This is a genomic window from Shewanella sp. 5_MG-2023, assembly GCF_030547465.1.
Taxonomy (GTDB): domain Bacteria; phylum Pseudomonadota; class Gammaproteobacteria; order Enterobacterales; family Shewanellaceae; genus Shewanella.
In genome coordinates this window covers 57,672-115,342 of the sequence record NZ_JAUORC010000014.1, presented here as the reverse complement: position 1 = coordinate 115,342, position 57,671 = coordinate 57,672, and the positions used below count along the sequence as shown (strand labels likewise).

The following is a 57,671-nucleotide window of genomic DNA, read 5'->3' as shown; positions in this document are numbered from 1 at the left end:
GACGGCCACCAACACGCATCCAGCCTGGTGAGGTGTTAATCATATCATCACGTTCAACAGTGCCCGCTTGCAGCGCAGCTGCGACCACAAAAGGTTTTACAGTGGAGCCCGGCTCAAAAGTATCGGTTAAGGCGCGGTTGCGCATGCGGTGAGATTGTAAGTTTTCTCGAGAATTGGGGTTATATGACGGTGTATTCACCATCGCCAGTACTTCGCCGGTGTGTACATCAAGTACCACCACTGAGCCTGAAGTGGCTTGGTTTATTTCTGTGGCGCGTTTTAATTCGCGATAAGCTAGCTGCTGAATGCGTTGATCGATACTCAAGACTAAATCATTTGAGCTCTCGCCTTCTTCCACCATATCTAAACGCTGTACTACTTTACCATCGCGGGATTTACGGACTTTTTGTTTTGAAGGGGTACCAGTAAGCCAGCTATCGTAAGCACTTTCGATGCCTTCAATGCCTACATCATCAATATTAGTTAAACCCACTAGCTGGGCGGCAGTTTCACCTGCGGGATAATAGCGGCGTGATTCAGACTTTAAATAGATGCCAGCAATTTTCAGTTGCTTGATGTATTCCGCTACCGCAGGGGTCACTTGACGCTTAAGGTAAATAAAGCGCCTTTTAGGGTCGCGCTGCACCTTACTCACAATCTCATCAACTGGCTCATGTAAAATATCTGCCAGCGCTTTCCAGCGGCGCATATCTTTAAATGCATCTTTATCGTGGGATATTTTAGGATCAGCCCACACAGCTCGTACTGGCACACTCACTGCCAGCATTTCACCATTTCTGTCGGTGATTAGGCCGCGCTGTACTTGATTACTGGTGGTGCGTAAGGTGCGCATGTCACTTTCGTGACGTAGTTTTTCAGGCTCAATAATTTGAATATAGGCGGCACGGGCAATTAACGCAGTAAACAGCAGCAGCACAAAACCCACCACAACGAATAGTCGCCATGGGATCAGTTCAGGGTTTAATTTACGTTTAGCTTGTCTGCTCATTATTCCTTTCTCATTGCAGCCTTATAACCACTTCTTCTTTAGGTAGTGGTCGCACCATTTTTAAATCTTTAGTGGCGATCCTTGTCACTCGACTGTGTTCTGACTTAGATTGCTCTTCCAGCAACAAGTTGCGCCATTCAATATCTAAACGATCACGTTCTTGTAATAGCTGATCTAATTGCGAGGTCTGTTTTCGGGTCGCATAGCTGGTATACACCACACTCATCGCATTGCCGACTACAATTAGCGTCAGCAATAATATCCACTTGTGCTGCCAAATATCGGCTAACACAATGCGGGATAAATTGATTGATGACGGTGCCAATATAACCTCAGTAATTAATAATCAAGTCGCTGCGCAACGCGCAACACCGAGCTTCTTGCTCGTGGGTTTTGTTCAATTTCGACATCAGAAGGCTTCATCGCCTTACCAATGGCTTTTAACTTTTTAGATTTATTAATTTCAGCTTCAGTGATGGGCAAGCCATGAGGTACGCTTTCACCTTGGCTATGGCGACGAATAAAGCGCTTCACCATACGATCTTCTAATGAATGGAAACTGATCACCGATAAACGCCCTTCTGGGGCCAGTACCGACACAGCACCTTCAAGGGCTTGATCAATTTGCTCTAATTCACTATTGATATAAATTCTAATCGCCTGGAACACCCGCGTTGCAGGATGCTTATTACGCTCTTTATTTTTAGTAATTCGGGCAATAAGGTCAGCTAAATCTTTGGTTCTTAAAAAGGGTTTTTCATCTCGATCAGCAGCAATACAGCGAGCGATGTGACGCGAGTTTTTCTCTTCGCCATAGGTTTTAAATACCCAAGCCATATCTTCAATTTCAGCTCTCGCTAACCACTGAGCGGCCGTTTGACCCTGGCTGTTATCCATACGCATATCCAATGGACCATCACGTAAAAAACTAAAACCACGCTCAGCATCATCTAATTGCGGTGAAGACACACCTAAATCCAATAACACGCCATTGATTTTGCCTTTCAAACCTAACTTAGTAACGTATTCGGCCAACTGACCAAAGCCACCATGCACAATTTGAAAGCGAGGATCATCGGCGAACTGTTTAGCCGCTTCAATGGCTTGCGGATCTCTATCGATGGCAATCAAGCGGCCGTTTTCACCGAGCTGACTCAGCACATGCCTTGAATGACCACCACGACCAAAGGTGCCATCAATATAGATGCCATCCGCTTGGATATTTAAACCATCAACGGTTTCTTGTAGCAGTACAGATAAATGGGCAAATTCTTGGCTCATCAGACTCTTCTTAATTAATTATTTATAATGAAAAATTAGCTAATCTTTCATGGCTAGTGAGATCTTCTGCTTGAATTAGCTGATGACTTTCGTCCATCTGCAACTGCCAAGCGGCTTCATCCCACAACTCAAACTTATTCAGCAAACCCACCAGCATGGTTTTCTTTTGCAGGCTGGCAAATTGTCTTAATGCGGGGGGAACGAGCGCACGACCATTACCATCTAACTCACATTCATGAGCGTGGCCTAATAATCTTCGTTTCATGGATCGTTCAATGTGATTGGTGTCTGACAGCTGCATTAGTTTTGCTTCTATCAGTTCCCATTCATGGATTGGATAAATCAATAAACAAGCTGATTGGATATCAACGGTGATGACGACAATGCCACTGTGCTCAACACGCAAGGATTCTCGGTATCGCATTGGTATTGCGATCCGTCCTTTTGCATCCATATTTATCGCACTGGCGCCCCGAAACACGATCATTAATCCCTATGATTTGTTATTAAAATTCCCACAAAAATCCACAATTCCCCACAACCCTTAAGTTTAGGGACACAACACAAGTATTGTCAAGGGATGAGAAGATTAATTAAATCCAGTTCTGAAGCGGGTTCGCAGCAAATTTGATTTAATTTGTTCTAGGTGGAGGAAAGTGGATTTTATGGGGCTAAATGAACGAAACCATACACATAACAACGACTCTATCGAGTAAAATGTGACTAAAATGTGCTAAAAATTGACCATTATCATCTTAAAATGACAATGCCCACTGTATCAAAGTTATATCTTGTATAATAAATATTCGCTCACGATGTGAGAAAAACCAGTTCAACAAATTTTATTGCTGCCTTGCGCTTTTAAACCTAAGCAAATTCCAAACTTTTAATATTGCCTTTACGCTAAAACATCCTCAAACAAGGATGACTGCTGGCGTCATATATTCAAACCAATAGCCGCTCAATTTACAATCAAAACGGCCGATAACAAGATATACTGAATACAGCCTTGAAGGAGGTAATAATGAACCTAGATATTCTCTATGCTGTGACTGCCAGACCGCCAAGGCAGGTTACCACGCCTAAAAAAGAGGTGAAAAAAGTCACTGACTCAGCTGTTATCAGTGCTGATAGCCATGAAGCGCCGCAAGCACAATTGCCACCAGCACCATTAACCAGAAAACAGCAGGCCCAAGCTAGCACCAGCGCTGACGCAAAGCAGGCCACTAGTGACAATACCAACTTCACACATATTGATATTGAAATTTAATCGTTTACCAGTGATTTAAAAATGCCCTTTAGCCGATGGTTTTCCTCACCGCCTTTTTCCATCCGCGATACAAATCCTGACGACAGCTATCATCCATTGCTGGTGAAAAATGCTTATCAGCCACGGCAATGTTTTGTAACTCTTCTGTAGACTGCCAAAAGTTAACCGCAAGACCTGCTAAAAAGGCTGCTCCCATGGCTGTGGTTTCAGTCACTTGCGGACGGATCACATCAACATTGCTGATGTCGGCTTGGAACTGCATTAAAAACTCATTCGCCACAGCGCCACCATCAACGCGGATTTGTTTAAGTTCGACCCCTGAGTCTTGTATCATTGCCTCGAGTAAATCCTTGCTTTGATATGCAATGGCTTCTAACGCTGCGCGAATAATATGGCTACGATTAACCCCGCGGCTAAGTCCGACAATCGCGCCTCTGGCATCCGCTTCCCAATACGGAGCGCCCAAGCCGACAAAGGCTGGTACTAAATATACCCCATTGGTGTCGTCCACTTTATTGGCAAAGTATTCAGTGTCATGAGCATCTTGGATCAAGCCCATTTCGTCCCGCAGCCATTGGATCACCGCGCCGCCCATAAATACTGCCCCTTCAAGGGCATAGTTAACCTTTAAATCAGCGCCTATAGCAATGGTGGTTAATAGGCCATGATCCGATACCACTGCCTTATCACCGGTGTTCATCAGTAAAAAACAGCCTGTGCCATAGGTATTTTTGGCCATTCCAGGTTCAAAACATAATTGACCAAATAATGCCGATTGCTGATCCCCTGCCATACCCGCCACGGTAATATCGCCACCGACAATGCTGGTTGAACCGTAGACCGCACAAGAGGGTTTCACTTCAGGTAACATCGAAGCCGGAATACCAAAGGCCGTTAATAACTTGTCATCCCACTGCTGCTGATGGATGTTAAACAACATGGTCCGTGAGGCGTTGGTGGGTTCAGTAACATGTACTTTGCCTTTTGTGAGCTTCCACACCAGCCAGGTATCTATGGTGCCAAATAACAACTCACCGGCCTCGGCCTTTTCTCTTGCACCTTCAACATTATCTAGAATCCACTTGATTTTTGAGGCGGAAAAGTACGGGTCGAGCACCAAGCCTGTGGCGGATTTAATATAAGCTTCATAACCATCGGCTTTGAGTTGCTGGCATATACTTTGGCTGCGACGACACTGCCACACAATGGCGTTATAAATCGGCTTGCCGGTTTTTTTATCCCACACTACGGTGGTTTCACGTTGGTTGGTGATGCCCATAGCGGCAACATCATCACCGCTAATACCTGCTCGAGATAGCACTTCAATCAATGATGAACTTTGAGATGACCAAATCTCCATTGGATCATGCTCGACCCAACCGGCCTGAGGATAAATCTGGGTAAACTCACGCTGCGCTACCGCAACCATGTTGGCTTTATGGTCAAATACAATGGCACGAGAGCTGGTTGTGCCTTGATCTAATGCAATAATGTATTTCTTAGCTTGCATATCACTATCTCATATTATTTATTTTAGTTTGTTCACATAAACTGAAAGTAGTGAATCAACTACCCGTTTATTTATGTGATTTATCATGCTTTACATTGCAATGCTTGTGCTGTCATCACAGTTATAAGGGTTTATTCTACCTAGACATGCTATGTCACTTTGGGGTAAAGCCAGTAAGCACCTAATAACTTAGCATATGACGATGGCTTTACTTCATACTTTGGCTTGTCAAATATAGCTGGCGTATCGATATTAGTCTTATGATTTTCAAATAACAAAAAGCCCCGCAATTGCGAGGCTTTAAATGTATTAATAATACTGTCGACTACATTTTGTAGCTAAACTGCACACCTGCTAACCACACATCGGCTTCAACATCACCGCTGTAGTTCACAGACGCTAAACCTAATAAGTCTTGAGTCTCATCAATTGGTGCATCACCAATGCCTTTGATGTAAGTGATGGCAAAATCAACCGTAAGGTTTTTACTGGCTTGATAACCCGCACCGGCACTAAACCATAAACGATCTGAATCTGGGATTGTTGTTGAACGGTATTCGTCTTGCGCAGCACCTTGATCTAGTGCCATACCGCCACGAACTAACCACTTGTCATTGAGCTGGTAAGTGGTACCTAGTGCAAAGCGCCAGTTATCTTTGAAGTTTTCTTCTTTAACTAAATCAGACTCCAATGGTAAACCCGTTGTTGAGTCAATTGGCTTAGTTTCGCCAGGGAAGTATGCTACCAACTCATCAAAAACACTCCACTGAGTCCAATTAACGCTGGCGTGCATGGCCCAGTTTTCAGTTAATTGGTGATGAGATGCAAGCTCTGCAAAAGCAGGGATCTCAATAGGTAAGTAACCTTCAATACTAACATTTTGACCACCGTCATAAAGTAGCCCAGACGCATGGCCGTCCAGTTCTAGCTCTACCCCACTGTGATAAGCAAAACCTAAACGGTGCTTGTCATTAATCTGCCAGCTAGAACCAATTTTCCAACCGATGGCGATATCATCACCTTCCATGTATTTAAGACTTGTGCCAGCAGCCGGAAGCATAGGTGCTAAATCAGGCAACTGAGCTTTAATACCATCAATCCAACCTGGCATTGATGCGCCAACATTACCTTCACCGTAAACAATACGCAGACCCGCACCAATGCTAACCGCATCATTGATTTTATAGCCAATGTTTGGGTTAAATTCTACGGTGGTGATTGCAGTATCATCACCAAATATCGCTGCTGAATGAGTTGCATCCAATTCTGTCGCTAAGCCGTAATTTGAATGAAAAGCCAGGCCCCAAGTCCAGTTATCGTTTAACTGATTCGAGTAATAAAAATTTGGGATAAGCGCATCACCGGCAAAATCGATGGCGTTGCTTGGGATAACAATTGGATCAGCCCCTAATAAAGGCGATGAAATACTGGTTTCACCCAGCACATCAACATTAGGCATAATATAAATAGCACCTGCAGACAATTGGCGACCTTCAAGGTAAGTCAACATGGCAGGGTTTTTAGTTTGGGCGCCAGCATTATCCGCCATCGCAGCTTCACCAGCAAAAGCACGGCCTAAACCTGTAGAAGAATATTCAGCTAATTGAAAGCCTGCTGCACTTACTTGAGTCGTTGCCCCTAACAGCATGGCGCTTACTGCCACGGTTAATAATTTCTTTTTCATCATTTGTCCCCGGGTATGCAAATTTATTATTTGCTTAATCTCTTACATCATTAGAGCAATAGCTCAATTTGAAATCGGGGCAAGTGTACTGATGCAGAATATATTTACAACTAAATGCCTAAAAACAGAAGAAATAACTACCTTTTCGGTGTTTGCAATATTTTTAAGTGATAAGGATCACACACCAAGCGAGAAAAAAGCGTCAATTACACTAATTCATTCGCTGAAGCATATTAAAAATAGTTAACCAAAATATTTTTAATATTGATATTCAATAACTTACTAAAGAATATACAACTCACAAACCTGCGCTGAATTTTATAGTTTTTTTAACTACCGATATAAACCGCCAAATCTTATGAATAAATAAACCAATAAATACAATGTGATATATAGTAAATTATTGTTGAGACACATAAAAAAGCCTTCTAGGGTTAGCTAGAAGGCTTTATTTAATACCACGTTGGTACAAGTGTAAGCTTAAATGTTAATCGCCAATGTTGAACTTACAATTGACTCGTCACTCTTACATCAGCCACGCCAAGCAGGAATATTGGCTTCATAGTCGCTAATTGCCGCAGCAAATTCCAGCGTTAAGCCGATGGCATCTAAACCATTAAGCAGCTTGTGCCTTGCTGACTCTGCCAATGAAAAGCTAAATGTACTGCCTTGTGGTGACGTTACAGTAAGAGCTTGCAAATCAACACTGATTTCAGCTCCTTCTTGAGCATCAACTTCAGCCATTAATTGGCTCACTTCCGCTGCGGTTAACTTCACAGGTAATAAGCCATTGTTAATGGAGTTACCGTAAAAAATATCTGCAAAACTTGGCGCGATAATCACCCGTAGCCCAAAGTCAGCTAATGCCCACGGTGCATGTTCTCGACTTGATCCACAGCCAAAGTTTTCTTGTGCTAGCAATATAGACGCGCCTTTATAACGCGGTAAGTTAAGTGAAAAAGTCGGGTTAGGCTGCTCGCCCGCGTCATCTAAATAACGCCAATCATGAAATAAGTGCACCCCAAAACCATCACGAGTGACTTTTGATAAAAATTGCTTCGGGATAATTTGGTCGGTATCAATATTTGCGCTATCTATTGCAACCGCTAAGCCCGTATGTGCTGTAAAAGCTTGCATCTGTTTCTCCTAGTGGGTTGGCAATTAATAAGGCTTACGGATATCAACAAAGTGACCGGCAATGGCGGCAGCTGCTGCCATAGCTGGGCTCACTAAGTGAGTTCGACTGCCACGCCCTTGGCGACCTTCAAAGTTACGATTACTGGTAGATGCACAGCGATCGCCAGCCTCTAAACGGTCATCGTTCATTGCCAGGCACATTGAGCAACCAGGCAAGCGCCATTCAAACCCTGCCTCTAGGAATATTTTATCTAAACCTTCCGCTTCTGCTTGCAGTTTCACCTGTCCAGAACCCGGTACCACAATAGCGGTGACGCCTTCGGCCACTTTACGGTTTTTAGCATGATGGGCTGCGGCACGTAAATCCTCAATACGGGAGTTAGTACATGAGCCAATAAAGACTTTATTAACCGCAATATCCACCATATTGGTGCCAGAAGTCAGGCCGATATACTCAAGCGCTTTTTCCATGCTGTCACGCACAGTTGCATTGGGCTCAGACTCAGGGTTAGGCACTTGTGCATCAATAGATACCACTTGGCCTGGATTAGTGCCCCAAGTTAACTGCGGCGCGATTTCTGCAGCTTCAAGTACCACTTCGGCATCAAATACTGCATCAGCATCCGTTTTAAGTGCGGTCCAATCTGCAACTGCTTGCGTCCAAGCATCAGCTTTAGGGGCAAATTCACGACCTTCAAGATAATCAAAAGTAGTTTGATCAGGTGCGACCATGCCAGCTTTGGCGCCCATTTCAATGGCCATATTACATAAGGTCATGCGCCCTTCCATTGATAAAGCTTCAATGGCTTCGCCGCAAAACTCAACCACGTAACCGGTACCGCCATCCATACCCAAACGGCCAATGATAGCCAATACAATATCTTTAGCCGTAATGCCCTCAGCCACATGACCACGGACTTCAATTTTCATGGTTTTAGCTTTTAACTGACGTAACGTCTGGGTGGCTAACACATGCTCAACTTCAGAGGTGCCAATACCAAATGCTAATGCGCCAAAAGCGCCGTGGGTTGCTGTATGTGAATCACCACAAACAATCACAGTACCGGGCAAGGTAATACCAAGCTCTGGCCCCATGACATGGACTATGCCTTGATTTGGATGATGGATGTCATATAGCTTCACGCCAAATTCTTTACAATTTTGCGCTAGGGTTTCCACCTGAATACGCGCCATTGGGCTCATGGCATCAAGGCTAGCACTTAAGGTCGAAATATTATGATCCATAGTGGCAAAGGTTTTTTCAGGGGCGCGTAATTTACGACCCGCTGTTTTTAAACCACTAAAAGCCTGTGGTGATGTCACTTCATGAACCAAGTGACGGTCAACATAAACAATCGGCGCTTCTGAGTCAGGTGATGCGACAATATGGGCATCCCATACTTTCTCATATAAGGTTTTTGCTGCCATTAGACACCTTCCTTAATAGCATTAGCGATATAGTCACCCATTTCACTGGTTGATTTTGCATTATGACGCTCATCGCTACTTAATAGCTCACCAGTTAAATAGCCAGCTGATAAGGCTTTACCTACTGCGCGTTCTATCGCACTCGCGGCATCTTCAAGTTTTAAGCTATGACGTAGTAATAAGGCTGCAGATAGAATTTGCGCCACAGGGTTAGCAATGCCTTGACCTGCGATATCAGGTGCACTACCACCAGCAGGTTCATACATACCAAAACCGCTGCTGTTAAGGCTTGCTGAAGATAATAGCCCCATTGAGCCGGTTAACATGGCAATTTCGTCTGACACTATGTCACCAAATAGGTTCGAACACAGCATCACATCAAATTCATTTGGGCGACGTAATAATTGCATGGTGGCATTGTCGATGTAGATATGTTCAAGCTCCACATCAGGGTAGTCTTTAGCCACTTCTTCAACCACTTCACGCCATAACACTGAACAGGCTAATACGTTAGCTTTATCTACTGAGGTGACTTTTTTGCGGCGACCTTGAGCAGACTGAAACGCAATTCGGGCAATACGCTCTATTTCACGACGGCTATAGCGCATGGTATCGAAGGCTTCTTCATCCAGGCCTTCGCCTTGACGACCTTTTGGCTTACCAAAGTAAATGCCACCCGTTAATTCACGCACACATAACACATCAAAGCCACGTGAAGAGATATCACTTCGCAATGGTGACATATGTTCAAGCCCTGCGTGTAATTTTGCCGGACGTAAATTACAAAACAGTTCAAAGTGACCACGTAGCGGTAATAATGCGCCACGCTCTGGCTGATCATTGGGGGCTAAGTTTTCCCACTTAGGCCCGCCAACACTGCCGAATAAAATGGCATCTGAGGCTTCACAGCCTTTTAAGGTTGCATCAGGCAGCGGGCAACCATGGTTATCAATGGCAATACCACCCACATCGTACTCAGCATATTCAATGTCCAGCGCAAATCGGGCTTCAACTTCATTAAGCACTTTACGTGCCTCAGCCATGACTTCTGGCCCAATACCATCTCCGGCCAATACAGCTATTTGATAACTCATACTCCACCTAACTCCCTTTCTTTATGAATCTGTTGTTTAAAATCAGCCACTTTATCGGCGCGATAGGTTAAGTTCATGACATGAACTAACGCTTGAGCCGATGACTCGACAACATCTGTTGCCAAGCCGACACCATGGAATGTTTGCTGATTGTATTCAGCTGTAATATCCACTTGGCCTAAGGCGTTTTGCCCTTCGCCTTTAGCGCTTAATTTGTAATTAGTAATATTGATGCTGCGACCAGTTGCACGGGCAATAGCATTGTATGCTGCATCGACTGGGCCATTACCGGTTGCCGCTTCGGTTATTTCTTTGTCATCAACCACTATACGCACCGTGGCAGTGGCTACACCTTCAGTTGAATCTGAGTGCACCATTAAATGTTGCAGTGAGTACTTATCATCATCTTGAGATTGCGCTTCGATAAACACTAAGGCTTCAAGATCATAATCAAATACCTGGCCTTTTTTATCTGCCAATTTCAAAAACTGATCGTAAAGACTGTCCATATCATAATCGGTTTCTTTATAGCCCATTTCTTCCATGCGGTGCTTAATCACGTGGCGACCTGAGCGCGAAGTCATATTCAAGTTATTACGATTAAGGCCAATGCTTTCAGGCGTCATGATCTCATAGGTATTTTTAGCTTTTAGCATGCCATCTTGGTGAATACCCGATGAATGCGAAAATGCATTAGTCCCCACTACCGCTTTATTAGCCTGAATCGGCATATTACATAGCTGGCTTACAAGGGATGAAGTGCGGTGAATTTCTTTGGCATTAATGTTGTTTTCAAGCCCGAGTAAATTCTTGCGGGTTGCCAAAATCATCGCTATTTCTTCTAATGAACAATTACCAGCGCGCTCACCAATACCATTAACCGTACATTCAATCTGGCGAGCACCATGCTCAACAGCAGTAATTGAGTTCGCTACCGATAAACCTAAATCATCATGACAATGCACCGAAATCACCGCTTGATCGATATTCGGCACTCGGTTAAATAAGGTTTGAATAATGCCGCCAAACTCACTTGGGACGGTGTAACCCACGGTATCTGGGATATTAATGGTTCTAGCACCCGCTTTAATAGCTTCTTCTACCATACGGCAAAGGTTATCAATGGGGGTACGCCCAGCATCTTCACAAGAGAACTCAACATCGTCAGTAAAGCGGCGGGCATATTTAACCGCACTCACTGCCATTTCTAATACGTCATCAAATGAACGCTTTAATTTGCTTTCAACGTGAATGGTTGAGGTTGAAATAAAGGTATGAATTCGAAACTGATCAGCAACAGATAATGCTTGCGCTGCGGCATCGATATCTTTTTCTAATGCACGAGATAAGGCACACACTCGGCTATTTTTAATGGTTTTTGCAATGGTTTGCACTGACTGAAAATCACCAGGCGATGACACAGGAAAGCCCACTTCCATAACATCAACACCTAAACGCTCAAGAGCCAATGCAATTTGCAGCTTTTCTTTAACCGTTAAACTGGCTGCTAACGCCTGCTCGCCGTCTCTTAATGTGGTATCAAATATTATGACTCTATCGGACATCTTTTTCTCCATCGAACCTGGTTATTCACGTTAAAGTTTGTTCGCTTTGCTAATGGATTTGAGTGCTTTGCTCATTTAGTTCATTAGACTTTTTTGTTTGTTATATAAATCAATCAGAGGCAGAAACAAAAAACCCCGCGGCTATTAGCGCGGGGTTTGTGAATACTAGTAAACTTATTTAGCTTGTAACACAAAGGACTCCGCGCAAATATTGCGTAAGAGAAGAAGGAGACCCAGTAAAATGTTACCACTATAAATATTCATTTTATTTAACTAATTATTCTGCGATTAATTTATCTATACCCACTTTTTATCCTGACCAGCTGGCTGTGTCAACCCCAATTTATTCATCTTTTGTGCAACACTGCAGCTTAAAAGCCTGATTTACTCATCGCTTTTAAGCACAAATAAATCCCCACATGCCCGTACACTGCTGTTTACACGTAATTTATCGTTTATTTTTGACTTTATTAATATGCAAAAAAATGGATTTGAAATTTCTAATATTAATCTGTTTAAAGGAAGGCTTTAGTTATATCTAAGCACAAAGAAGCTTAGCTCTTTACGAGGCTAAGCGAGGAAGATAAACCATGACATGCTTGTTTTAAAATGCAAACAGACTAGAGCAATCAAAGCCATCAAATGATTAGGTAGGAGTGTTTATAAGGAACTAGAACCAGCATTAGCGGCTAAGTAGTCACCGCCAATGCTGCAGATAAGCAGGTTAAGCTAAAGCAATTAACATAGCCTTGAAGGCGAGTGAGTTAATTCTCAATCAAATACTGACTAATTTCATCAAGAAAATCACCGCCGAAGCGACTTAGCTTTCGCTCACCGACACCATTTACTGCCAGCATTTCACCGGCACTGGTGGGCACCATCGCCGCCATTTCCGCTAAGGTGGCATCATTGAACACCAAGTATGGTGGCACATCATGTTTTTCAGCCAGTTCACGGCGCAGTAGCTTGAGCCTGGCAAACAATTTACGATCATATTGCTGCGGTGCACGTGATGAACTGGTGCGGCGCTTAGTAGTCACTAATTGAATGCGAGGTTCAGCTAGCTGTAAGCTGGCTTCCCCGCGTAATATTGGTCGTGCTGATTCATTTAGCTTTACTGAAGAGCCGCGAGTAATATCTTGGCTCGCTAAACCTAAATGAATAAGTTGCCTAATCACACTGAGCCAATATTCATGACTGTGATCTTTACCAATGCCCCAAGTGGACAGCTTGTTATGGCCGCGATCCATCACGTTGGCGGCTTTTGAGCCCCGCAGTACATCAATGACTTGGTTAACACCGAAATATTGATTGAGTCTAAAAATGCACGACAGCACTTTTTTGGCATCTTCGCTGCCATCATAACGCTTAGGAGGGTCGAGACAAATATCACAGTTACCACAAGGTTTTGAGCCACTTTCATCAAAGTAATGCAGTAATACTTGTCGACGGCAGGTTTGCGCTTCAGCAAAGGCTGCCATGGTATTCATTTTATGTAATTCAACGTCTTGCTGTGGGCCAGGTTCTGATTGCTCAATCAAGTGCTTAACGCGGCCTATATCGGCAGGATCAAACAACATATAAGCTTCGGCATCTAAACCATCACGGCCGGCACGGCCTGTTTCTTGATAATAAGACTCTACACTTTTGGGGATATCGTAATGCACCACAAAGCGGACGTTGGATTTGTTAATCCCCATACCAAATGCCACAGTGGCGACCACAATATCGATTTTGTCTTTTAAAAACTTATCTTGAATCGCGCCACGCTCTTCTTGGGTCATCCCCGCATGATACGCCGCTGCACTAAAGCCTTGCAGTTTTAAGCGATCGGCAACTTCATCGACTCGCCTACGGCTACTACAATAAATGATGCCATTACTGCCCTTTTGCAATTGTAAAAACTGTTTGAGCTGATTAGCTGCATTAAGTTTTTCAACCACGGTATAGCGAATATTGGGACGGTCAAAACTGGAGAGTAAACAAAAAGGACTGATTTGAAGGCGCTGACAAATACTTTCACGGGTGGCCTGATCGGCCGTCGCGGTTAACGCCATCAGTGGCACATACGGGAACAACTGTTTCAGTTGGCCAAGGGCGGCATATTCAGGTCTAAAATCATGACCCCATTGACTAATACAGTGAGCCTCATCAATGGCAAACAGTGAGATTTGTAACTCATGCATCCGCTCGATAAAGTCAGGCCGCAGCAAACGCTCTGGTGATACATAAAGCAGTTTAATTTCGCCTTTGTGTAAGCGTTTTAAAATCTCAACGGTTTCATCGCGGGGTAAAGAGGAATTCAAATATGCGGCGGCAACACCTGACTGAGTCAAGCTATCAACTTGATCTTTCATTAACGAAATCAGCGGCGAGACCACAATGGTTAATCCCGGGAGGATCAATGCTGGCAACTGATAACACATACTCTTACCGCCACCGGTTGGCATAATCACTAGGGTATCTTGGCCACTTAAGGTCTGCTCAATGATCTCACGCTGACCTTCGCGAAAGTCACGATAACCAAAGATTTGCTGTAATTGCTGTCCAAGCACATCTTCCACAACTGGGGTTGCTGAGACAATCGCTTGCGCTGGAACTTGAGACTCGACTGGGCTAGAAATAAGATTATCCATTAATAGGGCTTGAGATCAGATGCAGCATTTTAAAGCACTGAGGCGAAGATGTCTGCACACAAACCGCAACAGCTCAAATATGCAGCATTGATTTTACCAAAGGGATTAGGCTAGATTAAATGCTCTACAATAATAACGATAGAAATTAGGCTGCATATGACTACGGATGTCCAACTACAAGCATTAAAGCAAGTCGCTGAAATATTTGACCAACATGTGCCATTTCATAATTTACTCGGCTTAGAGATAAAGCGCTATGACGAAAATGGTGTCGAAGTGGTGATAAAAATGAAGCCTGAGCTTATTGGTAATATTCATCAAAATATTTTACACGGCGGAGTGACGGCAACCTTGCTCGATGTAGTTGGCGGGCTGACCTGTTTTGCCGGCTTAGTATCAAGCAGAGACGACTGGACCTTGGAGCAATTACAACAACGTCTAACCACCTTAGGCACTATTGATATGCGGGTTGATTTTTTGCGCCCTGGACGTGGAGAAATATTTACTGGCACTGGTTGCGTCATTCGTTCAGGCAATCGGGTGTCAGTCTGTCGCATGGAATTACATAACGAACAAGGTACCCATATCGCCTTCGGTACTGGGACCTATATGGTGGGTTAACTCATTAGGACTAAATCCATAAAAAACGAACATAAACATAAACTTAAAACATCTTAGCTTGCCGCTTTATACCAACTGCGATAATGCTGAGGCTAATTAGTGGATCTTATTGAAAAATGATCCAGCTATTAGCTTGAGAGATCGGCAAAGGCAACCTACAATCGCCCTCTCTTTGTCAGTTGTTTGTGGAAATTCATGCAAGATATTGAAACACGTAAAGGCATTATCCTCGCCATTTGTGCTTATTGCTTATGGGGCATAGCACCACTGTATTTTAAATTACTGGCTGATGTGTCAGCCTTCGAAATCTTGGCTCACCGCGTGGTGTGGTCCTTTATCTTTATCATCATTTTAATGCAGTTTATTGGCGGATTTTCACGCCTAACACTGTTATTGAAAAAGCCAAAACAATTACTGGTGTTGGCGCTGACCTCGGTACTGATTGCACTTAATTGGCTGATTTTCATTTGGGCGATCAACAACGGCCACATGCTCGATGCCAGTTTAGGTTATTTCATTAATCCACTATTTAACGTATTGCTTGGAATGGTATTTTTATCTGAGCGGTTACGAAAATTACAGTGGTTTGCGGTGGCGCTTGCCTGTATCGGGGTGCTCATCCAGCTCATCTCCTTTGGCTCTATCCCATTGGTGTCTTTAGCGCTGGCAGCATCATTTGGTTTTTATGGTTTATTACGTAAAAAAGTCAACATTGATGCTAAAGCGGGTTTATTGGTTGAAACCGCTATTTTACTGCCTGTGGCATTAGCTTATTTAGCCCTAACGCTTGATACCGCATCGGCAAATATGCTCACTAACGATATTGGAATGAACTTAACCTTAGTGGCCGCAGGTATTGTTACCACCATTCCACTATTGTGCTTTGCAGGGGCAGCCATTCGTATCCCATTATCCATGCTAGGTTTTTTCCAGTATATTGGCCCAAGTATCATGTTCATGTTGGCAATATTTTTATTCAAAGAGCCTTTTGATATTGAAAAAGGGGTCACATTTGGCTTTATTTGGAGTGCATTAGTGTTGTTTACCGCTGATATGGCGCTGCAGCGCCGTCACCGTTTAAAGCAAAGCTAATAGCTATCGCCTTTTCAATGCTTCATTGCCGCAATGGCTTTCATTGCGGCCTCGTTATCCTCTAGGGTTACTAGCATTACATAGCCTCTAGTGGTTGGCAGTAGCAAGGCATCGTCCCTTGTGAGTGACACCAGCGCCTTATCGCCGTTTTTAAGGGTAAACCATCCTAGTGAGTATCCGGCAATGCCTATGCCGTTTGTACGCCACTGTGGCGTTAATTCTAATTCAGTTGTTAAGTCCACTACTCTCACTTGCTGCCAAAGTAATTCATCCGTGTTGAAATCCTGACTGTAAAGGGGGATCGATAACGTCAAAGGCTTATTGTCAGGCTTTAGCGTCAACTGGCTATTATTGGTTTGATACAGGGTCCATGAGAACAGCATAAACAGGAATAAAATAATCCCGTAGCTAACATACAACGCAGTGCTCGGTAATTTCTTTACCCAAATCAGCGCCGTTAGCCCTACTAACCCAACCAGCACCCCGACAAAATTGAACATGCCGTGACTGCTTAATCCTGCTAATGCTATTTCAGTCATTTTTCCTACTTAGTGATGTGTTTTTATAAGGATACATCTTTATTCATTTTTCAATATTATCATAATCTTCATAACATGCTGACCGGCATAGTTTTATCACCCCAAATCTTGCCTAAAAATCAGTAACCATGATGAGTTAACATCTGAAATACACAAAAATGCCACCGTAAAGTAACCTCCACGGTGGCATTGCTATAACGGCACAATCGCAATACAGCTTACAAGTCCAACGCCAGAACTTTTGAATTGCGTTGGAAGTTATACAGCTTCTTTTTTGCGTTAGGCAGCTGTTCAACATCAACAATATTAAAGCCGAACTCCAAGAACCAATGAATACTGCGGGTGGTTAAGGCAAACAGTTTCGAATAACCTCGAACCCGTGCTTGGCCAATAATATTGTTCAGCAACACACTGCCTCTGTCAGCATCACGATAGTCTTGATGCACCACTAAACAGGCAAACTCACCGGCATTGTCTTCTTCAAAGGGATATAACGCCGCGCAGCCAATGACTAAGCTATCGCGCTCAATCAACATAAACTGCTCAATTTCCATTTCCAGCTGCTCACGGGAGCGGCGCACTAGCACCCCTTGCTCCTCTAATGGGCGAATAAGGTCTAATACTCCACCGATATCGCCAATGGTGGCGCGTCTTAAGCGCTCAGCGCTTTCAGTAACAATTTGGGTACCAATACCTTCACGGGAGAACAACTCTTGTAGCAAAGTGCCATCTTCAAGGTAGCTCACCAAGTGACAACGTGGAATGCCATTACGACAAGCATCAATACTGGCCTTTAAAAATGCCATGGTGCCCACACAGGATTTACCCGCCGTTTGCATTTCATCCAAGATGGACTGCGCACCATTTGGCATCAGCTCAGCAATCACCTCGCCGTCTTTGCCCAAAATGCCGTGGGTATTACTAAAACCAATAATTTTGTCGGCTTTAAGCTTTATAGCCACTTTGGTGGCCACTTCTTCGGCGGTTAAGTTAAAACATTCGCCAGTGACAGAAACCGCAATAGGCCCCATCAATACAATACAATTTTTTTCCAGCTGGCGTTCAATACCTTGAGTATCAATACGGCGCACTTTGCCCGTTAGGCAAAAATCCACCCCGTCATCGACTCCCAAAGGCTGAGCAATAACAAAGTTGCCACTGACAAGGTTGATTTGTGCATTTTGCATTGGGGTGTTGCCAAGGCTCATTGACAGCCTTGCTGTAATATCAAATTGCACTGAGCCTGCAACTTGTTTAATCACTTTTAATGAGTCTTCATCAGTAATGCGCACGCCGTTGTGATAACTCGGTTCAATACCCGCACTGTGCATGGCGCTATCAATTTGCGGCCTTGCGCCGTAGACCAACACCACTTTAATCCCTAAGGAGTGCAACAAGGCGACATCGTTTAAGATGCCTCTAAATTGATTATGCAGCAGGGCTTCGCCGCCAAGCATGACAACAAAGGTTTTTCCGCGATGAACATTAACGTATGGCGCTGAATGGCGGAAACCATCAACCAGCTCTGTGGTTCTTAAAGGCACATTAACCCCTAAACAAATAATCAATCAGAACAGTCAGTGACAAAACCACCAACAAATATAATTACGCAATAATATTGCATTTAAATTCACTTTAAAAGCATTTTATCGCATTAGTAATAGTTTTAGACCATAAATAGTGCCTATAAAGCAGTAAATAAGCTCACATAACCGCCAAATAGTTCAAATGGCGTTTATGCATAAGGCGGCAATATAGCGTCAATAAGTGAATAATGAAGACAAAATAAGCGTAACGACCTCTATCACTGTAAGGCGTTGTTTATAAAGCAAGAGAAAAGCATAACTGATTGAAATTGATAACGCGGAGATCTGGATTACATTTTTGACAGGCAAAAAAAAAGCCCCATAAAGGGACTTTTTTAAAAGAACAAAATCAATTACTTGATTTTAGCTTCTTTGTACATAACGTGCTGGCGAATAACTGGATCAAATTTCTTGATTTCCATTTTTTCAGGCATGTTACGCTTATTTTTTTCAGTAGTGTAGAAGTGACCAGTTTTAGCACTAGATACTAATTTGATCTTCTCACGATTACCTTTAGATTTAGCCATTTTCTATTATACCTTCTCGCCGCGGGCACGAAGTTCTTTAACAACAACTTCAATACCTTTTTTGTCGATGATACGGATACCTTTGGTAGATACACGTAGTTGCACGAAGCGTTTTTCTTCTTCTAACCAAAAACGGTGGTTTTGTAGGTTAGGTAAAAAACGACGACGAGTCGAATTTTTAGCGTGCGAACGGTTGTTACCAACCATAGGCTTCTTGCCAGTAACTTGGCATACTCTTGACATGTCAATCTTCTCCAAAAACAATTTTAAAACGCTCGAGCATTTATGTGCCTCGTGTGGCCGTCGCCCGAGGCACAAAGAGGGCGCATTTTATACACGATAACAAAAATAAGGTCAAGCGTTGTTTAATTTATCCACCCGCGTTCAGCAAAAGAAACTATCTCCTGATCGCCTACAACCATATGATCTAAAAGAGAAACATCGATAGTAGATAAGGCTTTTTTTAATCTGTCAGTAATTTGCCGATCTGCCTGACTTGGCTCTGCAATGCCAGACGGGTGATTATGACACACTATGACTGCCGCAGCTTTTTTTTCCAACACCAAGCTCACCACTTCACGTGGGTAGACTGATGCAGAATTAATCGTTCCGCGGAATAATTCTACAAATTGAATCACTCTATGTTGGCTATCCAACAATAGTAATGCAAACACTTCATAGGATCGGTCTGATAATTGTCTCATTAAATAGTCCCGAGTTAAATCAGGATTTACCAAAATTTGCCCTCTACGCAGATTTTCTTGCGAAATTCGCTTAGAAATCTCCGATGCCGCCTGTAATTGGGCATATTTTACCGGCCCAACACCCGACAATTGGCAAACTTGACTACGCGGTGCACAAAATAAAGCCCTTAATCCGCCAAACTGACCAATCATATCTCGGGCAAGATCGACCGCATTTTGACCTGCTATGCCATTTCGCAGTAAAACCGCCAGTAACTCGGCATCCGATAAATGCCCTGCACCTAAATGTAATAATTTGTCTCTTGGCCCTTCTCCTTTAGGCCAGTCTTTAATCGCCATAAACACTCCTTGTTTAATGTCATCCGTGATGGGGGCACTCATACTTGTATGAGTAAGTTATAGATAGTGGGTAGCAATAACTTTTTGTAAATAGCGAGTTGTGACCCTTAGTTGTTGTGACCCTTAGCACATCATTATGGTCTATATTTTTAATTTCGGATCATCATCCTTATTTAGATTGTGATATCTTAGCCGCAATATCGCGATGAGCAGGATTGAGCAAAACATGCTGACAAATAAAAAAGTCCTTCTAGGCATAGGTGGTGGTATTGCTGCCTATAAAAGTGCCGACTTAATACGCCGCCTTAAAGAGCGCGGTGCTGATGTTCGTGTGGTCATGAGCCAAAGCGCCATGGAGTTTATTACCCCACTGACAATTCAAGCGCTATCAGGTCATCCTGTGGCCTCAGATTTACTCGATCCAGCAGCTGAAGCCGCAATGGGACATATTGAGCTCGCCAGATGGGCTGATGTGGTTATCGTCGCACCAGCGACAGCTAACCTCATTGCGCGTATTAATGCAGGTATGGCAGATGAACTGTTAACCACCACCTGCCTTGCTACTGAAGCGCCAATTATCGTTTGCCCAGCCATGAACCAGCAAATGTATCGCAACCTTGCAACCCAAGAGAACCTTGCCAACATTAAACGTAAAGGCATCACCGTTTGGGGGCCTGCCAGTGGCGATCAAGCTTGTGGCGAAGTCGGCCCAGGTCGAATGCAAGAGCCCTTGGCCATTGCTGAGCAACTGGTGCAGTATTTCGCCCCAGCTGAAAAACCATTAAACGGTTACAAATTGATCCTGACTGCGGGCCCAACCCGTGAAGCAATCGATCCGGTTCGATACATCTCTAACCATAGCTCAGGTAAAATGGGCTTTTCATTAGCCGCAGCCGCAACCCAAATGGGCGCTGAAGTCACCCTCATTAGCGGCCCTGTTAATCTGGCCACACCTTCAGGCGTTAAGCGCATCAATGTCGAATCAGCACAACAGATGTTAGATGCCGTCATGGAAAACATTGAAGACCAAGCTATTTTTATCGGCTGCGCTGCAGTGGCCGATTACCGCATCGCCACCGTCGCTGAATCTAAAATCAAAAAGTCGGCTGAGCATATGCAACTTGCGCTCGTTCGCAATCCTGATATCTTAGCCAGCGTTTCAGCGCTAAAAAATCGACCTTTCACTGTAGGTTTTGCTGCAGAGACCGATAACGTAGAAGAATATGCCCGTGGCAAGCTTGAACGCAAAAAATTAGATCTTATTGCTGCCAATGACGTATCAATTGCAGGTCTAGGGTTTAACGCCGATAACAATGCGCTGCAGGTGTTCTGGAAAGACGGTAGTGAAAAACTACCCGCAACAGACAAACTGACACTGGCAACGCAATTACTTACTTTGATAGCAGCAAAGATTAAAACATCATGAAAACACCTGTAGAACTTAAACTTCTCGACTCGCGTATTGGCAGCGAGTTTCCTTTACCTGCTTATGCCACCCCAGGCAGTGCAGGTATGGACTTACGTGCCATGATTGATACCACTATGGTTATCGAGCCAGGTGAAACCGTATTAATCCCAACTGGCATAGCTGTACATGTTGCCGATCCAAGCTTAGCTGCCGTGATCTTGCCTCGCTCAGGCTTAGGTCATAAACATGGCATCGTATTAGGCAATTTAGTCGGCTTAATTGATTCAGACTACCAAGGCCCCTTAATGGTGTCTTGCTGGAACCGCAGCGATAAAGCCTACAGCATCGAAATAGGCGATCGTTTAGCGCAGTTAGTTTTTGTGCCTGTAGTACAGGCGCAGTTTACCTTAGTCGATGAGTTTGATACCTCAGAACGTGGTGAAGGCGGATTTGGTCATTCTGGCACCAAATAACCTTTACAAGTAGTCACAATCCTAGGAATAAATAATGGCGGCTAGCCCAAAAATAAATCGTCGTGAGCACATTTTACAGTGCCTTGCGCATATGCTGGAAACCAGCCCTGGTCAACGTATTACCACTGCTAAGTTGGCAGCTGAAGTTGGTGTTTCTGAAGCGGCGTTATATCGCCACTTCCCAAGTAAAGCGAGAATGTTTGAAGGCTTAATCGAGTTTATTGAAGATGCAATATTATCGCGCTTAAACATCATCATGGATGAAGAAAAAGACACCATGAAACGTTGTGAGCTAGTACTGCAACTATTACTGGTGTTTTCAGAGCGTAATCCGGGGATTTCACGAGTCCTCAATGGTGATGCACTTTTAGGTGAAAATGAACGTTTACGCAGCCGCATTAGCGCACTGTTTGCCAAAATTGAAACCCAAATAAAGCAAATACTGCGTGAAAAAACCTTACGTGAAGGCAAAGGTTTTAATATCGACGAAGCCATACTTGCCAACCTACTGCTTGCAGTAGCAGAAGGAAGAATCGCTCAGTTTGTGCGTAGTGAGTTCAAACAAAAGCCCACTAAGCACTTCGATGAACAGTGGCAGTTTATTCAGCAGCAACTGTTGAGAAGCTAACCTATTAGCATTGCTAATATCGCTTATTATGGTCGTTGAATTAACACAAAACAACAACATATCTAAAACGCACTTCGGTGCGTTTTTTATTGCCAATAAATTGTATTTGTTAATTAAATGTCGTACTTTAGGTTTAGTTTATCGATAGCTATCGATAAATATTACCACTACAAAAATTAACAAGGATGTTTATGAAACACACTGCTGTTATTGCAGCCTGTCTGCTGGCCTTTATTCCCTCAATATCTCATGCGGCATCATTATCTGATGCGAGCCTTTTCAGTAAAGGGGCAGAGTTTAGCGATGTCAAAATTTCTCCAGAAGGTGATTACCTCAGTGCATTAACTAGCCACAATGGCAAAAAAACCTTAGTTATTTTAGAAACAAAAACCAAAAAACTGCTCAATGCGCTCAACTTTCCAGGTAATGCCGAAGTCGGCAATTATGTATGGGCAAACCATGAACGTATTGTGCTACAAAAAGTCTATTTAAAAGGTTGGTCCGACATTCCACAATATTATGGCGAATTATTTGCTATTAACGCTGATGGCTCACGCAAAAAATACTTATTTGGCTATAACAGTGGCGAGCAACAAACCGGTTCCCATATAAAGAAAAACACCGCTATTAATGCCACTGCATTCATACTTGATCCAATGCCAGAAAACAATAAACACATGCTGGTCAATGCGATACCATGGAGCAGTGCGCTTTCGAGAGGTTATGATAGCCTTCAAGATGTATATCGTGTCGATCTCTATACTGGTAAAAGACGCAAAATCGTTACCTCTCCCATAGGTAAAGCTAGCTTTTTAACCAATCATACAGGCGAAGTAAAATTTGTAGCAGGTATCGATAGTCAAAATAAAACCCAAATATTTTATCGCCATGAAGGCGATTGGCTGAACAGTAGCAAGCTTAATCTTGGTTTGACTGATTTTTATCCCATTTCATTCGCCAATAACCCTGACACCATTTTTGCCGCAGGCAGAGAAGACAATCACACCTTGGGGGTGTATAAAATTGATTTAACTAGCGGCGAAAAGCAACTGGTTGTTCAAGATGAAGATGTTGACCCAAGCAACTATTGGATTAATAAAAAAACCAAACAGCTTTATGCCGTCGAATTCGATAGCGGATATCCAACTTATGCCTTTGTAGATAAACAAGATCCCCACTCCAAACTAGTTAAACAATTGCTGGCATCACTACCTGGACATCAAATCCAAATAGTCAGTGAAACTAACGATGCTAAACTCTCGATAGTTAAAGCCTTTAATGACCGCAACCCTGGTGATTACTACTTATTTGATACCGAAAAAACCAAACTTGAATATCTTTTATCTGAAAAAAGCTGGCTAGACCCTGATGCCATGGCTGAAGTGAAACCTATCAGCTTCACCAGTCGTGATGGCAAAACGATTTCTGGTTACCTCACCTTACCCGCAGGCAAAGAAGCTAAAAATTTGCCTCTGATTGTTAACCCCCATGGCGGCCCACATTATATCCGCGACAATTGGGGCTTTGACCCACAAAATCAGTTACTGGCGAATCAAGGCATGGCGGTATTACAGGTTAACTTTCGAGGTTCAGGTGGTTTTGGTGGACAATTTCAACAAGACGGTTATCAAAAGTGGGGCTCTGAGATTCAATACGACATCATTGATGGCACCAAATATGTAGTTGACCAAGGTTTTGCAGATAAAGATCGCATTTGTATTGTGGGCGGCAGTTTTGGCGGCTACAGCGCCCTACAAAGTGCCATTATTGAGCCTGATTTATTCAAGTGCGCCATTGGCTTTGCCGGTGTTTACGATTTAGAAATGATGTTTGAAGAAGGTGATGTACAAGAATCTCGAAGTGGCACTAGCTATTTAAAAGATGTGCTTGGGGAAAACCCTCAACAACTTAAAGCCATGTCACCCGCCTTTAATACCGATAAGCTTAAAGCCAGCTTATTACTCGTTCATGGCGGCAATGATGAGAGAGCACCCATTGAGCAGTTAGAGTCATTAGAAAAAGGCTTAAAGCAGCACAAATACCCTTATCAAAAACTAGTCATGGATGATGAGGGTCATGGCTTTTATAATGATGAACATAGAGCCAAATACTACAATAAGATGTTGAGTTTTTTGAAAGATAATCTCAAGTTGTAATTTTGTCGCCTCACACCAAAGCCGATACTTGACTAAAAAGGTCGGCTTTTTTTATTTCAATAATATTAATTTGACCTAAATCACGTTATTATCCCGTCCCTGATCTTTGATGCAGCGCTTGCCCATAAAGCGTTAACGTCATTTTTAGCATACACTCATTAAGTATTACCCCTGTGGTTGGAGGATAAGATGGCACTAAGTGAAGCCGCGTTGAAAGTTAAAGCAGCACTAACTGAACAAGGGCTTGAAACCCCAATGCTGCCTCAAACTTACACAGCAGAAGAGCGTAAGCAGAAAATTGAGCATCATATGAAAGAAATCCTGACATTAATGTCGCTGGATTTATCGGATGATAGCTTGATGGACACCCCACGCCGTATTGCCAAAATGTATGTCGATGAAATCTTCTCCGGCCTTGATTACCAAAACTTCCCTAAAATCACTGTCATCGATAATAAGATGGGCGTTGATGAAATGGTACGAGTTCAAGACATCAGCCTCACCAGCACCTGTGAGCATCACTTAGTGACCATTGATGGCTTTGCTACAGTTGCTTATCTGCCCCGTACTAAGATTATTGGCCTGTCGAAGATTAACCGCATCGTGCGCTTCTTTGCCCAGCGTCCACAAGTACAAGAAAGACTGACTCAGCAAGTGCTGGTTGCCCTGCAAACCTTGCTTGAAACCAAAGATGTGGCGGTAAAAATGGATGCGGTGCATTACTGTGTTAAATCTCGCGGCGTTATGGACTCAACTAGCTCAACCACCACCACTGCATTAGGCGGGATTTTTAAATCAAACCCTGCTACCCGCGCTGAGTTTTTACATCAATCTAAGTGCTAATTTGCTCGGTATAAATTGGTAGCATTGCCAAACAACAGAATCAAAAAAGCCAGTCATATGACTGGCTTCTGCTTTTAGCTTTAAGTGAAGACGGATTAAATACCGTATTGCTCGCGGTAAGCACTCACTGACGCTAGCTCTTTTTCCATACCTGGTTTTTCAGATAAGTAGCTGATCAAGTCAGACAGCTTAACGATAGACACGATGTCACAGCCAAAGTCACGCTCAACTTCTTGAATAGCTGATAACTCGCCTTTGCCTTTTTCTTGTCTGTCTAGGGCAATCAATACGCCTGCAAGGCTTGCATCATGGGCTTCAATGATTTCCATCGATTCACGAATTGCGGTGCCCGCGGTGATCACATCATCCACTAACATCACTTTACCCGCAAGCTCGCTACCCACTAATGAGCCACCTTCGCCATGGGTTTTCGCTTCTTTACGGTTAAAGCAGTAAGGCACATCTTTATCGTGATGATCGCACAAGGCAACCACTGTGGTCGTTGCAATTGGAATGCCCTTATAAGCAGGGCCAAACACTAAATCGTAATCGATACCAGAATCAACTAATGCAGCAGCATAAAAGCGACCAAGACGTGCTAAATCACGACCCGTATTGAATAAACCCGCATTAAAAAAGTATGGGCTAGTACGGCCTGATTTCAGGGTAAACTCACCAAAGCGTAATACCTGACGCTCAAGCGCAAATTCAATAAACTCACGTTGATATGCTTTCACATTATCTCCTTTATACTGTTATCATTTTTTGTAGAATACATTTTAAAAAAGGGCCCTAATGGGCCCTTAATTCAAATCAATTTTTAGCTTAATGCCGCTTTCTGAATGTCCACGATTTCGCGGATGCCGTGCTTGGCTAACTCAAGTAAGCTTAATAGCTCTTCATGACTGAATGGCTCGCCTTCAGCAGTACCTTGGATCTCAATCATCTTACCGGTTTCTGTCATAACAACGTTCATGTCAGTTTCAGCAGCGCTATCTTCGATATATTCTAAATCGCAGATTGGCTCACCTTTATAAATACCAACACTAACAGCAGCAATAAGGAACTTAAGCGGGTTAGTTTTTAAAATACCTTTACCACGAGCCCAGTTCAGCGCGTCAACTAATGCAACACAAGCACCAGTAATCGCTGCAGTACGTGTTCCGCCGTCAGCTTGAATCACGTCACAATCGATAACGATAGTGTTTTCACCCAATGCTTTCATATCAACAGCTGCACGTAATGAACGGCCGATTAAGCGTTGGATTTCTTGAGTACGACCAGACTGCTTGCCACGAGCAGCTTCACGTTGCATACGGCTATGAGTCGAACGCGGAAGCATACCGTATTCAGCAGTTACCCAGCCTTGGCCTTGGCCTTTAAGAAAACGTGGTACGCCTTCTTCAAAACTGGCAGTACATAAAACTTTTGTGTCACCAAATTCAACCAACACCGAACCTTCAGCGTGAGCTGTAAATTGACGAGTAATCGTAACTGGACGAGATTGTGCAGGTGTTCTGTCGCTTGGACGCATATGCATTTCCTATTGTGTGGAATTGATGACTTAATTTCGCAGCATATTATAGTGACTTGTTTCAGTGGATGCCACGCTTAACAAAACCCTTATTGGATTTTTATTAACAAAACGGCACACTGAGGGATTAAATATTGTTTAAATGATGTGAGACACATGAAAATTGCCATCTTTGGTGCCGGCTCAACAGGCTGTTTTTTAGCAGGCGAACTCAAGCTCGCTAAGCTTGATGTCAGTGTTATTTGCCGGCCACGAATTAAACACAGCATTATTGAAAATAACGGTATTCGGCTTACCGACTATCAAGGCTTAGATCAACGCGTCATGCCAGATGCACTGATGACCGATATCAACCAGTCTGTTAATAAGAGCCGTAATAAAAGTGATAATAATAGCGGCGATAATGAGCAAATAACGCAATTCGATGTCATCTTTGTCACCCTAAAATGCCACCAACTCACCAGCATCATCGATGACTTATTAGCAATATCAACCCAGCAAAGCGCCATCGTATTAATGCAAAATGGCCTAGGTAGCCTTGAAATCCTTCAGCAAGCCTTTAAAAACCGCAATCAAGTAAGGCAAATCTTTCAGGGCATCACCCCGTTTAATGTATTGCAGCAAGACAACGCCAGCTTTCATAAAGGCACTGAAGGGGTATTTACCTTCGAAACATGCCCGCAAACTCACGCCATTGACACCGCGATGAACAAAGCACAGGCAAATATCAGCTGCACATTAGCAACCGATATGGCGGCCATTATTAATGGTAAATTACTGCTCAACCTCAATAACGCCTTAAACGCCATATGTGATGTACCGATAAAGCAGCAATTAAGCCAGCGCAAAACCCGAAAACTGCTGGCCATGGCAATGCAAGAGTGGCTTAAGGTCTGCAAACAAGCACACTTACCACTGGCCCAATTCACCAAAGTTAAACCCCGCTTGCTACCGCTGATTTTATCGCTACCTGATAGCTTATTTACCTTGATAGCAAAACCCATGTTGGCAATCGACCCGCACGCACGTTCATCGATGTGGCAAGATATACACGCACAGCGCCCCACAGAAATTGATTACCTAAATGGCGCAGTCGTAAAGCTTGGGCTCAACCACCAAGTGGCAACCCCAGTAAACAGCGCCATAGTCGCAGGAATTAAAAAATTAGAGCAAGGCAAGACAATCAGTATCGATGAGATTTACCGCATGATCCGAGCTTAACTCGCACCTATATAGCGCCAGCACTTACAGAAAGTTAGCCCTGATATACCGCTAGCATTGCTTTCAGCTAGATACAAAAAAGCCGAGCTCATCACTGCATGCAGCAACCAACTCGGCTTTTTAACGCCTTAAAACAATTAATAGTCGTAAATAGTCTCGCTAAATCTACTTAGTCTTTTTAATCATAGGCAGCACCAACAGCGCCACACCTACCACTAAAAATGGAATACTCAATAATTGCCCTGCACTCATGGTCCAATCTGTGGCATAAGCGGCTTGCTTAACCTTGACCATTTCGATGGCCCAACGTGCGCTGAATACGCTACACAAGAACAGTCCAAAAATAACCCCGTGCTTTTGTTTTAAGTTGGTAAATTTATACACAGCAAACAAAGCAATAAAGATAACTAAATAGCTAATGGCCTCATATAACTGCGCCGGATGGCGCGGCAGCATATCAATACGTTCGAAAATAATGCCCCACGGTTTAGTGGTCGGTAGCCCTAAAATCTCTGAATTGGCAAAGTTTGCCATCCGTACAAAAAAGCCAAATATCGCTGTCGCAATGGCTAAGCGGTCAAGTAAAAACAAAAACGGCATATCGGTTTTACGCTTGTAATAGTAAAGCGCTAAAATGGCACCTAAACCACCGCCATGGCTGGCTAAACCGCCTTCCCAAATGGCCAAAATCTTCATTGGATTGGCAAAATAATAACTTGGATCGTAAAAAAAACAGTGCGCTAAACGGGCGCCAACAATAATCCCCACCACACAATAAGTCAGTAGATTATCTAGCGATGCGACATCTAAACCTTCTTTTTTGTACATGTGCTTCATAACTTGAAAACCACTGGCAATGGCTACCGCAAACAAAGCCCCATACCAATGTACTTGTAAACCCATAAATGAAATTAATACTGGGTCGAGATTCCACACAAAATGGTCCAATTGACTACTCCAAACATTAACAACCACTCACGCAGCAGGCGTGAGCAAATAATTGCCGCTACTATAAACAATTCATCGGCTTAATTCGATGACTATGGTCACCACAGTAGACTATTTCCATGATAGGTAGACGACACTCGTACCTTAATCGCAATGCTGTGACTGATAAAAGCCGCTTAAGTTGCACACTAACCAGTATAAATAGCTCAAAAGCCAGTTGATAAAACTTGCTAAGCTTTGACCTTCACAATCAGCAGACTATAATCGACACACTATTTACGTTGCTAATTAATCAGGGTTCACAATGATCCAAAGTATGACCGCCTACGCTCGCATTGAGCACAAAGCCGAATGGGGCACAGCCTCGTGGGAAATCCGCTCAGTCAATCAACGTTACTTGGAAACCTACTTACGGTTACCAGAACAAATGCGAAGCCTTGAGCCAGTATTGCGTGATCGCCTACGTAAGCGATTAAACCGCGGCAAGGTTGAGGTCAACTTACGTTATGAACTTTCAGAGTCTGGCAGCAGCGAAATGCGCCTAAACCAAGACTTGGCCAAGCAGCTACTTAATGCCGCTGAATGGTTAAAGAAAGAATCTAGCCATGGCGAACTGAACTTAGCCGACATTCTACGCTGGCCTGGTGTGATGTCTGGCGCAGAGCAAGACATGGGCGACATCAATAAAGACTTACTGGTGGCTTTTGATGGCGCTGTAGCGCAATTTATCGAAGCTCGCGGCCGTGAAGGTGAAGCAATCAATACTATGTTGCAAACCCGCCTAGACCAAATTGTTGAACAAGTGGCCATCGTGCGCGAGCACATGCCAGCCGTGATGCAATGGCAACGTGACAAGCTAACCAACCGTTTAGCAGAAATCACTGGCGAACTTGATCCTGCTCGTATGGAGCAAGAAATGGTGCTACTTGCACAAAAGATGGATGTCGCAGAAGAAATGGATCGCCTTGATGCACACGTTGCAGAAACGCGCTTAATCCTCAAAAAAGGTGGCGCACAAGGCCGCCGCTTAGATTTCATGATGCAAGAGTTTAACCGCGAATCTAACACCCTAGCGTCTAAATCAATCAGTGCAGAAGTCACCGCCGCAGCGGTAGAACTTAAAGTCTTGATTGAGCAAATGAGAGAACAAATTCAGAACGTTGAGTAAGCATTTTACACGCGTTTTATAAAACTAAGCCCAGCGAATTGCTGGGCTTTCTATTTTAGTTTGTAAAGTTTGTAGGCCTTATAACAACCTTCGTTTCACACGCTACAACAGGTAAAACTAACCCATAGTGAGTTTGATTGCTTGTTTGGTGCCTTGAGCCCTTAATGACTATCCCATAGGTTATATCGCATTAAGGGATACTTCATGAGCTGGTACTCCAATACATTTCAGCTTCCTTAAGTGCATTCTATTGTTAATAAAAAAGGCTAATTCACGAATATCGAAGATAAAACACTGGTCAAAGCTGACTTAATCACTAGCTATGTTACAGTGAGTCTTATCGCTGAATTATCACCAAGTTATCGTTATTTAAGAAGGTTTTGTGGAACAACTCACTATCGTCATTGATTTTTTAGCAACCTATAAGTTGTTTGTTACCGTATTAATCATCCTATTGCTGTCGATGCTTAAACGCTTTGTGGTGTCTAAAATTCGTGGTGATATCGCTTTTGTGAGCGAAGGGCAGCGTAAGTGGATGTCGCGGACTAAAAACGGCACTTTCATCTTAATCGTGATGATTTTATTTTTACTGTGGCAGACAGAAATCAATAAGTTCGCGCTGTCTGTGACCGCGATTGCCATTGCCTTTGTGGTGGCGTCGAAAGAGATTATTCTGTGTTTTACTGGCTCAATTCAGCGGGCGAGTTCACGCTCATTTGTGATTGGTGATTGGATTGAAGTAGGTAAACTGTGCGGCGAGGTGATTGAACATAATTTAATGGCGACAGTGATCCAAGAAATTGACTTGCACCATGGCCAGTACCATTACACCGGTAAAACGGTCACCTTCCCTAATAGTATGTTTTTTAGTTATGCGGTGAAAAACCTCAACTTCATGAAGCGTTATGTTTACCATAGCTTTAATATTACAGTAGTCGAGTTTGTAAACCTGTATCCGCTGTTTCCTGCATTAACCAGCAAGATTGAAGCCCACTGTGAAGACTTTTTTGAAGTTGCGACTCGCTACAACAATATTATTGAAAGACATGCTGGCGTTGACCTGCCAGGACCTGAGCCACACATTCATATCCATAGCGGCCCTGCGGGTGAGCAAATGGTGCATATTATGATTTTTTGCCCCACTGAACGGGCAACCCATTTAGAGCAACACATTCGAGAAGACTTTATGATTGCCTATCATGAGGCGTTTCCTAAAGCGGCTGAAACGAGTGCTTGAGTTAACCTGCTAGGCTAATGTTCAGGGCTAATGTTCAGGGATAATGCTTCGAGCTGATACTTTGAGCTAAAGATTTACCCAAAAAGAAGCCACTCAATCGAGTGACTTTATTTATGCTAAAAATCGAGCTATCTAACTCACTGAATGCAGTACATCATGTAGTTGCTGTAGGTCTTTGACTTCAAACGTTGGCGTAATGCCATCGACGGTTTGTTTACCGTGATGATTGAGCCAACAGGTATCAATCCCAGCATTAACGCCGCCTAAAATATCTGAATGCAGGTTATCGCCCACCATCAAAATATTGTGCTTTTCAGGGTTACCCATCAGCTTAAAGGTATACTCAAAAATACTGACATCGGGTTTGGCTTTACCAAACTCTTCAGAAATCACCACATGCTCAAATGACGACTTAAAGCCGGTGCGTTCAAGGCGCACATTTTGCAGCTCAGTTAAGCCGTTGGTGATTATGCCTAAATTGGCTTTGCCTTTTAGGCTATCAACCAGCTGTTTCGCCCCCGGTAATGGCTGACAGATATCGGCCATGGCCGCTAAAAAATCACTGTTAAGTTGCTTGGTAGTGACATTGAGCTTTTCAGCCCAATGTAAAAAGCGGGTGTGTTGCAGCTGCGCGGCATCAATTAATCCTTGTTGATAATCCAGCCAAAGCTGCTTGTTTACCGATTGATAAAATTCAAAATCACTGGCGTTAAAATCAATATCAAAGTGTGAAAACATCAGCTTTAGGCCGCTAAATATATCAAAATCAAACAGGGTTTCATCGGCGTCAAACAATATCCATTGGTACTTCATGGTTCAGCCTTATCGACGTTTTGGTTTATGAAAATGATTTGAAACAGCCTAGTTATTATTCAAATAGCGTCACTAATTGCGCTTCTTGGGCAACCAAGCTGTTATATATGGTTAACTGGTTTGCCGCGCGATCGAGGTTCTGGCCCTCACGATGAATACCAAAGTACACATCACCATTTAAATGATCGGTTAAAAACCGCGAACCTAGCATCAACGCCATCACTTTAATGCCTAACCACAGGCTGCGTTTTTCCAGCGGTGTTAATATTGCAGATAACTGCTCGGTATAGGCTTGAGTGGCTGCTTTAATAATCTCAGGGCGAGCAATGACTTTATCCAGCGCTGTAGAGTCTTCTTCCTCAGGTGAGCAAAACGCCCGTACCATGTCACCAAAGTCATACATTAAGTAGCCTTTCATGCAGGTGTCGATATCGATGACTGCCATGCTAGACATATCACGCTTATCAAACAGCATATTGTTGATTTTTGTGTCGTTATGGCAAATACGAAGTGGCAGTTGTTGCTCCACTTGGGCGAGCTCAGCAAATAAGGCTTGTTGCGATAACACTAAATCAACCCATTGCTGACAATCTGCTAAGCGCTGAGATTTATCATCAGCAACCGCTTGTTTAAGCTGTTGGATACGAAGAGGAAGGTTTAAGAAGTTAGGAATAACATCTTGTAAGCTATTAGCATCTAAATCACTCAATGCATGTGCAAAATGACCAAAAGCGCTGGCGGCCATTTTGGCTTCATCTTGATTGGTCACCACTTCAATTGTATGGCTATTGGCTAAATAGCTAATGGCTCGCCAATAACCTTTATCACCAAGGTTTACCGACAAACTTCCATCTTTAAGAACCACAGGCGAAATAACATCGAGCTGGTATTCACCCAAGGTAGATTTTTGGATGAGGTGATGACTCACTTTAGCAGCATTGTCGATTAACACGTCAGGTTTGGTGAACACTGTGGTATTAATTTGCTGTAGCACCATTTGCCCTGCTGGCCACTTAACCAAATAGGTTTGGTTAATATGACCATTGCCCAAAGGCGCAATAGTGGCACTTGTTACATCTGATGCTGCAATTCCATATAAAGGCAAAATTGTTTGCCTAATAAACTCAACCACCCAACACTCCATATCTTTTCTTTGCAAGCCAAACAGTTTAAGCCATCGCAGCCGGCAACACTAGTCACCTGTTGTGCTGCGATTTAAGCTCTTATAAGCTTTTCATAAATTGGCCAAATGCAGGCTCAGAGGATAATGTGGCTTGGCTGCCTTTCAGGCTAAAGTTATAACCACACAGTTTGAAGCTACCACGCATGGCAACATTGTTGATGAGCTTGGTATTATCCAGCGGTGAAAAGCGCGCTTCGGTGCCGCTATCTGCCATTAAATCAACGCTAATGGGCCTAAATTTACTGCCATCATTAAAGACTAATTCGGCGCAGCGTTTATCGCCTTGGGCTGTATCTAAACGCCAAATAGACTGGGCATCACCTTCATCACCTAACCAGCGTAACACTAAAATATCTTCTTGTAAGATAAGCCAAAAACCATCAGGCAGTTTTACTCGCGCAGTTTCATTGCTTGCTAATGGTTGCTCAATGGCTGCGGTTTCAACAGGTACAATTTCGGTTTTTTCTGTGCCAGTAAATAATAAGCTAATTAGATAGATAACTAGGCCAATTGCACACATAACCCCTATAGCTTTTGCCGCCATTATAAGTATTTTTTTATTATCTTGCGCCCACACTAACCAAGATTTAAGTAATTCTGTCATCGAACCTGACTCTAATGCGCCTCGGTCAACTCGGTAGCTGGGCTTTTCATCAGCTTGATACCTAGCCTCGTCTGTTTCGCTATTGTATCCAGCTGCATTATTTGCAGAATGGTTAAACGGATTAAGCTCAGACTCTTTATAAACGGTTTTGTGCTGATAACCAGGCTCATGGCCCAGTTCGTCATCAAAACTGTTGTTATCAAAGCTTTCAATATCAGAGTTTGCGCTATCAACGTTGGCAGCGTCAGGGCTTTCAGCCCTAAGACTGGTGTTATTGCCATGTCCAATGGTCGGTTCTTGACGCTGCCTTACTCTCTGAGCGCCTGCAACAGGTTTAGCATGTGGGCCTTGATAGCCCATAACATAAAAATTATTTCTGCGGTTTTGATTACGGCTATTGCTCTTGGGTGCTGAAAACCACGCAAAACCAGCGCTCACTATGGCCGCTAAAATAAAAATGGTCACTGACACAGCAACAGGAAAACTAAATGCAATAGAAAGGCTAAAAAATAACAATAACAAGGTTGGGATTGCCACCAAAGAGCTTGGCTTAGCTGCGTCTCGTAAACGGCGTAAGCTGCTTAAAGCACTAATGGGCAGCGCCACTACCCCTGCAATAATAGTGGTAACAGAATGAGCAAATAACAGCGCGATGATTAATACAAAAATCAAACAAGATAATTGCACAGCCAACACTCTTTGACCGTTATCTCGGCCTTGGTGACAAAATAAGGATGAAAATGACACAAGAAATCCCAATAATAAATAAACAGAAACTATATAAGCAGACTAAACAATTTCATCACTAAAGTCAGCGAAACCACTGCATTTGCCGCAAAATTAATTGTAAAAACATCAATCACAAACCATTTAGCGCCATTAACATTGCCAGTTCATTTTTTATTAACGAATATGACAAAATGAAATAGCCTTAGGTCTTTAAGCCTATGCATTAAACTAATCAATGTATTACTAAGGTTAGAAAAAAATCGCCGCTAATAACCACAGATTTATGCAGTTTTTTCCATCACAAATCTCGCAAATTGCCATGCTTTGAGTATAATACTCGCCCTGTAAAATAATCTGGTTGGAATTTGCACTATGAGCGCGAGAGGAAATCTATTTATTGTGTCTGCCCCAAGTGGCGCCGGTAAATCTTCGCTTATCTCTGCTTTATTAAAAGATAAGCCAAGCGACATGCAAGTGTCTGTATCACACACTACCCGTCAACCACGTCCTGGTGAAGTTAATGGTCAACATTATCACTTTGCCAGTGTTGAACAATTTAAAGCGCTCATCGCTGATGAAGCTTTTTTTGAATGGGCAGAAGTGTTTGGTAACTATTACGGCACATCCCGCAAGGTCATTGAGCAAACATTAGCCAACGGTATTGATGTCTTTTTAGATATTGATTGGCAAGGCGCAGAGCAAGTTAAAAAGCTAATGCCTGAAGCCGTTGGGGTATTTATATTACCCCCTTCAAAAGCTGAGCTTGAACGCCGCCTAACTGGCCGAGGACAAGACAGCCAAGACGTGATTGACGGACGTATGGCTGAGGCTGTATCTGAGATGTCACACTATAAAGACGCTGATTATATTATTGTAAACGATGACTTTGATACCGCACTAGACGATCTGCGCGCGATCATTCGCAGCCAAAGATCAACCTGTGCTAGTCAGATCCATACTCATAATGGTATGATTAACGATCTGTTGGCAGACTAATTGTCATTAAGTACAATTTGCGTCACTTTTTCCCATAGATAACACTGGAGTTTCACCACATGGCTCGCGTAACTGTAGAAGACGCCGTACAACAAATCGGCAACCGTTTTGACATGATCCTGGTTGCAGCGCGTCGTGCACGCCAAATCGCTGTGCAAGGTAAAGACCCAATGGTTGAAGAGATGAATGATAAACCAACGGTTATCGCCCTGCGCGAAATCGAATTAGGTTTAGTCACCTCTAACACATTAGACGCTGATGAGCGTCAAACTGTACGTGAACGCGAAGCAGCTGAAATTGCCGCTGTTGCAGCAATTGCTGAAGGCCGTTCACTTTAAGGAGTAGCGCCACTTGTATCTGTTTGAAGGTCTAAAGGAGTCTGCCTCTGGTTATTTAGAACCAGCGCAAGTAGAGTTACTCAAGCAGGCGTACATTGTTGCGCGTGATGCCCATGAAGGGCAAATGCGCACAAGTGGCGAGCCCTATATTACCCACCCCGTTGCGGTAGCCCGCATCGTTGCAGATATGCGTCTTGATCACGAGACGTTAATGGCTGCACTGCTTCACGACACCATCGAAGATACCCCAGTTACCAAAGAAGAACTCACTGAGCTATTTGGCGTAACCGTGGCTGAACTGGTCGAAGGCGTGTCTAAACTTGAAAAAATCAAGTTCCGCGATAAAAAAGAAGCCCAAGCTGAAAACTTCCGCAAGATGATGATGGCAATGACGCAAGATATTCGCGTTATTTTGATCAAACTTGCTGACAGAACGCATAACATGCGAACTTTGGGTGCATTACGTCCTGACAAACGTCGTCGTATTGCCCGTGAAACCTTAGAGATTTACGCACCGATTGCTAATCGTCTTGGTATTCACAATATCAAAAGCGAATTAGAAGATTTAGGTTTTCAAGCCTATTATCCGATGCGATATCGCGTTTTAAAAGAAGTCGTAAAAGCAGCCCGTGGTAATAGAAAAGAACTGATTAACAGTATTGAAACTGCCATAACCTCTCGCCTTGAAGATGCTGGAATTAACTGCAAGGTCAAAGGTCGTGAGAAAAACCTTTACTCAATTTACCTTAAAATGAGTAAAAAAGAACGGCAGTTTCAAGAAGTCATGGACATTTATGCCTTCAGAGTCATGGTCGATTCCATTGACACCTGTTACCGTGTATTAGGTGCCATGCATGGTCTTTATAAGCCTCATCCCGGTCGCTTTAAAGATTATATTGCCATTCCTAAAGCCAATGGTTATCAATCATTGCACACCTCATTATTTGGCCCCCATGCGGTTCCTGTTGAAGTACAAATACGTACTGAAGAAATGGACCTGATGGCGGACAAAGGGGTTGCTGCTCATTGGATGTATAAGAGCGGCACCAGTAGTTCACAACAAAGTACCACCCAAGTTCGCGCCCATAAGTGGATGCAAAGCTTGCTGGAGCTACAACAAAGCGCCAGTAGCTCATTTGAGTTTGTGGAAAATGTTAAAACTGAGCTATTCCCTGAAGAAATATACGTATTCACCCCAGAAGGCCGTATTTTAGAGCTGCCGGTGAATGCAACAGCGGTCGACTTTGCTTACGAAGTCCATACCGATGTGGGTAACACCTGTGTTGGCGCCCGTGTTAACCGTCAAGCTTATCCATTAAGTCAGCCGTTAATATCAGGCCAAACCGTTGAAATTATTACAGCTAAAGGCGCAAGACCTAATGCTGCATGGCTTAACTTTGTCGTAACAGGTAAAGCCCGCGGTAAAATTCGTCAAGTCTTGAAAAGTTTAACCAGTGACGATGCTGTGGCGCTCGGCAAACGGCTACTGAACCACGCATTAGGTGAAAACAAGCTTGATGACATCACCTTAGAGCAGCTTAAAAAAGTTATTGCTGAAACTAAGCATGACAATCTTGAATCGTTATTGGCTGATATCGGCCTAGGTAATGCCATGAGCATTGTGGTTGCCCAGCGCTTAATGGGTCACAAGCTCACCACTAAGAATGAAGATAGCGAAACCGAAGAGCACTTGATGCCAATTCGCGGCGCTGAAGGCATGTTGGTGACCTTCGCAAATTGCTGTCGTCCAATTCCAGGTGATGCTGTCATCGCCCATGTAAGCCCAGGCAAAGGCCTTGTGGTACACATGGAAAATTGCTCAAATATCCGTGGTTATCAAAGCGAGCCAGACAAATATATCCCAGTACATTGGGATAACGTTGAAGGTGAAAGCTATCAAGCCAATCTGCGAGTTGAAATTGTCAATCATCAAGGCGCACTGGCAAAAATCACCAGTATTATTGCTGCCGCCGGCTCAAATATTCATAACTTGAGCACTGAAGAGCGTGATGGCAGAGTCTATCTCATTAACCTGCGGATCTCAGTCGACGACCGTGTTCATTTGGCCAATGTTATGCGCCGCATTAGGGTATTACCTGAAGTCCTGCGCACCTCGCGTAACCGCTAATAAATCAATCACGACTTCTGCATTGCAGAAGTCTTGCGCACCTGCCACAAACGTTAGTAATATTGATCCCCTAAATCCCTAAGTTAGATAACAGCTTAGGGATGACATCATTCATTTACTTGATCGCAGAGGGCGTCATGGCAGAAAAAATCATCATCGCAACCGATAAAGCTCCAACAGCAATTGGCACCTATTCTCAAGCTGTAAAAGTAGGTAGCACTGTTTACCTTTCAGGCCAAATCCCACTCGTACCAAGCACCATGGAAATGGTTAGCGATGATTTCTCTGAGCAGGTTGTACAGGTTTTCGAAAACTTAACCGCAGTATGTGATGCCGCTGGCGGCACTATGGCTGATATCGTTAAACTGAATATCTTTTTAACCGACTTATCTCACTTCGCTACCGTTAATGAAATCATGGCGCGCTACTTTACTCAACCTTATCCAGCACGTGCTGCAATCGGGGTAAAACAGCTGCCAAAAGGCTCATTAGTGGAAATGGATGGAATAATGGAGATCTAGCTCACAAACCGAGTTTTATCCTGAAGGGTGCCATTGGCACCCTTTTTTATTAGAGCTATTACTCAAGAGGTATTTAACTTTCAGTGAAACATGCTAGTTTATAAGTAGAAATTATCTCGTTAAGTTGTTCTCGCGTTTGCGAATAGGCTGATAAATAGCCATACTGAGATGATTGCATTAGCAAACTACAAATAAATGCATCCTACATTAAAAACAAAAAGAACATGGAATTGTCGATGGAAAATCTAATAAAAACGCCAGTAGAAATGTTATCTCATTGGGCTGAAACCCAAGGGGATGCCGTATATTTACGACAACCAATTAACGGCCAGTTTGTTGACTTCACATGGGGAGAAGTTCAGCAAAAGGTACAACAAGTTGCAGGCGCATTACGCCACTTAGGTCTAGTACCGGGTGACAAAGTTGCTCTGCTTTCTAAAAACTGTGCCGAGTGGTTTATTACCGATCTTGCCCTTATGCACGGCGGCTACATCAGTGTGCCAATCTATCCCACTGCTAACGCTGAAATGATCCGCTATGTATTAGAACACAGTGGCGCTAAAGCTATCTTCACCGGAAAACTTGATTTTTGGGCCGACCAAGAAGCCGGTGTCGGCGGTGAAATCCTCCGTTTAGCTTTACCTTATGACACCATGCCAGCGCAATATCATTGGGAAAAACTGCTTGAGTTAGGGCAACCATTAGTGGATGCGCCTACGCCTAGTCGCGATCAAATGATGACGCTCATTTACACCTCGGGCTCTACTGGTAAACCAAAAGGCGCAATGCAAACCTTCGGCAGTTACGGCTGGACTTGTGAAGCGGTTGTGCGCGATTTAAAAACCAATACCACAGACAGATTATTATCCTACTTGCCTTTAGCGCACATTACTGAGCGGGTAGCGATTCAAGGATCGTCTTTTTACTCCGGCTCGTCGGTGGCGTTTGTAGAAAGTTTAGATTCTTTTGTGGCTGATGTGCAGCGATGCCGCCCGACGGTCTTTTTCTCGGTGCCGCGTTTATGGACCCTGTTTCAGCTCAATATTGTCAATAAAATTGGCCAAAGCAAGCTGGATTTATTGCTTAAAATCCCACTGGTTAGCGGCTTAGTTAAACGTAAAATCCAAAAAGGTTTAGGCTTAGAGCATTGCCGTTTATTAGGTTCAGGATCAGCCCCCATCCCACCATCTCAATTAGAGTGGTACAACAAAATCGGCATGAATATTTCAGAAGCCTGGGGCATGACCGAAAACTGTGCTTACTCAATTATTAACTTCCCATTTAATGCCTCAAAAATTGGTAGCGTGGGTCGCCCTGTTGAAGGCTGCCAAGTTCGCCGCACCGATGAAGGTGAGTTAATGGTTAAGAGCCCAGGTTTGATGACAGGTTATTACAAGCAAGAAGAAGCCACAGCAGCATGCTTTGATGCTGATGGATTTTTCCATACGGGTGACTTATGTGAAATCGATGAAGATGGCTACATTTCTATCACTGGCCGCGTTAAAGATAACTTTAAAACCTCTAAAGGTAAGTATGTGGCGCCGGTGCCTATTGAGCGTAAAATAGCCCAAGATCCGCACATTGAGCTACTTTGTGTCATTGGCTCAGGCTTACCGCACCCGATCACCTTAGTGCAATTATCTGAAGGCTCAGCCTTGCAAGCCCGCGAAGAAGTGCGCGCGTCACTGAAAGCGACCCTAGATGGAGTTAACCCGCACCTTGAGTCCCATGAAGTTGTGGATGCCATTGTCGTAGTGACAGAGCCTTGGACCATTGAAAATGATGCCCTAACCCCTACACTTAAAATTAAGCGTCATGTGTTAGAAAAGCAGTTCAGTGCCAAAGTTGACGGTATTCGCGGCGCTAAAGTGTGCTGGGAAGACGAGATTTAGCACCACAGTAATTCGCTTCAATATATTGGCCGCCTAAGCTTTAACAAGCCGGCGGCTTTTTTATCAATGACATTTGTCACCTCAAACTGGTGACGTTTGTGTCTGCCCTGTGCAAGCCCTTTGTTAGATACTAACTCCGTAGCAACACACCTTAAATGCAATAAACGGAGTTAATCATGACATCACTAATCTTAAAATCTCTTATCTCAAAATCAACCGTCATGGCGGTAACACTGACGTTAGTCAGTAGTGCTAGCAATGCCGATATCGGCGCTATCGATATGGCAGCCAACACAATGGATCTACAACAGCTAAAGGTTCTCAGCGAACAATCTGTGGATTATGAACACGCCTATGCACAATATCGCATCGCCATTACAGCCAATATTAGCGGTCTGCGCGGAGTGGCTAAAAAAGCCCTCAATGATGCACAGTCGACACTTGAAACTGTATTGAGCCGTGAAGACGATGCTGAGTCAATGGCGCTACTGGCTTCTGTTTACGGTATGCAAATCGCCAATGACTCAAGCAAAGGACAATCTCTGGGAATGAAGGTAAGTGCTTTACTGGCTCAAGCAGAACAACTCAGCCCTGAAAATCCCCGTATTGCGTTAGTCAGAGCAATGAGCGCCTTTTATACTCCCGCTCAATATGGCGGCGGTATGGATAAGGCTGAGCAATATGCCACTGATGCGATTCGTTTTTATGAACAGCCATGTGTTGATATCTGCTGGGGGCATACTGAAGCGTACACCTGGCGCGGAATCGCTAAGCAAGAATTAGGTCGTCAAAAAGAAGCAATTAATGATTGGCAACACGCTGTAGAAATTGATCCTAATTACGCTTGGGCAAATTTTTTACTTAAACAACAAGCGCGTTAATCCGATGCTGCTGAAGCTAGCTACTGCAGACATACACATTATGACTCGGTTGCAGTATGCTAACTTCGCAAGGAGGCTTCATGTCTAATATCAATACAAAACACTCGGTCAATAGTAGCAACACTCGCGTTCACCCAGAAAAAGCCTATCGACAAAAAACAGCTTGGGTATATCTGCTCAATCTGATTTTTTACTTTATTCCACTTTGGTTTATGCGGGATGATTGGGCTCGGGTCGGTGTCAGCTTGTTACTCATATTTCCCTTCTTATATGGGTACTTTTGGGCTTACAAAAGCTCAGCCGCTCAAGGGAAATATCCTATTGCTTTAATGCTCATCACTGCGAGCATTGCCACCATATTTACCAGCGGCTCCATTTCATTTTTCAGTTTTGCCGGTTTTTTTATTGGTTTTTTCTATTCACTGCGCACCGCCATTATTAGCTTTATTCTTATCAGTACTTGGCTGTGGCTACTTAATTACATCGTGGGCTATGAAGCTTACTATTTTCCGCTATACGGTATGTTAATCACCTTTGTGGTGGTGCTATTTGGCGTGGTTGAGCATAACAATGAACGCATCAGGCGCCAACAAAGACAATCAAATGATGAAATCGCTAACTTAGCAACGGCACTGGAGCGTGAACGTATTGCGCGCGATTTACATGACATCATGGGGCACAATTTATCTTCCATTGCACTGAAAGCACAACTCGCCGAAAAACTGGTTGAAGCAGGAAAGCTTGCTGTTGCAAAACAGCATTTACAGGAACTTGCTGATATCGCCAGAAACAGCTTAACTGAAATTCGCCAAACGGTTTCTAATTACAAACATAAAGGCTTACAAGATACGGTCAATCAACTATGCAGTTTATTAAGACAAAAAGAAATTGAAGTACATCTCGAGGGTAAATTACCACCATTAACACCTTTGCAAGAAACTCAACTAGGGCTAATGTTGACAGAATTAGTTAATAATATGCTCAAACATAGCCAAGCCAGTCAATGTGTATGGTGCTTTAACACCTTAGATAAGCAGCTTATTGTTAGCCTAAGTGACAATGCTAACACCAAAGTTATTAAAGAAGGTAATGGCTTAAAAGGCATTAGAGAGCGAGTGAACTTATTGGGCGGCAAGTTTAGTTATCATATTAACGATGGCTACCGTTTTAGCATCAGTTTGCCCCTTGAAGCAGAGCAAGTCAGTGAACCTAAAGTTGACAACGACACGGAACAGCCTTAATGAAGATTTTATTAGCAGAAGATCAAGCCATGGTGCGCGGGGCATTATCTGCCCTACTTACCCTTGCCAAAGATGAACTCGGTGAAGTCGATATCACAGAAGCAGAAGATGGTAACCAAGCCATGGCAATGCTTAAAGAGCAGCATTTTGATTTGCTGCTCAGTGATATTGAAATGCCCGGTCACAGCGGCGTTGAGCTGGCTCAGTGGCTCGCAGCATATCAAGCCGAGGCTGCAACAATGCAACCTAAAACTAAAATCATCATCTTAACCACTTTTGGCCGCGTAGGTTACATCAAAAGAGCACTCAGTTGTGGCGTCGAGGGATTTTTGCTAAAAGATGCGCCATCTGAAAGTCTAGTCAACGCTATTAAACAGGTGATGGCAGGTAAAAAAATTATCGATCCAGAGCTGGCGATCAGCGCCATTGGTGATATTGACCCACTCAATGATAAAGAAAGAAAAGCGCTACGATTAGCCAGTGATGGCTTATCAACCAGTGATATCGCCGCCCAGTTATTTATCGCCGAAGGTACTGTGCGGAATTACCTTTCTGAAGCGATCTCCAAGCTCAATGCCACCAATCGCATAGATGCGGCGCGAATAGCTAAACAAAAAGGCTGGTTATAGAGGCAGTTAAGCCTGATATCTGGATTAATATTGCCTTGTATTAAAACTCTGCTAAGATAAGCCATAACATCTGTATATATTTACAGTACTATCATTGCTAACAAGCATCAGGGCGATAAAGTTGACTGTATAACTCTTTGGATAACTGTCAAAGTTAACCCCAAAGTGAATGACTCACTTTAATCAGCGAGCTTTACAATATCAACAAAGTCTAAGTGATGAAGTCTGTGGTCAACTCAATAGATAAAGGCATGCTAGATTTGCAACCATTGGATCAGGTACCGATTACCGACTTAAAAGGCGTCGCTAAAAAAGCCGCTGAAAAGCTGGCAAAGCTTGGCATTAAGACAGTGCAAGATGTACTGTTTCATTTGCCGCTGCGCTATGAAGACCGCACCCAAATCTATCCCATCAATGCTCTTTATCCCGCGATGTACGCCACAGTTGAAGCTGAAATCATCTCAACCCAAATTGTGCCGGGTCGCAGACGTATGCTGACCTGCAATATTGCCGACGAAAGTGGTTACCTCACATTGCGGTTTTTTAACTTCTCGGTTGCCCAGCGAAATGGCATGCAAAACGGCGCGATAATTCGGGCCTATGGTGAAATCAAGCGCGGCAACCGCCATTTTGAGATAATCCACCCAGAATACAAAATCATTAAAGCTGGCGAAAACCCAGCCCTGAGTGATTCACTGACCCCTATTTATCCTTCGACTGAAGGATTAAAACAAGCCAGTTGGATTAAGCTCACCGAGCAGGCACTAACTATGCTCAATCAAGGTGGCTTAACAGAGTTACTACCACCAGCCCTGCAACCCAACAATATGAGCATTGGTCAGGCATTATCCTTAATCCATCGACCGCCCAATAACATCGCCCAAGCCGATTTAGAGCAAGGCATGCACCCCGCTCAGCAGCGCTTAGTCCAAGAAGAGTTACTGGCCCATAACTTAAGTATGCTGCAATTACGTCAGTGCAATAACCTTGATAAAGCGGTGACTTTACCCGCCACCGGCCAGCTATTAAATCCATTTTTAAAAGCCTTACCTTTTAAGCCAACAGGGGCCCAGCAACGAGTCGTAGCTGATATCGGTATTGATATTGAAAAGCCCACACCTATGATGCGCTTAGTGCAAGGGGATGTGGGCTCGGGTAAAACCTTAGTGGCCGCCTTAGCAGCCCTGCAAGCCATTGAAAATGGTTATCAGGTGGCGATGATGGCACCGACGGAATTATTAGCAGAGCAACACGCAGTCAACTTTGCCGCCTGGTTTGAACCATTAGGGCTAAAAGTGGGCTGGTTAGCAGGCAAGTTAAAAGGCAAAGCCAGAACACAATCATTGGCTGATATCGCCGATGGCAGCGCCAACATGGTAATTGGCACCCATGCTATTTTCCAAGAGCAGGTCAGTTTTAATAAGCTCGCGTTAATCATTATTGATGAACAACACCGTTTTGGGGTCCATCAACGCTTAGGATTACGCGAAAAAGGCGTCAGCCAAGGCTTTCATCCGCATCAATTAATAATGACAGCTACGCCAATTCCGCGCACGTTAGCGATGACGGCTTATGCTGATTTAGAAACCTCTATCATTGATGAGTTACCGCCAGGAAGAACCCCTGTTACCACGGTTGCCATTAGCGATAATCGCCGCGAACAAATCATCGAGCGGGTAAAACAAGCCGCGCTAAATGATAATCGGCAGATTTATTGGGTTTGTACTCTCATTGAAGAATCTGAAGTTCTTGAGTGCCAAGCCGCTGAAGATACCGCTGCAGAATTAAGCCAATTACTACCCGAATTAAAGGTTGGCTTAGTGCACGGACGTATGAAAAGTGCAGAAAAACAGCAAATAATGGCCCAATTTAAGGCGGGTGAACTACATTTATTAGTGGCAACAACGGTTATTGAAGTGGGAGTCGATGTGCCTAATGCCAGTTTAATGATTATTGAAAACCCTGAGCGGTTAGGCTTGGCGCAATTGCATCAGTTACGTGGCCGAGTAGGCCGAGGCTCTATTGCCAGCCACTGCGTGTTATTGTACAAAGCACCGTTATCACAAACTGCCACCAAACGTTTAGGAGTACTAAGGGCCAGTAACGATGGCTTTGTTATTGCCCAAAAAGACTTAGAAATAAGAGGCCCAGGTGAAGTACTCGGTACCCGCCAAACCGGCTTGGCAGAAATGAAAATCGCTGATTTAGTCAGGGATCAATATCTGATTGAAAACACACAAAAATTAGCGGCCCATGTTATGCAACAAGTGCCACAAAATGTAGACAGCATTGTTCAACGTTGGTTAGGGGATCGCCAGCAATACGTACAAGCATAAATTATTGTTAACCTTGGCTATTATTACTAGACAAGTGTTGAGATTATTGCAGAATGCAAATAAGGTTTAGGCTTACACGTGCTTGAACATTATATGTAACAAATTCAATGGTATTGGTTCCCCTTCGACGTTTAAAGCTAAGGAATAGACATGCAAGTCAATCAAAATGATAGAGCCACACCGCAATCAAGTCGCGCCAGTGGTAGTAACGCAGGTGTTATTGGCATCACCATTGCAGTTTTACTAGCCGCTGCAGGCTATTTTTACTTCTCTGGCGATAAAGAGCCAGAAGTCGAAGCCCCCATACCCGTACAACTACCAGAGCCGATGCCTGAACAACCTATTGAACAAGAACCCATTGAAGAAGTGATAGTGGAGGTTATTGAGCCCACCATCATTGAAACACCAGAACCTGAAGTGGTGGTAGAGCCCTTACCTGCACTGACTGAAAGTGATGACTTTGTTGCTCAAAAAACCATTGATATGGCAGATGGTATGACAATCGAGCCACTACTTGTTAAAAAAGACATTGCCCGCCAGTTTGTGGTATTTGTCGATAATATGGCTCAAGGTGAAGTGATCCATAAAGCTAGCCCACTGAAAGGCCCTAAAGATAAATTCACCGTCAGTGAAATCACTAACAAAACCTATTTAAACCCTGACAGTTACCATCGTTATGACCTGTACGCCAACATGGTGTCAGATATGAATGACGAGCAGTTAATCAACACTTATAAAGAACTCATGCCAATATTTGACGAAGCTTTTGCAGAGCTAGGTTATAGCGATATGTCATTTGACGAGCGCATGCAGCAAGCCTTTGAGATGATCTTATCAGCGCCGATTATTGAAGACCCGATTGAATTAAGTTCTATCAGTGTCAATTATCAATTTGTCGACCCTAAGCTTGAAGCACTACCCAACGTGCAAAAGTTTATGGTGCGTATGGGCCCTGATAATAGCCGTAAAATTAAAACGGCAATTAGAAAACTGCAGCAGCAAATGGCCAACTAATTTAAGGCTGAGTAATAACCAGAGCCAACTTCTGATAGCTGATTATTGAACAAGCCATTTTTATGGTTTGTTGATACTTGCGTTACCGGAAGAGCTTTGAGCATTTTAATAGCGACATTTATGTCGCTATTTTTATTTTTGCGGACTTAAACGCTTTATTATTTTCATATAATCACGGTACAATCAGGCCGAATTTAATAACAATAATCTAATAAAATTTATTCACTCAGCTAGGGATAGCTGCAGCATATCAGAGGCAATGCTGTGCAATTAGTATTTGATATTCTTTCATGGGGCGCTTGGTCGCAAGACTTTCAAGATAAAGAAAGTTGGAGCGACGAGGATAAGTGCGCCGCTGAATCGCCCCCCCTCCCAGAGCTGGCAATCAATACTGCCAATCTAAAAACCAGCACCATTTCACCAGCTTTACCGCAGGTGCCTGCAATGCAGCGCCGCCGTTTTAGCCGCTTAACTAAAATGATGTTAACTGCAGCTTATCAATGCGCGCCTGCTGACAACTGTCGCAGTGTTTTTGCCTCTCGTCACGGCGAACTGACTCGCACCCTTGGCTTATTGCAAGATATCGTCATTAAAGAGCCACTCTCACCCTTAGCTTTTAGCCAGTCTGTGCACAATACTGCCAGTGGCATTTATGGCATTGTCACCGGCAACACCGCCGCCTCGACCTCGATTGCCGCAGGGGAAGAAACCTTAGCTCAAGCCATGGTTGAAGTTTTTGCTCAGCTAGCAGAAAACCCAGAACCAATTTTAATGGTATTTGCTGATGACCCTGTGCCGCCGATATACAATCAATACACCCATGAAGCTGAACTACCGCTTGCTATGGGACTTTATTTAGCACCTGCGCAGAGCAGCGCTAATAAGGTTGCTCAGCTAACACTCACAAGCAATCAAAGGCTTGATCCCAGTGCAGACACCATTAGCTCCATCCAGCTAATCAAGGCCATCGCTTCTGGACAAGGTTTATCGGGTCAGCAGTGCCAATATCATTGGCACCTAACGAGCCAAAGTAGCCAATAACATGGATGATGGTCAGCAAACACACCCCATCGTGCCTGCAAAACGGCTCAGCGGCTTGGGTTATGTGCCTCGCTGGATAGCTGGCGTGCTATGTTATATCGCCTTTGGTTTAGGTGGATTACTTAGCTCTATCACTATTTTACCGTTACTGCGTTTTTGGCCGGGCACCAAGCAACAACGTATCGCCCGAGTACAACAAGCCGTACATACCATGTTTAATGGCTTTGTGTGGATGCTTACCCAAGCAGGGGTGATTAAACTAACAACCAAAAATATTCAAGCACTCACTGATGCTAAAGGGGTATTGGTCATCGCCAACCATCCAACCTTGGTTGATGTAGTGGTGCTGATTAGTTTAATGCCCAATGCGGGTTGTATTGTGAAAAACACCTTATGGCGCAACCCATTTATCCGCGGGGTGCTGGCTTCTGCAGGTTATATTCCCAATCGCGGTGCAGAATTGTTACTGCAAGATTGTCAGCAAGTATTAGATAGTGAGACGAATTTAATTATTTTTCCTGAAGGCACGCGCACTGTGGTTGGCCAAAAAATTAATCCCTTTGCTCGCGGCGCAGCCAACATTGCCATTCGTACCAAAACCGATATTATTCCCGTTTCGTTGCACATTGATGTAGCGGGGCTAACAAAGCAACAAGCTTGGTACCAGATCCCAAGACAAACCATAAATATGTCAGTAGAAATTGGCGCAGTATTTGACCCGCTGATGTATGATAATCATCAAAGTAGTGAAGCCAAATTGGCAAGAGTGCTAACCCGCGATTTAGAGCAGTATTATCAGCAGCACTTAATCGCATTAGCAGCCAATGATGGCTTGATTAAAGTTCAATAAAACCAATCTAGATTAGAATAACTATGACTTTACACAACGAAATTAAACAACTCATCATCGACTGTCTCGACTTAGAGGATGTCAGTATTGATGATATTGAAACCGATGCCGCACTATTTGGTGAAGGCTTAGGTTTAGATTCTATTGATGCCCTTGAATTGGGTTTAGCAATTAAAAAGCAATTTGATATTAAAATCGAAGCGAACTCTGAAGCCACTAAAGCACACTTTTTCAGTGTGGCAAGTTTAGCGAGCTTTATTGAATCACAACGTTCTTAAGGAGTTATCATGGAAAATCGTGATCAAATTCTTGCGATGTTAACCCAAATTCTTGTGGATGAATTTGAAATTGATGCCGACGATATTACGCTTGATGCATCACTGTATGAAGCACTTGATTTAGACAGTATCGATGCGGTTGATTTAGTGATAAAACTGCAGCAAATGACGGGTAAAAAGATCCAGCCAGAGCAATTTAAAACCGTGCGCACCGTTGCTGATGTAGTCAACGCTATTGAAGGGTTGATGAAAGACTAATGCTATTACTGCAAATCATCACCGCTATTGCGTTAGTTTGCTACCCCTTAGCGGTCTATTTTGGTTTGCAATTTTTGCCTCCAGGTTCAATAGCATTACTGCTGTGCATCATACTGATTGCTCGATTAGTGCTAAATAAACAACAGCTCGCCTCTATGGCGTTGCCGTTAATTGTCGGTATTGGGTTAACCGCAGCCAGCTTTATTGCCAAGCGCAATGATTGGCTGCTGTATTATCCTGTGGTGATTAATTTAACCATGCTAGGACTGTTTAGCTACTCGCTAAAAAAAGGCCCTAGTATGATTGAACGACTCGCAAGGTTAAAAGAGCCGGACTTGCCCGATGCTGCCATTGGTTATTTGAACAAAGTCACCCTACTTTGGTGTGGTTTGTTTGTGTTAAATGGCTCAGTGGCATTGTATACGGCACGGTTTTCCACGTTAGAATTGTGGACCCTTTACAATGGTTTAATTGCTTATCTTCTTATGGGTATATTGCTTGGTGGAGAGTGGCTCTATCGCACATTTTGGTTGAAAAAACATGAATAACTTGCTGATTAACTGGTTACACACTGGCCCAAAAACGCAACAAGTAATAAGTTTCAATCACCATGACATAGTAACAGGTCAGCTGTTTATATCTCATGTGGCGCATTTACATGCACAGCTAACAGCCAGCCCGTTAAAACGCTGGCTGCTGACGGCTGAAACCAGTGATTTATTTGCTGCTGGAATGTGCGCAGCATTGCTAGCGGGTAAGCAAGTGGTGTTGCCAGCAAATATTCAAGAAGGCACCCTAACTGAGCTCAACCATACCTTTGATGGCATCATTGCTGATCAGCCATTATCTGAAGCTAAGCAATTTATCTTACTGAAAAAAGAGCTCGGTTTAGCGCCTCAGTCTTGGCCGCAAGCTGATAAATTAGGTGAGCTAGTGTTATTCACCTCTGGTAGTAGTGGTCTGCCAAAAGCCATTAAAAAATCTATTGAACAACTTGATACGGAAGTAAGCATATTAGAACAAACATTCGCAGCAAGATTACCCCAATGTAGCGTTATTTCCACCGTATCTCATCAGCATATCTACGGTTTATTGTTCAAGATCCTCTGGCCGTTAGCGGCAAGCAGACCCTTTTTAAGTGACTTGGTGGAATACCCTGAAACCTTAAGTTACTACATTGCACTCATGCCCAACCTCTGTTTAGTTAGCAGCCCAGCGCAGTTATCACGATTACCTGAAGCATTAGAGTTTGAACAACAACAAATGGCGCCGAGCTTAATTTTTAGCTCAGGTGGCCCTCTCAGTTATGACGCCGCTCAGCATATTCATACCTGTTACGGCCAATTGCCTATTGAAGTATTTGGTAGCACAGAAACCGGCGGCATTGCTTATCGCCGACAACTCGAAGTTGACCGTACCTGGCTACCTTTTAGTCCGTTAACCATTGCCGCAGATGCTGAAGATGGCGCATTGCTGCTCAAATCGCCCTACTTACCTTGCGCTACTGAATGGCTCAAGTGCGATGATAAAATTGAACTGCAAACCGATGGCCGCTTTCGTTTATTACAACGCCTCGATCGCATCGTTAAAGTGGAAGAAAAACGCTTATCGTTAGCCCACATGGAGAGCTTATTGTGTGCCCATCCTTTTGTGGAAGAAGCTGCGGTTATTCAGCTTACTGAGCCCAGAGTCATGCTTGGCGCGGCAATGACCTTATCCACTGCAGGCTTAGAACAATTAAGCCAACACGGTAAGTTAAGCCTCAACAACCAATTAAAAAAACACTTACTCAGCCAATTTGAACGGGTCACATTGCCAAGACGTTGGCGCTACCCAAATGCCTTACCTACCAATAGCCAAGGCAAGCGAATACATACGGATTTATTAGCAGTTTTCAATGAAGATTAAATCAACGTTACCTCAAATTATTAGTCAAACAAGCACAGATGACGGCATCAGCTGGCAGCTTTTTGTTGCAGCCGAACTCGATTTTTTTAAAGGCCACTTTGACGAGCAACCGGTATTACCCGGTGTCACCCAACTGGATTGGGCTATTCAACTTGGCAGTAACGCATTCGGCTATGAGCCTACTGTGGCGACCCTAGAAGTACTAAAATTTCAGCAATTATTATTGCCAAACAGTCATGTAGAACTGTTTATTAGCCATAACGCTGCCAAAGCCAAACTGACGTTTGTTTATCGCGATGCTGATAAGCGTTTTGCCTCTGGCAGAATTGCTTTTGATACGTCGAAAATCAAGCCGCGGCTTCATTCAGAAAAGGATAGTTAACTATGAAACTAGCTATCATTATCCCCAATTACAATCATCAACAAGCCATTGCTGACACCCTAGTTTCACTAGAATCATCCGGGCTACACTGTTATTTAATCAATGATGGCAGTAACGATGAAACACGATACTTATTACAAGAATTGGCGGATAAATATGATTGGGTCAGTTTGATCCATCATCCATTTAACCGTGGCAAAGGCGCCGCTGTGACCACGGGTTTACGAGTCGCTTTTAAAGAGGGTTACAGCCACGCATTGCAAGTCGATGCAGATGGTCAGCACTGCCTTGATGATATTCCCGCAATGATCGATGCTGCCACACAGCAGCCTTTGGCACTCATATCCGGTAAGCCTCAGTACGATGAATCAGTCCCTAAGGGGCGGTTATATGGCCGCTATATCACCCACTTTTGGGTGTGGATTGAAACCTTAAGCTTTGATATTCAAGATTCCATGTGTGGTTTTCGGGTCTACCCACTTGCAGCAACCGAGCAATTGTTTCGTGAGCAGGCCTTAGGTGAGCGCATGGACTTTGATATTGAAATTATGGTCAAAATGCACTGGCAAGGCGTACCTGTGGTCCATATTCCTACTAACGTTATTTACCCTGAAGACGGCATTAGTCACTTCCAAGGCTTTAAAGATAATGTGCGTATTTCAGCCATGCACACAGGATTATTTTTCGGCATGCTCAAACGTTTGCCAACCATATTGGCAAAAAAAAACACCCATAAACACTGGTCAGCAATGAGTGAGCGAGGCAGTTATTGGGGCATTAAATTACTGGCTGATAGCTATCGTTTAGGTGGCCATTGGCTATGCCGCGCCATCATGTATCCGGTTATTTGCTACTTCTTTTTAACTGGGGTAACCGCACGTAATGCGTCTTTAGACTTTTTACGTCGCGTTAAACAGCAACACCCTGAGCAAGCTTTATTGTCAGAGCCTGTGACTTGGCGAGATAGCCTAAAACACTTTTTTGCCTTTGGTAATGCTGCACTAGATAGAATAGATGCCTGGTGCGATCGCATTAAATTATCCCATGTCGACTTTGCTGACAGACATGTTTTAGCAGACCAATTAGCCACTGGCCAAGGGGCTGTGCTACTGGTATCTCATTTGGGTAATTTAGAGTTGTGCCGTGCGATTTCAATCCACCAGCAACAAGTGAAAGTGAATGTCATGGTACTAACTAGCCATGCAGAAAATTTCAATAAGGTGCTCAAACAGCTTAACCCCAGCAGCAGCTTAAACTTAATCCAAGTGGACGAGCTAGGCCCTAGCACAGCAGTGTTATTACAAGAAAAGATTGCCGCTGGAGAGTTAGTGGTTATCGCCGCCGATCGCACCTCATCTGATACTGCAGGGAGAGTCATTTACAGTGATTTTATTGGTCAGCAGGCCGCCTTTCCCCAAGGGCCTTTTATTCTGGCCGGCTTATTAGATTGCCCAGTTTATACCATGTTCTGCTTACAAGAAGATGGTCGCTATCATGTCCATGTAGAACATTTATCAAATAGCTTAAAAGGCCCACGAGCAGGGCGCACCGAACGATTAACCGATGCCGTTGTTGAATACAGTCGCCGTTTAGCACATTTTGCGACCCAACAACCATTACAGTGGTTTAATTTTTATGATTTTTGGCGCAACGATGAGCAATCACAACGTAGCCAGTCACATTCCAAGCAGGGGCAGTAATTCCATGAGCCAAGCGTCTTCAACATCAACTTTGCCAACCGTACATTTTGGCCAACAGCAGCTGAGTTTAGAACAGGTGGTTGCCGTCGCTAAAGGTGCCCCTGTTAAGCTTAATGAGCGCCCTGAATATCAAGAATACATTCAAAAAGGGGCAAGATTTATTGATAGCCTTTTGAGTGAAGAAGGTGTGGTTTACGGAGTAACAACCGGTTATGGCGACTCTTGTACTGTTAACGTAAGCTTGGACTTAGTCCATGAATTACCGCTGCATTTATCACGCTTTCATGGCTGTGGTTTAGGCGACATTTTTTCGCCAATGCAAGCCCGCGCGATTATGGCCTGTCGTTTAAGCTCATTAGCCGTAGGCAAGTCTGGGGTGACTTACCAGCTACTACAACGGATTGAGTTATTGCTTAATCTAGATATCACGCCAGTGATCCCTGAAGAAGGCTCTGTTGGCGCCAGTGGTGACTTAACCCCGCTATCTTACTTAGCTGCGGTACTTGTTGGCGAGCGCGATGTTATTTATAAAGGTAAACGCCGCGCCACCAAAGATGTGTATCTTGAGCTAGGTATTGTGGCACTAATCCTGCGCCCTAAAGAAGGCCTAGCCTTAATGAACGGCACAGCGGTAATGACAGCCCTTGCCTGTTTAGCCTATGACCGCGCTCAGTATCTCACCCGCTTATCTAGCCGCATCACTGCCATGGCATCATTGACATTAAAGGGCAATTCAAATCATTTTGATGACATCTTATTTGCCGCTAAACCGCATCCAGGGCAAAACCAAATCGCCACTTGGATACGAGAAGATTTAAATCATCATACTCATCCTCGCAACTCAGATCGTTTGCAAGACCGTTACTCCATTCGTTGTGCGCCGCATATTATTGGGGTACTGCAAGATGCATTGCCGTTCATGCGCCAGTTTATTGAAACAGAGTTAAACAGTGCCAATGACAACCCCATTGTTGACGGTGAAGGCGAGCATATTCTTCATGGTGGCCATTTTTATGGTGGCCATATTGCCTTTGCTATGGATGCAATGAAAAATGCCGTGGCTAACCTTGCTGATTTAATCGACCGTCAAATGGCATTGGTCATGGACCCGAAGTTTAATAATGGTTTACCGGCTAATTTATCTGCTGCTGTTGGCGCGAGAAAATCCATCAATCATGGTTTTAAAGCGGTGCAAATTGGCGTGTCCGCGTGGACAGCAGAAGCATTGAAAAACACTATGCCTGCCAGTGTTTTTTCACGCTCGACCGAGTGCCACAACCAAGATAAAGTCAGTATGGGCACTATTGCTGCCCGTGACTGTATGCGGGTACTGCAGCTTACTGAGCAAGTTGCTGCGGCGGCATTATTAGCCATGACGCAAGGAATACATTTACGTATAAGCCAAAATGAGTTGGCCCATGCCTCGCTCACGTCGTCGTTAGCGAAAACGGTAGCTCAAGTGAGTGAAGATTTTGAACTGCTCACTGAAGACCGTCCATTAGAAGCCGTACTACGCCAGACCGTTGATAAGATTCAATTAGGTCAGTGGGAGGTGTGTTAAATGAAAGCCCTGTTCTCATCTGAATTAACCATGGTGGTGCCATTTCATGATGTGGACTCCATGGGGATCACTTGGCATGGCAACTATTTACGCTATTTTGAAGTCGCCCGCTGTAAGCTATTGGATGAGTTAGGTTATAACTATCGTCAAATGATGAACTCTGGCTACGCTTGGCCAATTGTTGACACTCGACTGCAATATGTCAAAAGCAGTACTTTTGACCAAACAATCATTGTTTATTCCAGCATTGTCGAGTGGGAAAACCGCCTCAAGATTACTTATCAAATTCGTGATGCGAACACCAATGAGCGCATCACCAAGGGTTATACCATTCAGGCAGCCGTTGATATGGAAACTGAAGAACTATGCTTTGTCACCCCTGATGTGTTTCGAAAAACAATCGTCGCGTATCTGCCTGAGGATGAATTGACTGATGAATTAACCGCCTTGGTGACAAGGTCATGAAAACACTTATCTATGGCCTGTTAATCTGGTCTTTAGTGCTGCTGCCCAGTGCCATTAAAGCCACTGAAATCACTTCAGCGATTGTCACTTCTATGACGGACACTTCTAAGACTGACACTTCAGCTGATAAGCCTGAACTAACCTCAACACCCGAGCTAAGTACGCAGCAGCTAGCGGCCATATTTAACCAGCAAGCAACGCCAGCACAGCTAACCCAGCTGGCGGCGCAGTTACAGCTAAGACCACAAGCCAAAGGTCTGTTTAGTCAAACTCGCTATTTAGCGGTATTAAAAAAACCATTAGAAAGCGCAGGTAGCTTTATGTTTAGCCAGCAGGTCGGGCTATTTTGGCAGCAAACTACGCCCTTCCCGACGACACTAGTATTAAAAGATCGCTTGCTGATCCAGCAAGATAGTATGGGCAACATTCAGCAAAGTCAGGCTAATCAAGCTAGTTCAGCCATGGCGGAGCAATTGCCTCTGTTAATGCAAGCATTGCTAATGGGCGATGTGAAAGCATTAGAAAAAGATTTTCAGCTATATATGTCAGCGCCATCAGTGGCTGATGAATGGCAATTGGGCTTGGTGGCTAAAGACCCGCTGATCCAAAAAGCCATTGGTGGGTTAATCCTTGAAGGTGGAAAAACCTCGACAACTGCAGCATCGCAAATTAAGCGCCTCACCATGGTGACTTCAATAGCAGATGCTGTGGCTCATCAAAACACAGATAAAACCATCATTAGCTTTACCGCCATTGAAAACCAACTGTCTGATGACGATATTCAGCGCTTTAATTTAGCCCCTGCTGGCAGTGATGCTTACTAATGGCTAAATCCGATGTCCCTATGGATAAATCACAACCTAACAGCAAGCTCAGTCGCTATCAGACTCAGCCGCGACTGTTACTAGCTTTGTGGTTAATTATCATGGTTGCAATTGCAGCTTATGGGGCAGCGCTATGGCAATCAGGGGCAAAAATCCAAACTAACATTTTGGCGATGCTGCCCAAATTAACTGAATCACCACTAACTCAAACAGCGCTTGATCGGGTCGAGCAGCGCTTAGCCGATCAAGTGTATATCGGCCTCATTGCTGATGATAAACAGCAAGCCATTAATGCCGCCCAAGCGTTCATGGCGCAGTTACAGCAACAGGCTGAGGTATTTACTGATGTTCGCAGCGGCGATGCCAGTCAGATGCAGGACTTAAGCGGCTTTTACTTCTCCCACCGATTTCAGTTACTGACAGATAAACAGCGACAACTATTAGTAGCGCCAAACCAGTGGCAACAACTGCTCATGGCTGCGCAGCAGCAACTATACAGCAGCTTTGGTTACGCCAGCAGCCAGCTATTGGCCCAAGATCCATTACTACTCTTTCCAGACAATGTCATGGCCTTAGCGCCAAGCAATAACATCAGCAGCGAACAAGGGATATTACTCACGCCTTATCAGCAAGGTGAGCTAAATAAAGTCGCCGCCATTGTTATCGCTAAAGGGGTGAACAGCGCCTTCAACCCCCAAGCTCAGCAGCTGCAAAGCCAAGAGCTATCTCAAGCCTTTACATCATTAACCGATACCACTGCCAACCTTGAAATACTCAAGGCTGGCGCGTTATTTCACGCTAAGGCTGCCACTGACACAGCCAAGTCGGAAATATCGACCATTGGCTCAATCTCACTGGTTGGGGTCATGATCCTAGTTTGGCTAGGCTTTCGCAGCATTATGCCCATATCATTGGCATTGCTGACTTTATCCTGTGGTTTTTTATTAGCCGCTGTGGCGACTTTAGCCTTATTTGGTGAGCTGCATTTACTGACTTTGGTGTTCGGTACCAGCTTAATTGGAGTGGCGATTGATTACAGTTTTCATTTTTACTGTGAAAAAATTAATCAGCAGCAACGCAGTGCCAGTGACATCATCGGCAGTATTTTACCCACCTTGAGTCTGGCATTATTAACCAGTGGCATTGCCTTTATTGCGATTGGATTTACTCCTTTTCCTGGCATGCAGCAGGTAGCGATATTTTGCGCTGCTGGCTTATTTGGCGCTTACCTGACACTGGTATTAGCTTACCCTGCGCTTGCGAATCATACATTAGCTTCAAGCTCGATATTACAACCGTTGGCGCAGCGCTACCTTAGCTGGTTAAGACACTTTAGTTGCCAAACTGATGCTGCTAAGCCTCAAAAATCCAATAAGGCGACTATCATTTCCATTGCAGCGTTAGTCATTATTGCCATAGCAGGGTTAAGTCAATTAACCACCAATGATGACATCCGTAATT

Annotated in this window: 55 protein-coding genes (2 of these 55 cut by a window edge); 33 read left to right on the top strand and 22 right to left on the bottom strand. The window is 43.8% G+C overall.

Annotated features, from left to right (window positions below; all coding sequences use genetic code 11):
* The 4 genes in view from Q4557_RS10265 to mraZ are tightly spaced (at most 22 nt apart) and all read right to left on the bottom strand, a layout consistent with a single transcriptional unit that may run on beyond the window.
* Window positions 1-1,009 carry the 5' portion of a penicillin-binding protein 2 gene (locus Q4557_RS10265; RefSeq protein ID WP_102440211.1) on the bottom strand. It extends 728 nt beyond the left edge of the window, so 1,009 of the gene's 1,737 nt are visible here — the first part of the coding sequence; it begins with the start codon at window positions 1,007-1,009; the stop codon falls past the left edge of the window.
* 10 nt (window positions 1,010-1,019) lie between these two features.
* Window positions 1,020-1,334 carry a cell division protein FtsL gene (gene ftsL / locus Q4557_RS10260; protein ID WP_102440210.1) on the bottom strand — a complete coding sequence of 105 codons (315 nt, stop codon included), beginning with the start codon at window positions 1,332-1,334 and terminating at the stop codon, window positions 1,020-1,022.
* Window positions 1,335-1,348: 14 nt separating this feature from the next.
* Window positions 1,349-2,290, bottom strand: coding sequence for a 16S rRNA (cytosine(1402)-N(4))-methyltransferase RsmH (rsmH, locus tag Q4557_RS10255; protein ID WP_303412502.1), 942 nt, complete (start codon window positions 2,288-2,290; stop codon window positions 1,349-1,351).
* 22 nt (window positions 2,291-2,312) lie between these two features.
* Window positions 2,313-2,771, bottom strand: coding sequence for a division/cell wall cluster transcriptional repressor MraZ (gene mraZ, locus Q4557_RS10250; RefSeq protein ID WP_102440224.1), 459 nt, complete (start codon window positions 2,769-2,771; stop codon window positions 2,313-2,315).
* 543 nt (window positions 2,772-3,314) lie between these two features.
* On the opposite strand from mraZ, the gene Q4557_RS10245 reads away from it, so the two are divergent.
* Window positions 3,315-3,560, top strand: coding sequence for a hypothetical protein (locus Q4557_RS10245; RefSeq protein ID WP_303412500.1), 246 nt, complete (start codon window positions 3,315-3,317; stop codon window positions 3,558-3,560).
* Between the two features lie 28 nt (window positions 3,561-3,588).
* Here Q4557_RS10245 and glpK read toward each other — a convergent pair whose 3' ends face one another.
* From glpK to recQ, 7 genes are all read right to left on the bottom strand, one after another.
* Window positions 3,589-5,070: a glycerol kinase GlpK gene (glpK, locus tag Q4557_RS10240; protein WP_102440207.1), complete on the bottom strand. Its 1,482-nt coding sequence runs from the start codon at window positions 5,068-5,070 to the stop codon at window positions 3,589-3,591.
* Window positions 5,071-5,395: 325 nt separating this feature from the next.
* Window positions 5,396-6,754 (bottom strand): outer membrane protein transport protein, encoded by a 1,359-nt coding sequence (locus tag Q4557_RS10235; protein WP_102440206.1) that lies wholly within the window; start codon window positions 6,752-6,754, stop codon window positions 5,396-5,398.
* A gap of 531 nt (window positions 6,755-7,285) precedes the next feature.
* Window positions 7,286-7,891 carry a 3-isopropylmalate dehydratase small subunit gene (leuD, locus tag Q4557_RS10230; RefSeq protein ID WP_102440205.1) on the bottom strand — a complete coding sequence of 202 codons (606 nt, stop codon included), beginning with the start codon at window positions 7,889-7,891 and terminating at the stop codon, window positions 7,286-7,288.
* Between the two features lie 24 nt (window positions 7,892-7,915).
* Window positions 7,916-9,319 carry a 3-isopropylmalate dehydratase large subunit gene (gene leuC, locus Q4557_RS10225; RefSeq protein ID WP_102476554.1) on the bottom strand — a complete coding sequence of 468 codons (1,404 nt, stop codon included), beginning with the start codon at window positions 9,317-9,319 and terminating at the stop codon, window positions 7,916-7,918.
* Window positions 9,319-10,413, bottom strand: a complete 1,095-nt coding sequence (gene leuB / locus Q4557_RS10220; RefSeq protein ID WP_102440203.1) for a 3-isopropylmalate dehydrogenase — start codon at window positions 10,411-10,413, stop codon at window positions 9,319-9,321. Before leuB ends, leuC begins: the two co-directional genes overlap by 1 nt.
* Window positions 10,410-11,978, bottom strand: a complete 1,569-nt coding sequence (gene leuA / locus Q4557_RS10215; protein ID WP_102440202.1) for a 2-isopropylmalate synthase — start codon at window positions 11,976-11,978, stop codon at window positions 10,410-10,412. The genes leuB and leuA overlap by 4 nt, the downstream gene beginning before the upstream one ends.
* Window positions 11,979-12,742: 764 nt before the next feature.
* Complete coding sequence (gene recQ, locus Q4557_RS10210; protein ID WP_102440201.1) at window positions 12,743-14,614, bottom strand: DNA helicase RecQ; 1,872 nt, start codon at window positions 14,612-14,614, stop codon at window positions 12,743-12,745.
* A 156-nt stretch (window positions 14,615-14,770) separates the two neighbouring features.
* On the opposite strand from recQ, the gene Q4557_RS10205 reads away from it, so the two are divergent.
* Window positions 14,771-15,235: a thioesterase family protein gene (locus tag Q4557_RS10205; RefSeq protein WP_102440200.1), complete on the top strand. Its 465-nt coding sequence runs from the start codon at window positions 14,771-14,773 to the stop codon at window positions 15,233-15,235.
* Window positions 15,236-15,430: 195 nt separating this feature from the next.
* A complete protein-coding gene (gene rarD / locus Q4557_RS10200) occupies window positions 15,431-16,327 on the top strand; it encodes an EamA family transporter RarD (protein ID WP_303412493.1) in 897 nt (298 codons plus the stop codon).
* A 14-nt stretch (window positions 16,328-16,341) separates the two neighbouring features.
* On the opposite strand, the gene Q4557_RS10195 is transcribed toward rarD, so the two are convergent.
* The 5 genes from Q4557_RS10195 to radC all read right to left on the bottom strand — a co-directional run bounded on the left by Q4557_RS10195 (window position 16,342) and on the right by radC (window position 20,022).
* Window positions 16,342-16,866: a PH domain-containing protein gene (locus Q4557_RS10195; protein ID WP_102440198.1), complete on the bottom strand. Its 525-nt coding sequence runs from the start codon at window positions 16,864-16,866 to the stop codon at window positions 16,342-16,344.
* Window positions 16,867-17,084: 218 nt separating this feature from the next.
* Window positions 17,085-18,410, bottom strand: a complete 1,326-nt coding sequence (gene argA, locus Q4557_RS10190) for an amino-acid N-acetyltransferase (RefSeq protein WP_102440197.1) — start codon at window positions 18,408-18,410, stop codon at window positions 17,085-17,087.
* Window positions 18,411-18,805: 395 nt separating this feature from the next.
* Window positions 18,806-18,979, bottom strand: a complete 174-nt coding sequence (gene rpmG, locus Q4557_RS10185; RefSeq protein WP_011494790.1) for a 50S ribosomal protein L33 — start codon at window positions 18,977-18,979, stop codon at window positions 18,806-18,808.
* A gap of 6 nt (window positions 18,980-18,985) precedes the next feature.
* A complete protein-coding gene (rpmB, locus tag Q4557_RS10180) occupies window positions 18,986-19,222 on the bottom strand; it encodes a 50S ribosomal protein L28 (protein WP_055025225.1) in 237 nt (78 codons plus the stop codon).
* Window positions 19,223-19,344: 122 nt separating this feature from the next.
* Window positions 19,345-20,022 (bottom strand): DNA repair protein RadC, encoded by a 678-nt coding sequence (gene radC, locus Q4557_RS10175; protein WP_303412477.1) that lies wholly within the window; start codon window positions 20,020-20,022, stop codon window positions 19,345-19,347.
* 226 nt (window positions 20,023-20,248) lie between these two features.
* Between radC and coaBC the strand changes: the two genes are divergently transcribed.
* The 5 genes from coaBC to folE all read left to right on the top strand — a co-directional run bounded on the left by coaBC (window position 20,249) and on the right by folE (window position 25,530).
* The gene (gene coaBC / locus Q4557_RS10170) at window positions 20,249-21,448 is read left to right on the top strand and encodes a bifunctional phosphopantothenoylcysteine decarboxylase/phosphopantothenate--cysteine ligase CoaBC (RefSeq protein ID WP_102476564.1); all 1,200 of its coding nucleotides are present in this window, start codon (window positions 20,249-20,251) and stop codon (window positions 21,446-21,448) included.
* Complete coding sequence (gene dut, locus Q4557_RS10165; protein WP_076538029.1) at window positions 21,445-21,903, top strand: dUTP diphosphatase; 459 nt, start codon at window positions 21,445-21,447, stop codon at window positions 21,901-21,903. Before coaBC ends, dut begins: the two co-directional genes overlap by 4 nt.
* 34 nt (window positions 21,904-21,937) lie before the next feature.
* Window positions 21,938-22,531 carry a nucleoid occlusion factor SlmA gene (slmA, locus tag Q4557_RS10160; RefSeq protein ID WP_076538032.1) on the top strand — a complete coding sequence of 198 codons (594 nt, stop codon included), beginning with the start codon at window positions 21,938-21,940 and terminating at the stop codon, window positions 22,529-22,531.
* A 185-nt stretch (window positions 22,532-22,716) separates the two neighbouring features.
* Window positions 22,717-24,687 (top strand): S9 family peptidase, encoded by a 1,971-nt coding sequence (locus tag Q4557_RS10155; protein WP_303412473.1) that lies wholly within the window; start codon window positions 22,717-22,719, stop codon window positions 24,685-24,687.
* A gap of 189 nt (window positions 24,688-24,876) precedes the next feature.
* Window positions 24,877-25,530, top strand: a complete 654-nt coding sequence (folE, locus tag Q4557_RS10150; protein ID WP_303412471.1) for a GTP cyclohydrolase I FolE — start codon at window positions 24,877-24,879, stop codon at window positions 25,528-25,530.
* Window positions 25,531-25,625: 95 nt separating this feature from the next.
* On the opposite strand, the gene pyrE is transcribed toward folE, so the two are convergent.
* Window positions 25,626-26,267, bottom strand: a complete 642-nt coding sequence (gene pyrE / locus Q4557_RS10145; protein ID WP_303412469.1) for an orotate phosphoribosyltransferase — start codon at window positions 26,265-26,267, stop codon at window positions 25,626-25,628.
* Between the two features lie 83 nt (window positions 26,268-26,350).
* Window positions 26,351-27,064: a ribonuclease PH gene (gene rph, locus Q4557_RS10140; protein WP_102440192.1), complete on the bottom strand. Its 714-nt coding sequence runs from the start codon at window positions 27,062-27,064 to the stop codon at window positions 26,351-26,353.
* A gap of 156 nt (window positions 27,065-27,220) precedes the next feature.
* Here rph and Q4557_RS10135 point away from each other — a divergent pair, with 156 nt between their 5' ends.
* Window positions 27,221-28,285 (top strand): 2-dehydropantoate 2-reductase, encoded by a 1,065-nt coding sequence (locus Q4557_RS10135; protein ID WP_303412467.1) that lies wholly within the window; start codon window positions 27,221-27,223, stop codon window positions 28,283-28,285.
* A gap of 165 nt (window positions 28,286-28,450) precedes the next feature.
* Here Q4557_RS10135 and lgt read toward each other — a convergent pair whose 3' ends face one another.
* Entirely contained in the window at window positions 28,451-29,233 is a 783-nt protein-coding gene (gene lgt / locus Q4557_RS10130; protein ID WP_102520343.1) for a prolipoprotein diacylglyceryl transferase, read from the bottom strand.
* A 304-nt stretch (window positions 29,234-29,537) separates the two neighbouring features.
* On the opposite strand from lgt, the gene Q4557_RS10125 reads away from it, so the two are divergent.
* Window positions 29,538-30,401 carry a YicC/YloC family endoribonuclease gene (locus Q4557_RS10125; RefSeq protein ID WP_102440189.1) on the top strand — a complete coding sequence of 288 codons (864 nt, stop codon included), beginning with the start codon at window positions 29,538-29,540 and terminating at the stop codon, window positions 30,399-30,401.
* Between the two features lie 382 nt (window positions 30,402-30,783).
* Window positions 30,784-31,638, top strand: coding sequence for a mechanosensitive ion channel family protein (locus Q4557_RS10120; protein WP_303412462.1), 855 nt, complete (start codon window positions 30,784-30,786; stop codon window positions 31,636-31,638).
* A gap of 132 nt (window positions 31,639-31,770) precedes the next feature.
* Here Q4557_RS10120 and yjjG read toward each other — a convergent pair whose 3' ends face one another.
* The 3 genes from yjjG to Q4557_RS10105 form a co-directional block, all read right to left on the bottom strand.
* Window positions 31,771-32,451, bottom strand: a complete 681-nt coding sequence (yjjG, locus tag Q4557_RS10115) for a pyrimidine 5'-nucleotidase (RefSeq protein WP_303412460.1) — start codon at window positions 32,449-32,451, stop codon at window positions 31,771-31,773.
* A gap of 55 nt (window positions 32,452-32,506) precedes the next feature.
* Complete coding sequence (locus tag Q4557_RS10110; protein ID WP_303412523.1) at window positions 32,507-33,583, bottom strand: phosphotransferase enzyme family protein; 1,077 nt, start codon at window positions 33,581-33,583, stop codon at window positions 32,507-32,509.
* Window positions 33,584-33,674: 91 nt separating this feature from the next.
* Complete coding sequence (locus tag Q4557_RS10105) at window positions 33,675-34,985, bottom strand: hypothetical protein (RefSeq protein WP_303412458.1); 1,311 nt, start codon at window positions 34,983-34,985, stop codon at window positions 33,675-33,677.
* A 354-nt stretch (window positions 34,986-35,339) separates the two neighbouring features.
* Between Q4557_RS10105 and gmk the strand changes: the two genes are divergently transcribed.
* The 22 genes from gmk to Q4557_RS09995 form a co-directional block, all read left to right on the top strand.
* Window positions 35,340-35,963 carry a guanylate kinase gene (gmk, locus tag Q4557_RS10100; RefSeq protein ID WP_076538074.1) on the top strand — a complete coding sequence of 208 codons (624 nt, stop codon included), beginning with the start codon at window positions 35,340-35,342 and terminating at the stop codon, window positions 35,961-35,963.
* Between the two features lie 59 nt (window positions 35,964-36,022).
* A complete protein-coding gene (rpoZ, locus tag Q4557_RS10095; RefSeq protein WP_076538077.1) occupies window positions 36,023-36,301 on the top strand; it encodes a DNA-directed RNA polymerase subunit omega in 279 nt (92 codons plus the stop codon).
* A 13-nt stretch (window positions 36,302-36,314) separates the two neighbouring features.
* Entirely contained in the window at window positions 36,315-38,429 is a 2,115-nt protein-coding gene (gene spoT / locus Q4557_RS10090) for a bifunctional GTP diphosphokinase/guanosine-3',5'-bis pyrophosphate 3'-pyrophosphohydrolase (protein ID WP_303412455.1), read from the top strand.
* 137 nt (window positions 38,430-38,566) lie between these two features.
* Complete coding sequence (locus Q4557_RS10085) at window positions 38,567-38,950, top strand: RidA family protein (RefSeq protein WP_076538417.1); 384 nt, start codon at window positions 38,567-38,569, stop codon at window positions 38,948-38,950.
* 236 nt (window positions 38,951-39,186) lie between these two features.
* Entirely contained in the window at window positions 39,187-40,842 is a 1,656-nt protein-coding gene (locus Q4557_RS10080) for an AMP-binding protein (RefSeq protein WP_303412453.1), read from the top strand.
* A 176-nt stretch (window positions 40,843-41,018) separates the two neighbouring features.
* A complete protein-coding gene (locus Q4557_RS10075) occupies window positions 41,019-41,723 on the top strand; it encodes a hypothetical protein (RefSeq protein ID WP_102439857.1) in 705 nt (234 codons plus the stop codon).
* An 80-nt stretch (window positions 41,724-41,803) separates the two neighbouring features.
* Complete coding sequence (locus Q4557_RS10070) at window positions 41,804-42,964, top strand: sensor histidine kinase (protein WP_368506493.1); 1,161 nt, start codon at window positions 41,804-41,806, stop codon at window positions 42,962-42,964.
* Window positions 42,964-43,593 carry a DNA-binding response regulator gene (locus Q4557_RS10065; RefSeq protein ID WP_102439859.1) on the top strand — a complete coding sequence of 210 codons (630 nt, stop codon included), beginning with the start codon at window positions 42,964-42,966 and terminating at the stop codon, window positions 43,591-43,593. The genes Q4557_RS10070 and Q4557_RS10065 overlap by 1 nt, the downstream gene beginning before the upstream one ends.
* 260 nt (window positions 43,594-43,853) lie before the next feature.
* Complete coding sequence (recG, locus tag Q4557_RS10060) at window positions 43,854-45,929, top strand: ATP-dependent DNA helicase RecG (RefSeq protein WP_303412518.1); 2,076 nt, start codon at window positions 43,854-43,856, stop codon at window positions 45,927-45,929.
* Between the two features lie 150 nt (window positions 45,930-46,079).
* Entirely contained in the window at window positions 46,080-46,943 is an 864-nt protein-coding gene (locus tag Q4557_RS10055) for a DUF3014 domain-containing protein (protein WP_303412451.1), read from the top strand.
* 264 nt (window positions 46,944-47,207) lie between these two features.
* Window positions 47,208-47,984, top strand: a complete 777-nt coding sequence (locus Q4557_RS10050) for a beta-ketoacyl synthase chain length factor (protein WP_303412449.1) — start codon at window positions 47,208-47,210, stop codon at window positions 47,982-47,984.
* Between the two features lies 1 nt (window position 47,985).
* Entirely contained in the window at window positions 47,986-48,834 is an 849-nt protein-coding gene (locus Q4557_RS10045; protein ID WP_303412447.1) for a 1-acyl-sn-glycerol-3-phosphate acyltransferase, read from the top strand.
* 23 nt (window positions 48,835-48,857) lie between these two features.
* A complete protein-coding gene (locus Q4557_RS10040; RefSeq protein WP_303412445.1) occupies window positions 48,858-49,112 on the top strand; it encodes a phosphopantetheine-binding protein in 255 nt (84 codons plus the stop codon).
* Window positions 49,113-49,121: 9 nt separating this feature from the next.
* On the top strand, window positions 49,122-49,370 hold the full coding sequence (locus Q4557_RS10035; RefSeq protein WP_303412443.1) for an acyl carrier protein: 249 nt from the start codon (window positions 49,122-49,124) through the stop codon (window positions 49,368-49,370).
* Window positions 49,370-49,918, top strand: a complete 549-nt coding sequence (locus Q4557_RS10030) for a hypothetical protein (RefSeq protein WP_303412441.1) — start codon at window positions 49,370-49,372, stop codon at window positions 49,916-49,918. The genes Q4557_RS10035 and Q4557_RS10030 overlap by 1 nt, the downstream gene beginning before the upstream one ends.
* Window positions 49,911-51,278 (top strand): AMP-binding protein, encoded by a 1,368-nt coding sequence (locus Q4557_RS10025; RefSeq protein WP_303412440.1) that lies wholly within the window; start codon window positions 49,911-49,913, stop codon window positions 51,276-51,278. The genes Q4557_RS10030 and Q4557_RS10025 overlap by 8 nt, the downstream gene beginning before the upstream one ends.
* A complete protein-coding gene (locus Q4557_RS10020) occupies window positions 51,268-51,660 on the top strand; it encodes a thioester dehydrase (protein ID WP_303412438.1) in 393 nt (130 codons plus the stop codon). The genes Q4557_RS10025 and Q4557_RS10020 overlap by 11 nt, the downstream gene beginning before the upstream one ends.
* Before the next feature lie 2 nt (window positions 51,661-51,662).
* On the top strand, window positions 51,663-53,360 hold the full coding sequence (locus Q4557_RS10015) for a glycosyltransferase (protein WP_303412436.1): 1,698 nt from the start codon (window positions 51,663-51,665) through the stop codon (window positions 53,358-53,360).
* 4 nt (window positions 53,361-53,364) lie between these two features.
* Window positions 53,365-54,921, top strand: a complete 1,557-nt coding sequence (hutH, locus tag Q4557_RS10010) for a histidine ammonia-lyase (protein WP_303412434.1) — start codon at window positions 53,365-53,367, stop codon at window positions 54,919-54,921.
* A complete protein-coding gene (locus Q4557_RS10005) occupies window positions 54,922-55,386 on the top strand; it encodes a thioesterase family protein (protein WP_303412432.1) in 465 nt (154 codons plus the stop codon).
* Window positions 55,383-56,210, top strand: coding sequence for an outer membrane lipoprotein carrier protein LolA (locus Q4557_RS10000; protein ID WP_303412430.1), 828 nt, complete (start codon window positions 55,383-55,385; stop codon window positions 56,208-56,210). Before Q4557_RS10005 ends, Q4557_RS10000 begins: the two co-directional genes overlap by 4 nt.
* Window positions 56,210-57,671, top strand: partial view of an MMPL family transporter gene (locus tag Q4557_RS09995; RefSeq protein WP_303412428.1) — the 5' portion only. It continues 1,052 nt past the right edge of the window; the window shows 1,462 of its 2,514 coding nt (coding positions 1-1,462); the start codon lies at window positions 56,210-56,212; the stop codon falls past the right edge of the window. Before Q4557_RS10000 ends, Q4557_RS09995 begins: the two co-directional genes overlap by 1 nt.

Bases quoted from the DNA above. Each gene is read 5' to 3' on its own strand.
- Q4557_RS10055 (WP_303412451.1), top strand. From the start codon at position 46,080: ATGCAAGTCAATCAAAATGATAGAGCCACACCGCAATCAAGTCGCGCC.
- dut (WP_076538029.1), top strand. From the start codon at position 21,445: ATGAAAACACCTGTAGAACTTAAACTTCTCGACTCGCGTATTGGCAGC.
- Q4557_RS10245 (WP_303412500.1), top strand. From the start codon at position 3,315: ATGAACCTAGATATTCTCTATGCTGTGACTGCCAGACCGCCAAGGCAG.
- Q4557_RS10065 (WP_102439859.1), top strand. From the start codon at position 42,964: ATGAAGATTTTATTAGCAGAAGATCAAGCCATGGTGCGCGGGGCATTA.
- Q4557_RS10155 (WP_303412473.1), top strand. From the start codon at position 22,717: ATGTTTATGAAACACACTGCTGTTATTGCAGCCTGTCTGCTGGCCTTT.
- Q4557_RS10020 (WP_303412438.1), top strand. From the start codon at position 51,268: ATGAAGATTAAATCAACGTTACCTCAAATTATTAGTCAAACAAGCACA.
- Q4557_RS10005 (WP_303412432.1), top strand. From the start codon at position 54,922: ATGAAAGCCCTGTTCTCATCTGAATTAACCATGGTGGTGCCATTTCAT.
- Q4557_RS10195 (WP_102440198.1), bottom strand. From the start codon at position 16,866: ATGACTGAAATAGCATTAGCAGGATTAAGCAGTCACGGCATGTTCAAT.
- Q4557_RS10040 (WP_303412445.1), top strand. From the start codon at position 48,858: ATGACTTTACACAACGAAATTAAACAACTCATCATCGACTGTCTCGAC.
- coaBC (WP_102476564.1), top strand. From the start codon at position 20,249: ATGCTGACAAATAAAAAAGTCCTTCTAGGCATAGGTGGTGGTATTGCT.
- Q4557_RS10070 (WP_368506493.1), top strand. From the start codon at position 41,804: ATGTCTAATATCAATACAAAACACTCGGTCAATAGTAGCAACACTCGC.
- rpmB (WP_055025225.1), bottom strand. From the start codon at position 19,222: ATGTCAAGAGTATGCCAAGTTACTGGCAAGAAGCCTATGGTTGGTAAC.
- Q4557_RS10085 (WP_076538417.1), top strand. From the start codon at position 38,567: ATGGCAGAAAAAATCATCATCGCAACCGATAAAGCTCCAACAGCAATT.
- slmA (WP_076538032.1), top strand. From the start codon at position 21,938: ATGGCGGCTAGCCCAAAAATAAATCGTCGTGAGCACATTTTACAGTGC.
- rsmH (WP_303412502.1), bottom strand. From the start codon at position 2,290: ATGAGCCAAGAATTTGCCCATTTATCTGTACTGCTACAAGAAACCGTT.
- Q4557_RS10205 (WP_102440200.1), top strand. From the start codon at position 14,771: ATGACTACGGATGTCCAACTACAAGCATTAAAGCAAGTCGCTGAAATA.
- Q4557_RS10035 (WP_303412443.1), top strand. From the start codon at position 49,122: ATGGAAAATCGTGATCAAATTCTTGCGATGTTAACCCAAATTCTTGTG.
- yjjG (WP_303412460.1), bottom strand. From the start codon at position 32,451: ATGAAGTACCAATGGATATTGTTTGACGCCGATGAAACCCTGTTTGAT.
- rarD (WP_303412493.1), top strand. From the start codon at position 15,431: ATGCAAGATATTGAAACACGTAAAGGCATTATCCTCGCCATTTGTGCT.
- Q4557_RS10045 (WP_303412447.1), top strand. From the start codon at position 47,986: ATGGATGATGGTCAGCAAACACACCCCATCGTGCCTGCAAAACGGCTC.
- leuB (WP_102440203.1), bottom strand. From the start codon at position 10,413: ATGAGTTATCAAATAGCTGTATTGGCCGGAGATGGTATTGGGCCAGAA.
- recQ (WP_102440201.1), bottom strand. From the start codon at position 14,614: ATGGATAATCTTATTTCTAGCCCAGTCGAGTCTCAAGTTCCAGCGCAA.
- Q4557_RS10030 (WP_303412441.1), top strand. From the start codon at position 49,370: ATGCTATTACTGCAAATCATCACCGCTATTGCGTTAGTTTGCTACCCC.
- rpoZ (WP_076538077.1), top strand. From the start codon at position 36,023: ATGGCTCGCGTAACTGTAGAAGACGCCGTACAACAAATCGGCAACCGT.
- gmk (WP_076538074.1), top strand. From the start codon at position 35,340: ATGAGCGCGAGAGGAAATCTATTTATTGTGTCTGCCCCAAGTGGCGCC.
- hutH (WP_303412434.1), top strand. From the start codon at position 53,365: ATGAGCCAAGCGTCTTCAACATCAACTTTGCCAACCGTACATTTTGGC.
- leuC (WP_102476554.1), bottom strand. From the start codon at position 9,319: ATGGCAGCAAAAACCTTATATGAGAAAGTATGGGATGCCCATATTGTC.
- Q4557_RS10080 (WP_303412453.1), top strand. From the start codon at position 39,187: ATGGAAAATCTAATAAAAACGCCAGTAGAAATGTTATCTCATTGGGCT.
- glpK (WP_102440207.1), bottom strand. From the start codon at position 5,070: ATGCAAGCTAAGAAATACATTATTGCATTAGATCAAGGCACAACCAGC.
- Q4557_RS10135 (WP_303412467.1), top strand. From the start codon at position 27,221: ATGAAAATTGCCATCTTTGGTGCCGGCTCAACAGGCTGTTTTTTAGCA.
- radC (WP_303412477.1), bottom strand. From the start codon at position 20,022: ATGGCGATTAAAGACTGGCCTAAAGGAGAAGGGCCAAGAGACAAATTA.
- leuD (WP_102440205.1), bottom strand. From the start codon at position 7,891: ATGCAAGCTTTTACAGCACATACGGGCTTAGCGGTTGCAATAGATAGC.
- Q4557_RS10075 (WP_102439857.1), top strand. From the start codon at position 41,019: ATGACATCACTAATCTTAAAATCTCTTATCTCAAAATCAACCGTCATG.
- Q4557_RS10025 (WP_303412440.1), top strand. From the start codon at position 49,911: ATGAATAACTTGCTGATTAACTGGTTACACACTGGCCCAAAAACGCAA.
- Q4557_RS10125 (WP_102440189.1), top strand. From the start codon at position 29,538: ATGATCCAAAGTATGACCGCCTACGCTCGCATTGAGCACAAAGCCGAA.
- leuA (WP_102440202.1), bottom strand. From the start codon at position 11,978: ATGTCCGATAGAGTCATAATATTTGATACCACATTAAGAGACGGCGAG.
- folE (WP_303412471.1), top strand. From the start codon at position 24,877: ATGGCACTAAGTGAAGCCGCGTTGAAAGTTAAAGCAGCACTAACTGAA.
- rpmG (WP_011494790.1), bottom strand. From the start codon at position 18,979: ATGGCTAAATCTAAAGGTAATCGTGAGAAGATCAAATTAGTATCTAGT.
- rph (WP_102440192.1), bottom strand. From the start codon at position 27,064: ATGCGTCCAAGCGACAGAACACCTGCACAATCTCGTCCAGTTACGATT.
- Q4557_RS10015 (WP_303412436.1), top strand. From the start codon at position 51,663: ATGAAACTAGCTATCATTATCCCCAATTACAATCATCAACAAGCCATT.
- Q4557_RS10000 (WP_303412430.1), top strand. From the start codon at position 55,383: ATGAAAACACTTATCTATGGCCTGTTAATCTGGTCTTTAGTGCTGCTG.
- Q4557_RS10235 (WP_102440206.1), bottom strand. From the start codon at position 6,754: ATGAAAAAGAAATTATTAACCGTGGCAGTAAGCGCCATGCTGTTAGGG.